This window comes from Desulfoluna sp., assembly GCF_030145185.1.
Taxonomy (GTDB): domain Bacteria; phylum Desulfobacterota; class Desulfobacteria; order Desulfobacterales; family Desulfolunaceae; genus Desulfoluna.
Window position 1 is genome coordinate 1 of sequence record NZ_JAQYWB010000041.1, and the last position, 55,901, is coordinate 55,901.

General features: G+C 53.2%; 41 protein-coding genes. 24 read left to right on the forward strand and 17 right to left on the reverse strand.

The window, feature by feature from the left end:
• Positions 1-372: 372 nt before the first annotated feature.
• Positions 373-1,851, reverse strand: a complete 1,479-nt coding sequence (locus Q1Q75_RS13960; RefSeq protein ID WP_300671828.1) for an outer membrane protein transport protein — start codon at positions 1,849-1,851, stop codon at positions 373-375.
• A gap of 633 nt (positions 1,852-2,484) precedes the next feature.
• On the opposite strand from Q1Q75_RS13960, the gene Q1Q75_RS13965 reads away from it, so the two are divergent.
• A complete protein-coding gene (locus Q1Q75_RS13965) occupies positions 2,485-3,471 on the forward strand; it encodes a DUF2804 domain-containing protein (RefSeq protein ID WP_300671830.1) in 987 nt (328 codons plus the stop codon).
• 407 nt (positions 3,472-3,878) lie between these two features.
• On the opposite strand, the gene Q1Q75_RS13970 is transcribed toward Q1Q75_RS13965, so the two are convergent.
• On the reverse strand, positions 3,879-5,132 hold the full coding sequence (locus Q1Q75_RS13970) for a uracil-xanthine permease family protein (protein WP_300671832.1): 1,254 nt from the start codon (positions 5,130-5,132) through the stop codon (positions 3,879-3,881).
• Between the two features lie 283 nt (positions 5,133-5,415).
• Positions 5,416-6,042: a uracil phosphoribosyltransferase gene (gene upp / locus Q1Q75_RS13975; RefSeq protein ID WP_300671834.1), complete on the reverse strand. Its 627-nt coding sequence runs from the start codon at positions 6,040-6,042 to the stop codon at positions 5,416-5,418.
• 581 nt (positions 6,043-6,623) lie between these two features.
• On the opposite strand from upp, the gene priA reads away from it, so the two are divergent.
• The 6 genes from priA to Q1Q75_RS14005 all read left to right on the forward strand — a co-directional run bounded on the left by priA (position 6,624) and on the right by Q1Q75_RS14005 (position 14,145).
• The gene (gene priA / locus Q1Q75_RS13980) at positions 6,624-9,047 is read left to right on the forward strand and encodes a primosomal protein N' (RefSeq protein ID WP_300671836.1); all 2,424 of its coding nucleotides are present in this window, start codon (positions 6,624-6,626) and stop codon (positions 9,045-9,047) included.
• Positions 9,048-9,414: 367 nt separating this feature from the next.
• On the forward strand, positions 9,415-9,987 hold the full coding sequence (locus Q1Q75_RS13985) for a YfcE family phosphodiesterase (protein ID WP_300671838.1): 573 nt from the start codon (positions 9,415-9,417) through the stop codon (positions 9,985-9,987).
• A gap of 78 nt (positions 9,988-10,065) precedes the next feature.
• The gene (locus tag Q1Q75_RS13990; RefSeq protein WP_300671840.1) at positions 10,066-10,767 is read left to right on the forward strand and encodes a DUF1573 domain-containing protein; all 702 of its coding nucleotides are present in this window, start codon (positions 10,066-10,068) and stop codon (positions 10,765-10,767) included.
• A gap of 141 nt (positions 10,768-10,908) precedes the next feature.
• Positions 10,909-11,544 carry an HAD family hydrolase gene (locus Q1Q75_RS13995; protein ID WP_300671842.1) on the forward strand — a complete coding sequence of 212 codons (636 nt, stop codon included), beginning with the start codon at positions 10,909-10,911 and terminating at the stop codon, positions 11,542-11,544.
• Positions 11,545-11,847: 303 nt separating this feature from the next.
• Positions 11,848-12,555 (forward strand): FKBP-type peptidyl-prolyl cis-trans isomerase, encoded by a 708-nt coding sequence (locus Q1Q75_RS14000; RefSeq protein WP_300671844.1) that lies wholly within the window; start codon positions 11,848-11,850, stop codon positions 12,553-12,555.
• Positions 12,556-12,852: 297 nt separating this feature from the next.
• Positions 12,853-14,145, forward strand: a complete 1,293-nt coding sequence (locus Q1Q75_RS14005; protein ID WP_300671845.1) for an NCS2 family permease — start codon at positions 12,853-12,855, stop codon at positions 14,143-14,145.
• Between the two features lie 374 nt (positions 14,146-14,519).
• Here the strand turns inward: Q1Q75_RS14005 and Q1Q75_RS14010 are convergent, their stop codons facing one another.
• Positions 14,520-14,963: a CoA-binding protein gene (locus Q1Q75_RS14010; RefSeq protein WP_300671847.1), complete on the reverse strand. Its 444-nt coding sequence runs from the start codon at positions 14,961-14,963 to the stop codon at positions 14,520-14,522.
• 304 nt (positions 14,964-15,267) lie between these two features.
• Here Q1Q75_RS14010 and polA point away from each other — a divergent pair, with 304 nt between their 5' ends.
• From polA to Q1Q75_RS14030, 4 genes are all read left to right on the forward strand, one after another.
• Positions 15,268-17,946 carry a DNA polymerase I gene (gene polA / locus Q1Q75_RS14015; RefSeq protein WP_300671849.1) on the forward strand — a complete coding sequence of 893 codons (2,679 nt, stop codon included), beginning with the start codon at positions 15,268-15,270 and terminating at the stop codon, positions 17,944-17,946.
• Between the two features lie 802 nt (positions 17,947-18,748).
• Complete coding sequence (locus Q1Q75_RS14020; RefSeq protein WP_300671850.1) at positions 18,749-19,972, forward strand: hypothetical protein; 1,224 nt, start codon at positions 18,749-18,751, stop codon at positions 19,970-19,972.
• A 117-nt stretch (positions 19,973-20,089) separates the two neighbouring features.
• Positions 20,090-20,437, forward strand: coding sequence for an amidase family protein (locus Q1Q75_RS14025; protein ID WP_300671851.1), 348 nt, complete (start codon positions 20,090-20,092; stop codon positions 20,435-20,437).
• A complete protein-coding gene (locus Q1Q75_RS14030) occupies positions 20,418-20,645 on the forward strand; it encodes a hypothetical protein (protein ID WP_366945217.1) in 228 nt (75 codons plus the stop codon). Before Q1Q75_RS14025 ends, Q1Q75_RS14030 begins: the two co-directional genes overlap by 20 nt.
• A 77-nt stretch (positions 20,646-20,722) precedes the next feature.
• On the opposite strand, the gene Q1Q75_RS14035 is transcribed toward Q1Q75_RS14030, so the two are convergent.
• From Q1Q75_RS14035 to Q1Q75_RS14045, 3 genes are all read right to left on the reverse strand, one after another.
• Positions 20,723-22,381 carry a methyl-accepting chemotaxis protein gene (locus tag Q1Q75_RS14035; protein WP_300671853.1) on the reverse strand — a complete coding sequence of 553 codons (1,659 nt, stop codon included), beginning with the start codon at positions 22,379-22,381 and terminating at the stop codon, positions 20,723-20,725.
• 113 nt (positions 22,382-22,494) lie between these two features.
• A complete protein-coding gene (locus Q1Q75_RS14040; protein ID WP_300671855.1) occupies positions 22,495-23,655 on the reverse strand; it encodes a hypothetical protein in 1,161 nt (386 codons plus the stop codon).
• Between the two features lie 20 nt (positions 23,656-23,675).
• The gene (locus Q1Q75_RS14045; RefSeq protein ID WP_300671857.1) at positions 23,676-24,092 is read right to left on the reverse strand and encodes a hypothetical protein; all 417 of its coding nucleotides are present in this window, start codon (positions 24,090-24,092) and stop codon (positions 23,676-23,678) included.
• Between the two features lie 1,678 nt (positions 24,093-25,770).
• Between Q1Q75_RS14045 and Q1Q75_RS14050 the strand changes: the two genes are divergently transcribed.
• On the forward strand, positions 25,771-26,412 hold the full coding sequence (locus tag Q1Q75_RS14050; RefSeq protein ID WP_300671859.1) for a flavodoxin family protein: 642 nt from the start codon (positions 25,771-25,773) through the stop codon (positions 26,410-26,412).
• A gap of 73 nt (positions 26,413-26,485) precedes the next feature.
• On the opposite strand, the gene Q1Q75_RS14055 is transcribed toward Q1Q75_RS14050, so the two are convergent.
• From Q1Q75_RS14055 to Q1Q75_RS14065, 3 genes are all read right to left on the reverse strand, one after another.
• Complete coding sequence (locus tag Q1Q75_RS14055; protein WP_300671861.1) at positions 26,486-27,148, reverse strand: hemolysin III family protein; 663 nt, start codon at positions 27,146-27,148, stop codon at positions 26,486-26,488.
• A gap of 67 nt (positions 27,149-27,215) precedes the next feature.
• Complete coding sequence (locus tag Q1Q75_RS14060) at positions 27,216-27,977, reverse strand: DUF5765 domain-containing protein (RefSeq protein ID WP_300671863.1); 762 nt, start codon at positions 27,975-27,977, stop codon at positions 27,216-27,218.
• 92 nt (positions 27,978-28,069) lie between these two features.
• On the reverse strand, positions 28,070-28,663 hold the full coding sequence (locus tag Q1Q75_RS14065) for a TetR/AcrR family transcriptional regulator (protein WP_300671865.1): 594 nt from the start codon (positions 28,661-28,663) through the stop codon (positions 28,070-28,072).
• A 1,012-nt stretch (positions 28,664-29,675) separates the two neighbouring features.
• Between Q1Q75_RS14065 and Q1Q75_RS14070 the strand changes: the two genes are divergently transcribed.
• From Q1Q75_RS14070 to Q1Q75_RS14115, 10 genes are all read left to right on the forward strand, one after another.
• Positions 29,676-31,730 (forward strand): methyl-accepting chemotaxis protein, encoded by a 2,055-nt coding sequence (locus tag Q1Q75_RS14070; RefSeq protein WP_300671866.1) that lies wholly within the window; start codon positions 29,676-29,678, stop codon positions 31,728-31,730.
• A 316-nt stretch (positions 31,731-32,046) separates the two neighbouring features.
• Positions 32,047-32,655: a MotA/TolQ/ExbB proton channel family protein gene (locus Q1Q75_RS14075; RefSeq protein WP_300671868.1), complete on the forward strand. Its 609-nt coding sequence runs from the start codon at positions 32,047-32,049 to the stop codon at positions 32,653-32,655.
• Positions 32,652-33,068, forward strand: a complete 417-nt coding sequence (locus Q1Q75_RS14080) for a biopolymer transporter ExbD (RefSeq protein ID WP_300671870.1) — start codon at positions 32,652-32,654, stop codon at positions 33,066-33,068. The genes Q1Q75_RS14075 and Q1Q75_RS14080 overlap by 4 nt, the downstream gene beginning before the upstream one ends.
• A gap of 11 nt (positions 33,069-33,079) precedes the next feature.
• A complete protein-coding gene (locus Q1Q75_RS14085; protein WP_300671872.1) occupies positions 33,080-33,769 on the forward strand; it encodes an energy transducer TonB in 690 nt (229 codons plus the stop codon).
• Positions 33,770-34,499: 730 nt separating this feature from the next.
• Positions 34,500-35,093, forward strand: a complete 594-nt coding sequence (locus Q1Q75_RS14090; RefSeq protein ID WP_300671875.1) for an FmdE family protein — start codon at positions 34,500-34,502, stop codon at positions 35,091-35,093.
• Between the two features lie 165 nt (positions 35,094-35,258).
• Positions 35,259-37,391: a TonB-dependent receptor gene (locus Q1Q75_RS14095; RefSeq protein WP_300671877.1), complete on the forward strand. Its 2,133-nt coding sequence runs from the start codon at positions 35,259-35,261 to the stop codon at positions 37,389-37,391.
• A gap of 381 nt (positions 37,392-37,772) precedes the next feature.
• Positions 37,773-38,840, forward strand: a complete 1,068-nt coding sequence (locus tag Q1Q75_RS14100) for an FmdE family protein (RefSeq protein WP_300671879.1) — start codon at positions 37,773-37,775, stop codon at positions 38,838-38,840.
• Positions 38,841-39,355: 515 nt separating this feature from the next.
• Positions 39,356-39,958, forward strand: coding sequence for a flavin reductase family protein (locus Q1Q75_RS14105; protein ID WP_300671881.1), 603 nt, complete (start codon positions 39,356-39,358; stop codon positions 39,956-39,958).
• Positions 39,959-40,020: 62 nt separating this feature from the next.
• Positions 40,021-40,569, forward strand: coding sequence for a dTDP-4-dehydrorhamnose 3,5-epimerase family protein (locus Q1Q75_RS14110; RefSeq protein WP_300671883.1), 549 nt, complete (start codon positions 40,021-40,023; stop codon positions 40,567-40,569).
• A 9-nt stretch (positions 40,570-40,578) separates the two neighbouring features.
• Positions 40,579-41,388 (forward strand): hypothetical protein, encoded by an 810-nt coding sequence (locus Q1Q75_RS14115; RefSeq protein ID WP_300671885.1) that lies wholly within the window; start codon positions 40,579-40,581, stop codon positions 41,386-41,388.
• 140 nt (positions 41,389-41,528) lie between these two features.
• Here the strand turns inward: Q1Q75_RS14115 and Q1Q75_RS14120 are convergent, their stop codons facing one another.
• Positions 41,529-41,843, reverse strand: a complete 315-nt coding sequence (locus tag Q1Q75_RS14120) for a CC/Se motif family (seleno)protein (protein WP_300671888.1) — start codon at positions 41,841-41,843, stop codon at positions 41,529-41,531.
• Between the two features lie 444 nt (positions 41,844-42,287).
• On the opposite strand from Q1Q75_RS14120, the gene Q1Q75_RS14125 reads away from it, so the two are divergent.
• The gene (locus tag Q1Q75_RS14125) at positions 42,288-43,169 is read left to right on the forward strand and encodes a YitT family protein (RefSeq protein WP_300671890.1); all 882 of its coding nucleotides are present in this window, start codon (positions 42,288-42,290) and stop codon (positions 43,167-43,169) included.
• 32 nt (positions 43,170-43,201) lie between these two features.
• Here Q1Q75_RS14125 and Q1Q75_RS14130 read toward each other — a convergent pair whose 3' ends face one another.
• The 6 genes from Q1Q75_RS14130 to Q1Q75_RS14155 form a co-directional block, all read right to left on the reverse strand.
• On the reverse strand, positions 43,202-45,208 hold the full coding sequence (locus Q1Q75_RS14130) for a methyl-accepting chemotaxis protein (protein WP_300671893.1): 2,007 nt from the start codon (positions 45,206-45,208) through the stop codon (positions 43,202-43,204).
• A 397-nt stretch (positions 45,209-45,605) separates the two neighbouring features.
• Positions 45,606-47,381, reverse strand: coding sequence for a sigma-54-dependent Fis family transcriptional regulator (locus tag Q1Q75_RS14135; RefSeq protein ID WP_300671896.1), 1,776 nt, complete (start codon positions 47,379-47,381; stop codon positions 45,606-45,608).
• 22 nt (positions 47,382-47,403) lie between these two features.
• Complete coding sequence (locus tag Q1Q75_RS14140; RefSeq protein WP_300671899.1) at positions 47,404-49,320, reverse strand: ATP-binding protein; 1,917 nt, start codon at positions 49,318-49,320, stop codon at positions 47,404-47,406.
• A 929-nt stretch (positions 49,321-50,249) separates the two neighbouring features.
• Entirely contained in the window at positions 50,250-52,181 is a 1,932-nt protein-coding gene (locus Q1Q75_RS14145) for a hypothetical protein (protein ID WP_300671902.1), read from the reverse strand.
• A 482-nt stretch (positions 52,182-52,663) separates the two neighbouring features.
• Positions 52,664-53,170, reverse strand: a complete 507-nt coding sequence (locus Q1Q75_RS14150; protein WP_300671905.1) for a DsrE family protein — start codon at positions 53,168-53,170, stop codon at positions 52,664-52,666.
• Positions 53,171-53,483: 313 nt separating this feature from the next.
• Positions 53,484-54,083, reverse strand: coding sequence for a TetR/AcrR family transcriptional regulator (locus Q1Q75_RS14155; RefSeq protein WP_300671908.1), 600 nt, complete (start codon positions 54,081-54,083; stop codon positions 53,484-53,486).
• 473 nt (positions 54,084-54,556) lie between these two features.
• Between Q1Q75_RS14155 and Q1Q75_RS14160 the strand changes: the two genes are divergently transcribed.
• The gene (locus tag Q1Q75_RS14160; RefSeq protein WP_300671911.1) at positions 54,557-55,669 is read left to right on the forward strand and encodes a diguanylate cyclase; all 1,113 of its coding nucleotides are present in this window, start codon (positions 54,557-54,559) and stop codon (positions 55,667-55,669) included.
• The last annotated feature ends 232 nt before the right edge of the window (positions 55,670-55,901 follow it).

Consider the following 55,901-nt stretch of genomic DNA (forward strand, 5'->3'; position numbering starts at 1 on the left):
AATGAAGTACCGGGTGGATGCGTAGGGTGCGCCGTGCGCACCGTCAGGCGTATCGTAAACCGGAAACACCGCATTTTGAAATAAGACTCGTGGTCATCGTTAACTTGCGAGGCCGAGGGTCCTCTCTACGGTAGAAGGTGCGGGAGCCGCACCCTACGCGGTGATGAAAAGACGTGACGTATTGGCGTTTGAATCTTTCTATCATTTGCCTCGAACGACCTGGCGAAGGAAAGCTGAATAGTTACAAACATTTTCTACCAAGAACATGAAGAGCCTTCGGTCAGAAACACCTTTCAGCCACAAAAAAAGGCCGCTCCCACAAAGGGAGCGGCCATCATCACCGGCAGAGCCAGTGAAACGATCAGATAAAGCTTAGAAGGAGTAGGTCAGAGACACACCGGCGCCCCAGAGGATGCCTTCGTCTTTGCAGGATACCTTCGCACCGGGGCCGTAAACACCTTTGTAATTCGTATTAAGCTCAGTGCTGCCGCCCGTGGTCGGACGTTTTTCGGTTGAAATGATGTGCTGGAGAACCGCATCCATCATCCAGCGATCATTGATCTTCCACCCCATGCCCAGGGCATAGACGTTGCGATCGGTGTCGGGCCATCCAAACTCAAAGGTCTCATCAGGAACAGGCGAGGGGTCATACGTATAACCCGCCCGGAAAGAAAAAGCCTCCGTGGCCTGATAGGAGGCGCCCAAGCGGTAGGCGGTGGTGTCTTCCCAATAACGATCATGCTTAAAGGTCTGAAACATCTCCTTGCCACCAACTAAAAGGGTTATGTTTTCATCCTGCCTCTTGTTCACACTCCAACCCGTCCACGTCACATCTGCTTCGATTTCAAGTTTTTCATTGGCAAACCAACGAACACCGGCCTGAACCTGCTCGGGGTGATCGAACTCCATTTTCACGGAGCCATCCAAATTTAGCCCACCCTGACCAGAAATCGGTTGTAAATTTGCAGGATTTATTGCCGTGGCATTCTTCACCATCACGTCGCCTTCAAAATCGGTCTCAGTGCGTCCCCGATAGGTGAGACCAAAGGAGAGCTGCTCAATGGGACGATACATGAGGCCCACATTAAAGGAATAGTTAAAGTCATCAGTGGCTTCCAGCTTCATCTGGGCGCCATCAAACATCATAGCTCCGAACGCATTTTTCTTATCTTCTTCGCTAGCGTCTGCCTGTTTAGCAATAGAAACAAGGCCAGCCTTTGCCCCATCGCTAAACTCAACCGTCTTTCCCGCCTCAGAGACGGAACGTCCCAGGCTGACGCCTACGCCCACGGAGAATTTGTCACTCACCTTGTAGGCCAGGGTTGGGGTGAAGGCCACACGCCCGTAGTAAGACTCCCAGGCGTAGGCACTGGACGGTGAGTTTGCAGGATCTTTATCCCAGGTCACCCGCAGGCCGTACGGCGTATAGACGGCAACCCCCAGAGAGATCTTGTCCGTCATCGGCATGGCAAAACCCAGCGACGGACTGGCTACCACCATTTCGTCCGAGTCAAAATCTAAGGGGCCTTTTGCCACATTTCCATTTTCAAAAGCACCACCATAAGCGGGGTCAGTCGGATATCCCGTCACATTCCAATCATACACCTTGATCTGGGCATGATAGACCATGGAGCCCGCCGTCAGGGTCGGCTTTTCGATGAGCGTCAAACCCGCCGGGTTGTAATAAGCGGCAAAGACGTTGTCACAATACGCCGACACAGCCCCTGCCTGGCCTGTGTTCATGACACCGATCCCCATGGTTTCAATGTTTGCCGCTAATGCGGAAGATGCGGTTAGCACCACCGCTGCAAGGACCACCCATCCTTTTTTAACCATTTTTTCCACCTTCATACTTCTCTCCCAAAAAGTTTATTGTTACCTATATTGTCACCGGTTGCTACAAGCTAACTATGTTTACGCCCAACAACTGATGGTCAATCCGATGAAGCGGGAAAATAACTTTTTTTACTTGATGGGAGAGATTGTAGAGACCGTGAAAAGGGCTTGTCAACCGCAAACACGATTTACACTCTAAAATTAGAATCACAATTCCATAGTGCCATTTAACGATCCAATAAAATTACTATTTTTTGATACCTGTGTTTTACCAGCAATACCTAAATCACCTAAAAAAACAGAGTTCGCGTAATTTATCGACAATCCTGCAAATTACGCATGATTCTGGTCATCACACCGATAGCCTGATATATACACACTATCTTAGTGCCTTGACCGCGAATCAGGGACGTCAGGGCCCACACGCAAAATAAAAACACCTGTATTTTATAACTATCACTGTTCTTCGACTCGGAGAACGAGAGGCAACTCAAGGTGGCAACAGGCTTTCAAGGTGGATCACCTTGCCGCCGGAGGCATCGCTTTTTGTGTGTTTTATTTTTACGCTGGCCCTGATTTTGTATGGCAATCGCCGGTTGGGCGTCTTCCCCATCACAGGCCTTGTTTCCATCAACCGAGAGAGGACAGATGAAACAGTTAATCAGAGAGGACGGCACCCTCCCCTACGGGTACCAGAACGGTCCAGTGGGCGAACTCAACTTCCTTGATTTCGGCCTCAAAGCCCCCTTTGGCCGCAGGCGAAGCGCCCTGTACAAGCGGTTGAAATTCAATCGGTTTCATTTCGTGGGATTATTGGCTGAGGAATTTATGGCCGGGGTGGCGGTGGTCCACCTGGGGCTCATCAAAAATGGATTTGCCTATCACTTCGACCGAAGAACCGGGGCCCTTACGGAGGTCTCGGTCCTCTCCCCCTGGCGAGCCGCCATCCGTCCCACCCCCGATGCCCCCTTGAGCCGCATCAAGACAGCGGCCCTTGATCTCACCCTCTCAGAGACAGGGGTGGACTGCCACACCGAAAAATTCTCACTGAAGGCGGACTTCACCGCCCCTCACCCCCACCCGCTGCGCGTCGTCTCCCGCACCGGCTACCGGGGATGGACCTACACCGACAAGCGCGCCCCCGTCTCCATCACGGGCACCATGACGGTCAATGGAAAATCCTCGAACATCGCTTCACCCGAAGTCCTGGCGCTCACCGACTGGTCCGCCGGTTACATGCGGCGTGAGACCTTCTGGAGTTGGGCTTCCTCCGCCGCCATGCTTAAAGACGGCCGCTCCTTCGGCATGAACCTGGCCGCCGGGGTCAACGAGACCGGCTTCACCGAGAACATGATCTGGATCGACGGTGCCCCCACCCACATCGGCCCGGTTCACTTCGATTATCAAGAGAACGACACCACCGGCCCCTGGCACCTCACCTCCATGGACGGCATCGTCGATCTCACCTTCACCCCCGAAGGCCACCGAGACGAGAAAGTCAACGCCCTGGTCATGGGCAGCCTCTTCACCCAGCTCTGCGGAAGCTTCACCGGCACCCTCTCCCCACCCGATGCGCCCCCCGTAGCCCTGACAAAGGCCTCCGGCTTCTGCGAAGACCACTTTGCACGGTGGTAAACCCTGAAAAACGTACTTCGTGCTTGGTTCGAGGAGTCGCTGCGCTCCAACAATTTTAAAAAAACGAAGTATTCAGCGTAAGCCTCCGGCGGCCCTGCCGGGGGCTAAACCTTTGAAAAGTTGTAACTATTCAGCTATCCATTTTTTCTTTATGATCCCGGTCTGACAGCACCCTACGCTTGTCGTCTTCCCCGCGAAGGCGGGAATCCAGGGTGGTTATGGAATACTGCCGGACTTTATGAAACGGGGAGAGAGGGTGCCCATGCGCTTGCAACGTACGATGCATCCCCCTCACCCCCTCACCCTTTTTTAATCATCAAAGGCTCAAACCAAACAAAAAAAGCCCGCCATCATGGCGAGCTTTTTTTTGGAAAAAAGAAGGAAAATTAAACGATCAGGTCGATCGTTTAATGATCTTCCCCCACATGACACCGACACCGGGGGAGCACGAGGTTCAGGATGACGCCAAGAACGCCGGCGAGGCCGATCCCCTGCAAGGTGAACTGCCCGGCAGAAAAGCTCATGCCACCGATACCGAAGACAAGAATCAGGGCCACGATGGTCAGGTTCCGGGCTTCCAGGAGATCTTCACCGGACCGCACAAGGGAGTTCAGGCCCACCACCATAATCGCACCGAAGAGGAGCAGCATAATGCCCCCCATCACCGGCGTGGGAATGGTGGATAAAAGCGCCCCGAGTTTGCCCACAAAGGCGAGCAGAATGGCCGTGAGAGCGGCCCAGGTCATGACACCTGCGTTTCGAACACCGGTCAATGCCACGGCCCCGGTTACCTCGGAATAGGTGGTGTTGGGAGGGCCGCCAAGAAGAGAAGCGAAGCTGGTTGCGAGACCATCACCTAACATAGTGTTCTCGACCCCGGGATCTTCCAGATAATCTTTTCCGGTAATCCCGCCAATGGCCAGAATATCGCCGAAATGTTCAATGGCCGGTGCAATGGCGACCGGGATAATAAAAAAGATGGCTTCGGTGTTCCATTTCGGAAAGGTAAACTCAGGCATGGCGAGCCAGGCCGCTTCCCGCACGGGGGTAAAATCCACCAGCCCATAAAAAAGGGCCACGATATACCCCACCACGATGCCGCAGAGAATCGGAATCAATTTCATCATGCCACGCCCCAGAAGAGAGACGAGAATGGTGGTCCCCAGCGCCGCCATGGAAACAATCAGCGCGATATTCTTGGGAATGATGGCCGCAGGATTGGCCACACCGGTGGCCATATTCACGGCCACGGGAGACAGGATCAACCCGATGACCATAATCACCGGCCCGGTCACCACGGGGGGCAGAACCTTCTCAATAACAGCAGAGCCTTGCCAGCGAATCAAAAAACTTAGCAGGATATAAAAAAAGCCGGCAGCGACCAGCCCACTCATGGTACCGGCAATGCCCCACTGCTGAACCCCGATAGAGATAGGAGCGATAAAGGCAAAAGAAGAGGCAAGAAAAATTGGCACCTTCCCTTTGGTCACCACCTGAAAAATCAAGGTCCCCACCCCGGCGGTAAAAAGGGCCACATTCGGATTCAGCCCCGTCAGAATAGGCACCAGAACCAAGGCCCCGAAGGCCACAAAAAGCATCTGGGCTCCGAGGTAACAGTCCTTCACGTCAAATCGGTAATCACTCTTGCCGCTGTTTGTCATTTTCCCTCCTGATCAGCACACCCATGGTGTAAATCATCATCCCTTACCGAAACGTCCCACTAAAAACGATCGCCCCTCCATCAGGCGAGTGCACCGAAGGGACATCCGATCGTCTTACCGGATTTCCGGCAAAACCCCACAAAAAGGGTCCCCGAAAGGACCCGTATTTCAAAACAACCTGTCATGCCCCGAGAGGCGGGTCAGGCACCCCAAGGGAATGCCTGACCCGCCACCACGGTAAAAAGGGCATAAAAAAAGAGGGGCAAATGCCCCTCCCGAAAATCTATTTCGTACCGAATATCTTGTCCCCGGCATCACCGAGGCCCGGAAGTATGTACCCTTTGTCGTTGAGCCGATCATCCACAGCGGCCACATAGATATCGACATCGGGATGCGCATCCATGACCCGCTTGATCCCTTCGGGTGCTGCCACATGAAACAGGCCGCGGATGCTGTTGCAACCGGCCTTTTTCAACATGTCGATGGTGGCAATAAGAGTGCCGCCGGTGGCCAGCATGGGATCGAGAATCAACGCAATCCGCTTGTCCATATCCCCTGCCATTTTTTCATAATAAACGACAGGCTCCAGGGTCTCTTCATTTCGATAAAGCCCCACCACACTGACCTTGGCAGAAGGAATCAGGTCGATCACCCCGTTCATCATCCCGAGTCCGGCACGAAGAATGGGAAGAATGGTGATTTTTTTGCCTTTCATACGCTCGACTGTCACCGGGCCGGCCCACCCGTCAATTTCCACCTCTTCGGTTTCCAGGTCTTTGGTGGCTTCATACGTCAGAAGACGGGCCACTTCCGAAGAGAGGTCCCTGAAATCTTTGGTGGATATATTTCTTGCACGCATCAAGCCCAGTTTGTGCTTGATCAGTGGATGTTCTGCAACATGTACGGCCATAAGTCCTCCTGAAGCCAAATCTAATAACTTACTATTTTTTGTTCACCCGACAAACCCGAATACAAACAGCCTGATTAGCGGAGCAACGGTTTCCCCAAGTGTCCATTCACTTTTTTTTGTCATGATATTACCCGGTGAGTTCGTGCCTTCAGCCCATCGACACGTCCATCCGAATCAACAAGGCATCCCACCGTCACACAGCTGAAACCCGAAGACGTGAAGAATGGCTGTTCATGGGGTTCCCTCAGAGGCTGTGGTACCCCATACAACACATTCTTGGCACAACCTATCGGACTTCCACTGAATTCGTGCAAACAGGGCACGAACCAGATAGTAAAATCAACGAAGTATATAAAAACCATCCTAAAATTTCAACCTGTTTTTTCCTTAGTTGCAAAAGGTTTCGGGTTGGCGCTTGTGGTTTTGATTGCGACCCATTATATTGTCGGGGTTTAATAAGCCGTGGGATCATCCCGAGAGCCTATGGGACCGACCCGGCCCACCATAAAGCGCATAGTCATCAACCCATTGCCCGCGCCCTCCAAAACCGGGCCATTTAAATAGACGAAACCGAGATCTTTATGCCCGACGCCATCTGCTACGCCCAGGTCACCGTCACCCTGCCGCTCTCCGGCCCCTACACCTATCGGGTACCGGAAAATCTGCGACCCCACGCCGCCGTGGGATCAAGGGTTCTCGTCCCCTTTGGGCGACGGACTGTGACCGGCTACATCACCGCCTTTGCCCCTCCCCACAAAAAGATGCGGATCAAGGAGATTATCGACACCCTGGACCCCTGCCCTCTCTTTACCCCTGAGATGGTCCCCTTGTTTCAATGGATCGCAGACTATTACATTGCCCCCATGGGGGATGTCATCAAAACCGCTCTGCCCGGTGGCCTCAACGTGGTGGATCAGCAAGTGGTAACCCTGACGGATTCCGGAAAAACAGCCTGTGCCGACGCCCTCCTCCCGGAACCAGAGCAGTCACTTCTCACCCAGCTCGCAAGCGCCTCAGCCCCCTTAAAGCAGCTGGTGGAAGAGGAAACCCCCTTTTCCCGTTCGCTGATCAACACCCTCGAAAACAAGGGGTGGGTCGCGATTACCCGCGAACTCAGCACCGCACGGACCCGGGCCAAAATGGAAACCATCGCAGAAGCCGCTTTCGGCCCCTACCCCCAAAAAGGGCTCACGGAAAAACGAGAGCACCTCATCGATTTCCTGCGTGTCCATGGCCCCACCGCCCGAGCCGATCTCAACCGAAAACTGCCCTCCGCCAAAAGCACCCTGGCCCCCATGGTGGCGATGGGACTCATCCACCTGTCCGAAAATCGTGTGGAGCGTTCCCCCCTGGGCGAAGAGATCGTCCCCGACTCTCCCCCGGCGCTCACCACTGAGCAGCAGACGGTGGTGACCACGGTGTCAAAACAGCTCTCCTGCGGATACGCCACCTTTCTTTTAAAAGGGGTCACGGGCAGTGGAAAAACCGAAGTCTACATGCGCCTGGTTGAGGAGACCCTCCAGGCCGGAAAAACAGCTGTGGTGCTGGTGCCTGAGATCGCCCTCATCGCCCAGACCGACCGTCGGTTCAAAGCCCGATTCGGCGACCGCATTGCCGTTTTGCACAGCGGCCTCTCCGACGGAGAACGCTACGACCAGTGGATTAAAATTGCCGAAAAAAAAGTGAGTGTCGTCATTGGTGCCCGATCCGCCATCTTCGCCCCATTATCCAACATCGGCCTCATCGTCGTGGACGAAGAGCACGACGGCTCCTACAAACAGGAGAGCGGCTTGCGGTACAACGCCCGGGACCTGGCCGCGGTCCGCGCCCGCATGGAGGGGGCCGTGGTCCTTTTGGGGTCGGCCACCCCTTCCATCCAATCGGCCTGGAACGCCGAGACCGGCAAGTTTAAAGAGGTGCTCCTGACAAAACGGGTCAACAAAAAGCCCATGCCCGAAATTGAGGTGGTGGACCTCAAAAAATTCAAAGACCTCCCCGGGATCCATACCTTTCTCACCCCCCGGCTCGTGGAGGCCATGACCCAGACCTTGAACCGTGATGAACAGGTCCTGCTCTTTCTCAACCGACGGGGTTTTTCCGGCGCCCCCATTTGCGCCCACTGCGGCGAGCCCCTGAAATGCCGCCATTGTGATGTCTCCATGACCTTCCATAAGGGCGTCAATGCCTTTCGGTGCCATATCTGCGGCTACTTCGAGCCCGCCAAAACCCATTGCCGCATCTGCAACGGCCACAAAATCAAGCTCCTGGGCAGCGGCACGGAAAAAGTGGAGGAGGCCGTCAAAGACCTCTTCCCCCAAAAAGTCGTGGCAAGAATGGACCAGGACACCACGGCACGGCGTGGCTCTCTTCTACAGATCCTCAAAGGGGTCCGGGAGAAAAAAGTCGACATCGTGGTGGGGACCCAGATGATCGCCAAAGGGCATGACTTCCCTGATATCACCCTGGTGGGCGTCATCTGTGCCGACACCGCCCTGAACCTGCCCGACTTCCGAGCCGGAGAACGCACCTTTCAGATCCTGGCCCAGGTGGCCGGACGCGCCGGAAGGGGAGACAAACCCGGACGGGTCATCCTTCAAACCTACGTGCCGGACCACTTTACCATCGGCTGCGCCGTGAACCACGACGCCGAAGCCTTTTACACCCAGGAGACAAGTTTCAGGCGGGCTCTGGCCTACCCCCCCTTTACTCGAATTATCCTCTTGCGCATCGCCGATAAAAACCGGGAAAAATGCCGCACCGCCTCCCAAAAACTCTCCGGCCTCCTCTGGGAACGACGTCCCGGCAACGGCATCGCCATCATGGGGCCGGCTGAGGCCCCCCTCACGCGAGCCATGAGCCGGTATCGCTGGCAAATTCTCCTGAAAGGAGACTCCCCGTCCGCCATGAAAAAAATGGCCACAGAGGCTCTCGCCGCATTTCATAAAGAAGGAGGATTTTCCGGCATCTCTATTTCAGTGGATGTCGACCCCTACGCGCTGGGGTAAAAAATAAAGTAACTATTCAGCTCATGAAAAGCAGCCTCCGGCGGCGAGGTGTGCCACCCTGAAAGCAGGTTTAATCAACTTTTCAAAAGTTTAGTCCCCGGCAGGGCGGCCAGAGGCATAAGCTGAACCGTTACAAAATAAATCCAGTTGGAGCCCCCCAACGAACCGTCCGGGCCTTAGAAACAGCCCCTTATCTATCATTAAATAAATGTAACCCCATGACGCCGGGAAACAAGGTATCATGCCAACATTTCGGTTGGCCCCCTTCGGTTGACCCCATTGACAAAGAAATGAAAAGGAAGCGCCCCTCATTTAAGCGCCCCACCCCATACCTTCGTCAAAAAGCCATGGTCCAAAGGAAAAAACCATGATTATAGCCATCATGAGCGACAGCCACGACAACATCTGGCACCTGAAAACAGCCCTTACGCTCATCACAGAAGCCAAGGCCAACGCCATCATCCACTGCGGTGATTTCGTGGCCCCCTTCATGTTAAAACACCTCGACAAAGTGGGGCTTCCCGTTTACGGGGTCCTCGGCAACAACGACGGCAGCGTCCTGACCCTGGCGAGGGCTGCTTTTCAGGAGCTTTCCCATATCCACCTTCATGATGTGGTGGGAAAAATCACCCTGGACGGCTGCCGCATCGCCTTTACCCATCACCCCGAGGTGGGCCGAGCCTTTGCCGCCACCGGCAGCTTCGATCTTGTCTGCTGCGGACACTCCCACACCTGGCATGAAGAGAAGATCGGTGCCTGCACCCTCCTGAATCCTGGAGAAATTATGGGGTCCAATGGCGACCCGAGTTTTGCGCTTTTTGATACCCAGAAAGGAACAATCAAAAAGGTCATCTTTCAACATGCCGTCAGGAACGACACGGAGCCTGCCCTTCATCTTGACAACACCCCGAGAGAAACATACACTATTCGCCGATGCTGATGCCTGATACTCAGCCATTCACGCTCATCCCCTGTGTCCCCTCGCGACGACAGCAACACACGAAACTGAGGTGAAATCATGCTCAAAAAAATGATGGTACTGGCCCTTTGGTTGCTCTGTGCCCATCTACCCCTTGCGGTCGCCGAGACCGCCAAAGGCCCTTCAATCTATTTCCCTGAATCCGAATTTAATTTTGGTTCCACCATGGAAGGCACCCACGTCAAACACGTCTTTGCCCTTGAGAACCATGGTTCCGAAGAACTCCGCATCTCCAAAGTACGCCCCGGCTGAGGGTGCACCGCCGCTTCGTTTACGAAGCGTATCGCGCCGGGCGGCAGCGGAACCATTACAATCATTGGAAATACGAATGGATATGGGGGCAGAGAATTCAAGCGCAGCATCCAGGTGCTCTCCAACGACCCCAAAAAAAGATCCACCTCCCTTATCTTTAAAGGGCTTGTTAAAAAATTTGTCTCCATCACGCCGAGACAGGTCCGGCTCATCGGAACGGAAGGGCAGGATCTCGTCAGGACGGTACGCATTGTCCCCAATCGCGAATCCCCCTTCAAGCTCCTGACAGCCCGCCCCATTGATCCGAAATTATTTTCGGTGAAGCTCAAAGAAGTGAAGGGAAAAAATGGCCCGGAATACGAGATTTCCGTCACCAACGTGGCCAAAAAAGAGGGGAGATATTCCAGCCTCATCACCCTCGGCACCGACAGCAAACTCAAGCCGGAGATAAAGATTCAGGTCTCCCTGTATCTTCGAAAAAAGGTATAGCTGCCTCGTTACCGTATCATGCAACATGCGCATCCGAAGGCCCTGTCCACAGGTCTGCAGGAAAAAGAGACGCGCCAACGAAACCATCCACATTCAGACATAGAAAGCCCCGATCACAGGGGCTTTTTTATAAAGCAAATCATGACAATAAAAATTGACCCCCAAAAAATTCGTGTGGTCGCCTTTGACTGCGACGGTGTCATGTTTGACACCGAAGAGACCAACCGCGCCTACTACAACACCATCCTGGAACAGTTCGGCCTGCCCTCCATGACCGAGGCTCAATTCCGCTACGTCCATATGGCCACCGTGGGGGAAGCCTTGGTCCATCTTTTTGATGGAAAGGTCGAGATGACCGAAGTTCGTGCCGCAACCGCGGCCTTCGACTATGCCTCCCTCATCCCCCATATGAAAATCGAACCCAACCTGATCACGGTTTTAAAAGCGCTGTCACCGCACTGCAAACGGGCCATTGCCACCAACCGGGCCAATACCATGGCCACTGTCCTTGCGTTCTATGAACTGGACGACCTGTTCGAGTTGGTGGTCACCTCCCAGGATGTGGAGAACGCCAAACCCGCTCCGGACCAGCTTCTGAAAATCATGGCCCATTTCGATGTATCGGCCGAGGAGATTCTCTATATTGGTGACGCCTCCACCGATCAACATGCTGCCCAGGCTGCCGGGGTCCCCTTCGTGGCCTTCGACAACCCAGACCTCAAAGCCGATGGTTACATCCAGAGCCTTGCCGAAATATCAACCTTTCTGGGGCTGTAAAGAGAAGGATCTCTGGCACCAGAAACAACAGACCACCACAGAGGGTGTAAAAGACGACACACCGCTTGACTGGCCGTCTGAAACACGCTCATGAATAACGACGGGTTCACCGACATTTGACCCCCAGGCTCTCTGCGTGGTATGTACCCCAAAAACGTGCTTTAAAAATTTGACCGTTGCCTTATATAAGGGGCGCTAACCGTTATCAGCGCCACCTGCGAACCCATCCGCAAAAACGGTCCAGATCGGATACCTCCCATCGGGAGCTCCCAACCAACGACCTGTCAACCCAAAGGACACCCCATGAAAAAAAATCTGCTCTCTGCATCGATTGCCTTGATCATGACCCTGATGCTGGTCACCGTTGCCACAGCCGAAGAGGCAAAAAAAGGCCCTTTTAATAATTTCGAGGAAGAAATCGGATACACCATCGGTGTCAAAATTGGCCAAAACTTGAAAGCGAACTTCGTCGACGTGGATTACAAGACACTGGTCAAAGGACTGAATGATGGCTTTTATGACATCAAAACGGTCATGACCGAGGCAGAGATGGATAGTGCCGAAGCCAAGGCCAGTACTATGTTGAAGGACAAGTACCTTAAAAACAGCCTCGAAAAGGCCACTAAATTCCTCGCCGAAAACAAAACAAAAGAGGGCGTTAAAGTCACGCCATCCGGCCTCCAGTACGAAGTCATCACGGAAGGCAAAGGAGAGAGCCCAAAAGTCACCGATCAGGTCAAGGTGAACTACAAAGGAGCCCTGGTTAATGGAAGGGTTTTTGACAGCTCCTACCAACGAAAGTCACCGGGCATCTTCTCCGTTGGAAATGTCATCCCCGGCTGGATTGAAGCCCTTCAGATGATGAAACCCGGCGCCAAGTGGAAGCTTGTTATTCCCCCGGCCCTTGCCTACGGGGACCGGGGCGCCGGCAATGCCATCGGCCCCAATGAGGTTCTCATCTTCGAGATAGAGCTCCTGGAAGTTCTGCCCCCTGCAAAAAAAGCAGAATAAAAGGAACACGCCCGCGTTCGGGAGTTTTTGTCTCATCCGGTCTGGCAGGATAACATATTCAAAAAAGGCCTTTTCCCGAACACGCACATAATGTTATATAAAAAAAACGGTGCCGGTATTATGCAAATCTTAGGGTTTCATTATGCCGGCACTCTTTTTTTGTCCCTCGGATGACCAAGCCACCGCCGGAGACTTAAAAAAAAGATAAGCCGTGATGCGAAGGTCTTGACCTAATGATAAGCCCTGCCCGCCCGTGTCAGGGACAGACGTGAACCACCAGAAAGGTGACTAAAAAAGATGCTCGAGAACTTTTTCAAGCTCAAAGAGAACGGAACCACCGTCAGGACGGAAATGATCGCGGGCCTGACCACCTTTATGACCATGGCCTACATCCTCGCCGTCAACCCGGATGTCATGAGCACCACCGGCATGGACAAAGGCGCCCTCTTCACCGCCACCGCCCTGTCCGCCTTTGTAGCCACCCTCGTCATGGCTCTGGTGGCCAAACTCCCCTTTGCCCTGGCCCCTGGCATGGGCTTAAATGCTTTCTTCGCCTATACCGTGGTCCTGAACATGGGCTACTCATGGGAGATGGCCCTCACCGCCGTCTTCATCGAAGGCCTCATCTTTATCGTACTCACCTTCTTCAATGTTCGTGAGGCGATCATTAACGCCATCCCCCTCTCCCTTAAAAATGCCATCTCCGTAGGGATCGGTCTTTTTATCGCCCTGATCGGCCTCAAAGGGGCAGGGATTATCGTGAAAAGCGAGCCCACCCTCGTCACCCTCGGCAACATGGGCGACCACACCGTCTGGGTGGCCCTCATCGGCATCGCCGTCTCCGGTGCCCTGGTGGCCCTGAACAAAAAGGGAGCACTTCTGGCGGGCATCATGGCCTCCACCCTCGTGGGAATTCCCCTGGGCGTCACCAGCGTGGAGGGGCTGAAACTCTTCTCCGCACCGCCCTCCCTTGAGCCCATCATGTTCAAGTTCGATTTCTCCAGACTCTTTACCACCGACATGGCCGTGGTCCTCTTCACCTTCCTCTTCATCGACATGTTCGATACCGTCGGCAACCTCGTGGGCATTGGCGCCAAAGCCGGCCTCTTAGATGAAAAAGGACGTCTCCCCAAAGCCAAACAGGCCCTCTTTGCCGATGCCGTCGGCACCACCTTCGGAGCCTGCATGGGGACCAGCACCGTGACCACCTATGTGGAGAGCGCCTCAGGGGTTGCCGAAGGCGGCCGCACCGGCCTCACCGCCCTCACCACCGCCGTCCTCTTCCTGCTGGCCCTCTTCATGGCCCCCATCTTTCTCATGATCCCCGTAGCCGCCACGGCGCCGGCCCTTGTGATGGTGGGTTTCTTCATGCTCTCCCCCATCCAGAACATCGACATGGAAGACGCCACAGAAGCCCTGCCGGCCTTCATCACCTTCCTGATGATGCCCCTCACCTACAGCATCTCCGAGGGCATCGTCTTCGGCATGCTTAGCTACGTCATCTTAAAAGTCCTCTCCGGCCGATACAAAGAGGTCTCCCCGGTCATGTACGCCATCGCCGTCATTTTTGTGCTGAAGTTTATTCTGTAGCCAAGGGGAAAAACGTTCTTCGTGCTTCGTTCGAGGAGTCGCTGCGCTCCATCAATTTAAAACACAAACGGGCTTGAAGCGATCAAACGTGATCACCTCAAGCCCGTTATTGTTTTTCCACGTAGGATGTCCCTGGCCAAATCTTGTGACGCAGCCTGGACTGCCATCGGCGAACCTTTTACTGGTTCCCGAACCCGTTCTGCGCACTGCAATCGGGGCACTCCCAGGTAATACCGTTACAGGTCATGCCCCAGACATTTTCGGCCATACAGTCCTGACACATGGTAAAACCGCATCGACAGCGGTAGGCAAAGGTGAGGTTGCCCTTCCCACAGCAATGGCAGGGTTCTTTCTGGGCTTTCATTTTTTTCAGTTTATACGAGGATATTTTTTTTGAAGTATGAGGCATGATCCACCTTAATACACCGGTTCATGATCACGTCAATGCCGTGATCGGTCAAACGTTCAGCGGCTTCCCTGTTCTCGATACCGAGTTGCATCCAAAACACCTTGCAGCCGACCGCGATGGCCTCGTCCACATGGGGCATGATATCCTCGCTTTTACGAAAGACATTCACAATATCCACGGGTCCAGGCACTCTATCCAGGGTTTTATAGGCCTTCTCACCCAGGATCTCCTTTTGAGCCGGGCGCACGGGGACAATGGTGTAACCATTGTCCTGCATGTACCGGGCGACATCATAAGAATCCCGTTCAGGCTTGGGGGAGAGCCCCACCACCGCGATGATCCTTGCTGTTTCCAGCCGCTCTTTAATCTGTCGGTCCGAGACAAGAATTTTGCCTTTTTTCTCTGCCATGGGTCACCTCCAAGGTTTGCCGTTTGGCCCTATTCATGGTAGGTAAAAAGCCATTGTGGCGAATCTTCGGTGCAATGATTCTTATCGACACGTAAACAACCCGATAGTCCTGTGACGGCACCGCTGCCAGGGGATGAATCGTCCCACAGAAGGTGGGCCATCCTCTCATGACGTCCCTGGGAAAACGATGCGCGGGCATCGTCTTTTTCAGGCCACACCATATATACGGGGCTGAAGTTAATGCAGCGAGAAGCCCCTGTCAACACGCTTCCCGCCCCTCAGCCCTCTGGAGCCTTAAAATCCGATGACCGATAAAAAAAAAATCTACCTCATTGACGGCAGTGCTTATATATATCGCAGCTTCCATGCCCTCCCCCCCCTGACCAACGCGGAAGGACTGCCCACCAACGCGGTGCTGGGCTTTACCAACATCATTGTCAAGATGATGAACGATTTTGCCCCCACCCACGCCGTCATCTGTTTTGACGCCAAGGGGCCCACCTTCCGCCACACGATGTACGAGGAGTACAAGGCGAACCGGCCCCCCATGCCCGACGACTTGCGGCAGCAGATTCCCTTTGTCCACCAAGTGGCCGAGGCCTACCGCATCCCCACCATGGAACAGCAGGGACTGGAAGCCGATGACGTCATCGGCACCCTGGCCCGAAAAGCCGAAGCCGAGGGCTTCGAGGTGGTCATCGTCTCTGGAGACAAGGACTTCATGCAGCTGGTCTCCGAGACCTGCGTCATCTCCGATCCCGCCCGTGACGTCTATCTGGACCGAGACGCCGTAAAGGAAAAACTCGGCGTCTGGCCCGAACAGGTGGTGGACATCATGGCCCTCACCGGCGACACCTCGGACAACGTCCCCGGCGTCCCCGGCATCGGCAAAAAAACCGCTCCGGATCTCATCAATCAATTCGGTTCCCTCGAAGGGCTCTATGAGCAGGTAGAGACCCTCACCAAGAAGAAACAAAAAGAGAACCTCATCACCCACAAAGACCTCGCCTTCATCAGCCGGGACCTGGTCACCATCAAAACCGATGCGGACCTTCCCTTTGATGAAGAGAGCCTCATCGTCCCCGAACCGGACGCGGAGGCCCTGCTCGAACTGTTCAAGGAGCTGGGGTTTAAAAAGTATATCAAGATGTACAGCGCGCCGCAGAAAAAAGTAGCCAAAACATATCACGCGGTGCTCACCGAAGTGGCCCTCCATGAGCTCGCTGACAAGATAAAAGCCGCCCCCCTGGTGGCCGTTGACACCGAAACTACCGCCCTGGACCCCATGTTGGCCCAGGTGGTAGGTATCTCTGTGGCCGTCGAGCCCCACGAAGCCTACTACATCCCCTTCGGGCACACTGGCCTGGGATCTGAAAAACAGCTGACTAAAGAAACCGTCTTTTCCGTCATGAAGCCCATCTTAGAGGATGCGACCATCCCCAAATGTGGTCAGAACATCAAATACGACCTCCTGGCCTTAAAAGGCTCCGGTATCGCGCTTTCCGGCATCGTCTTCGACACCATGATCGCCTCCTATATTTTAAACCCCACACGGCGCACCCACGGCCTCGACGATCTGGCCATGGATCTCTTCGACCATCAGAACATCACATTTGACGAGGTGGCGGGCAAGGGCAAAAACCAGCTGATCTTCTCCGAAGTGCCCCTCTCCCAGGCCGTGCCTTACGCCGCCGAAGACGCCGACATCACCCTCCTGCTCGCCCGGCTCTTTTCAAAAGAGCTGGAGGAGAAAGGACTGACCTCTCTGTTCGACACCATGGAGATGCCCCTCATGCACGTCCTGGCCGACATGGAATACACCGGCGTGGCCGTCAACGAAGAGGAGCTGATCTCCATCGCAAAAACCTTCGAAACGGAAATGAACACCATCGAAGAGAGCATCTACCAGCTGGCCGGAGAAGAGTTTAACATCAACTCCTCCCAGCAGCTGGGTGCCATTCTCTTTGAAAAACTCGAACTGCCCGTCCAGAAAAAAACAAAAAAGAAGACCGGGTATTCTACAGACGTCGAGGTCTTAACCGCCCTGGCAGCCCTGCACGAACTCCCGGCCCAGATCATCCGGTTCCGGACCCTTTCCAAACTGAAAAGCACCTACGCCGACGCCCTGGTGGGCCTGATTCACCCGAAAACAGGCCGCATCCACACCTCCTACAACCAGACCGTGGCCGTCACCGGTCGCCTGAGCAGCTCCAACCCGAACCTTCAGAACATTCCGGTCCGAAGCGACGAGGGCCGAATGATCCGAGGTGCCTTTGTCCCGGAAAAAGGGAAAAAACTCATCGCGGCAGACTACTCCCAGATCGAGCTGCGCCTCCTGGCCCACTGCTCCGGTGATCCCATCCTCATCGAGTCGTTTAATTCCGGGGAGGACATCCACAAGCGCACGGCCGCCGAAATGTTCGACTGCGATGTGCTCTTTGTCACAAACGAGATGCGCCGTCAGGCCAAGGCCGTGAACTTCGGGATCATGTACGGCATGAGCCCCTTCGGCCTGGCCAAAGAGCTCAAGATCACCCAGAAAATGGCCAAAAGCTTTATCGAAAACTACTTCGCGCGCTACAGCGGCGTAAAAACCTTTATCGAGACCTGTATCACCGAAGCCGAGAAAACCAAAACCACCAGCACTCTCCTGGGACGCATCCGACCCCTGCCCGAGATCACCAGCTCCAACCGGAACGTAAAGCAATTCGCCGAACGCTCCGCCGTGAACACCCCCATCCAGGGCACGGCCGCCGATCTCATCAAACTGGCCATGCTCCACTGCCACGAAATCATCAAAGAAAAGAAACTCAAAACCCGCATGATCATGAGCGTTCACGATGAGATCGTCTTCGAAGCCCCGGAAGCCGAAGTGGAAGAGGTAAAAATCCTGATGCAGCAGGCCATGGAAAACGTCTGGGAGCTCTCCGTGCCCCTCTCCGTCAACATCGAGGTAGGCGACAACTGGAACGAAGCACATTAGGAAAGCAGGTCATGGGGGGAATGGGGTAAGGGAAAAAGCTAAAAAAAGGCCTCCGGCGGCGAGGTGAGCCACCTCGAAAGCAGGATTGCGACGTGCGGGGAAACGCACCGTCCGTCGCAATTGCCCGGGCTGTAGATAGCCAGAAGCCAACGCCCCGTTGACTTTAACCGAAATAACTCCGGCGGGCAGGGGATGATTCCTATTTGCCCATGACGTTGAGAGTAGTGGAGCGCCGCACTCCGGTGCGGCTTTTTTTATCGCCTGAGGATAAAAACCGGCCTTAATAATCGTTTCGGCCACTGCTTTCAAAAAAAGGTAGCTCTGCCCGAAGGCCCTTCATGTCATGGTAAAAAATGCTTTTTTGTTTGGTAACTATTCAGCTTAGGCCTCCGGCAGAGTTATTCCGGTTAAACTCTACAGATGAGTTGAATTGTACCCATCTGCAGCACACGAACTTGCGACGCATTGTGCGTCCCCTTGCACTCCACGCGAATGCGGACGCATTTCAGCCCGGCATGACGACACCCGATGCGCATTCGCAAACCCGCTTTCAAGGTGGCGCCACCTTGCCGCCGGAGGCTTTTTTGGGAGTTATTCCGGTTAAACTCAACAGATGAATTGAATTGTACCCACCTGCAGCACACGAACTTGCGACGCATTGTGCGTCCCCTTGCACTCCACGCGAATGCGGACGCATTTCAGCCCGGCATGACGACACCCGATGCGCATTCGCAAACCCGCTTTCAAGGTGGCACACCTTGCCGCCGGAGGCAGCTTTCACCCAAACAAGGCAGCAATCACCATGCGACAATTTGCCAATCTCTTTCTGATTCTTTTTCTGGCGGACGGGGCCATTTCAACCCTGGACGAGCTTCTGATGGCCGTAAGCGGCATGCATCTGCTGATTCAGGTGCGAGACCTTCTTGGCTTTTCGGTTTTGTTCCTGTCGGGACTGTTTTTCTTTGCCATGGGGATGGACCGGCGGATTCCGAAACGGATTTTTCTGCCCATGACCTGCTACGCGATGTGGGGCGGTCTGATGTTCTGGCCCATGCCGCTTTTTATCCCCGAAGGAGCCGTGGGGTTGGTAATGGCCGTGGGGCAGCTGGTCCTCGGACTTTTGGGGCTTCAGATGGTGCGCAAGCACTCGGATCACCCTTTTCTCATCTCGCCCGCCATGTTCTCAGGGTCCTGGTTCAGCGCCAAGAACGCCCTTGTTTTCTTTCTGGCCAGTTTTCTCCTCATCCCCATCGCCCTTTGCCTCATCGGATTCTCCGCGTTTACAACCTTCGTAGAGACCCAAACCTCCGGCTTCATGCGCATCACCCCCACCGGCATCTACATGAATGAAAAAATCTACGGAAAAAACGGCAAAACCCTTCGCCTGGTACCCATGATCCATATCGGCCGCACCGATTATTACGACGAGGTGGGCGGCTCCATGGCCAACGGCAAGACCCTGATCCTGGCCGAAGGGGTCACCGATAGAGAAGGTCTCCTTAAAACCAAGCTCTCCTATGACCGAATAGGCAAACTCCTGGGCCTCGCCTCCCAGGCCCAGATGCCCTTAGACGCCACCTGGGTCTCTTCCGACTTTCTGCCCATAGCCCCCCCCATAAACGCCACCGACAGAAAACCCCACATCGTCTCCGCCGACGTCGATCTCTCCGATTTCTCGGCCGTCACCGTCGCTTTCATCGGCGTCCTGGCCAACGTCATCATGAGCAGCGACTCCCTGCCCGAAGGCTACGCGCGATACACCACCTGGGTCGACGCCCAGGTCCATATCGAGCAGGTCCTGGAAGCCATCACCCACGACCTCTTTACCCAAAGAAATAACACCGTCTTCGCCATGTTCAACAAGGCCCTCCCCCACTACGACACCCTCATCATCCCCTGGGGAGCCCTCCATATGGCCGAGCTCGAAAAAGAGGCCCAACGGCTGGGGTTTATTCAGTTGGGAACGAAAGAACGGCTGAGCGTGAATTTCAGGGAGGCCATTGGCCACCTGAAAAAAAAAGGATAAAAACAGATCAGCGGTAAGGTGAGCCCCTGAACACGGGGGACAAAGGACCCCTTTCATGCGGACACGTCCGACATTTACCCGGACAGCACTGCGCGATACATACGAAGGTGGGAAGAGATGAATCCATACAAACTCAACACCCTGTCCGATCCGTTTGTCAGTAAAAATACGCTGGAGCCCTACGCCCAGGGCGAATTAGACGGATTGTCTTTTGCTTTAAAAGACAACATCGATGTGGCCCATGAAAAAACGGGATACGGGAGCCCGGGATGGATGGACACACACCCCAAGGCCGTTGCAAATGCAATCTGTCTGGACCAGTTGCTGGGCGCAGGGGGGACATGTCAGGGAAAAACAATCTCCGACGAGCTGGCGAATAGTTCAAAACAAATTGAATGCCTTTCTCTGCGACGGACCTATTCTCTGTTTTCCCACAACGGTGGATATGGCCCCCCGAGTCGATAAGATCACCCCAGGATTCTATGAAGGAGATCACATCCCACGGTCCATGAGCGTCAACGCGATCTCAAGCTTGACCGGCACCCCTCAGATCACCGTCCCTGTCGCAGAGGTCCGAGGCGTACCTGTGGGGCTCTCTTTCCTGGCCGGTTACGGTCAGGACATACGGCTCGGGGACATTTGCAATCAGCTGTTTACCCGCTGCGTTGCTTAAGCCCAAGGCCCCCAGGCAATCCCGACGGGGGCTCTTTTTTACCGCAACGGGGCCACGCGGCCCCGACGCTCCAATACCTAAACGACAAATCGCTGCACAACATCCCTGAGTTGTTCAGCAAGGGTAAACAACTCGACGCTGCCTGACTGAATCTTTTCGCTGTTGTCTGAGATCGCTGCCGATGATTCATCCACCGCCTCCATCTCCATGGAGATCGTCTGAGAGACGGTCGTGGTCTGCGCCACGTTTTCACTGACCTCCTGAATTCCGGCCGCGGCCTGGCCGATGTTCCCGGCGATCTCATGGGTAGTTTCAGCCTGCTCATCAACGGAATCTGCGATGGTCTCCACCACATCGTTGACCCGCGAAATGACCGTTGTGATCTCATCTATCTCCACCACCGTATTCCGGGTGGAGAGCTGGATATTTTCGATGTTGGACTTGATCTCCTGGGTGGCGGAAGCGGTCTGCATTGCAAGGGCTTTAATTTCATTGGCCACGACGGCAAAACCTTTGCCGGCCTCACCGGCCCGGGCTGCCTCAATGGTTGCATTCAAGGCGAGGAGATTGGTCTGATCAGAAATATTCGTGATCACTTCGGTGACCTTTCCAATCTCGTCCGCAGCCGCCCCAAGCGCCCTGACCTTTACGGCGGTGTCCTTTGTCTTGTCCACGGCCTGGGCTGTGATGGTTCGAGCCATCCCTGAATTTTGGGATATTCCGGTCAGGGAGGCGTTCATCACCTCCGTGGCACCGGCCACGGAGGTGACATTGGTTGAGGCCTCTTCACTGGCAGAAGCAACCGTTGTCATATGCATGCTCATCGCTTCCGCGGCAGTATGGACAGAGGTTGATTTCTCAGTGAGGTTTTTAGAGCCACTGGAGAGCTTCGTGGACAACCCATTGAGATCAGACGCCGAACGGTTCAGGTCTTCGGCTTTGGTTGCAATATCGACGATGATTCCCTGAACGTTTTCGATAAACTGGTTGAACCACTTTCCCATCTCACCGATTTCATCCTCGGAGTGGATCTCCAGTCGTTTGGTCAGATCACCTTCTCCGGTTGCAATGTTTTTAAGCATGTCCACGGTCTGATGGATAGGCCCTGCGATAAACTTTGACACGATCAACGCCGTAATCAAAGTAGAGCTCAACACAATGAAACAAAACAGACCCAAGTTCCAGTACTGCTGACTTAAAATGGCACTGTTTGTCGCAGCCAGTTCAGAGGTGAGGGAGTCCCCGAAGTAAAGGGTCATTTCCCCAAGAATTTCTTTGATGGCGGTAGTCTCTTTGGAGAGACGCAGCGCCTCTGTGTCGAGATTAACGCCTTTGATCTCCTCATCCGCAGCCATGGCCAGATAGACAGGCTCAGCTTCATCGGTAAACATATCAATGCGCTTGATCGCCGTGTTGATAGTTTCTGCGCGTTGCTGATCGATACCCGCCAGCCGGGAAATTCCGTTCAGGGCGTCTCTGGCTTGGTCAGATTTTTTTTGGGCTTCCTCCAGCAGAGAGTCATCCCCGGTGACAATGACATCTGTATAGAGCTTGATCTGGTCGTCAAAGGCGGTCACTGCGGCCTGGCTGAATCTGGAGGCAGGAAACAGATAGTCTGAAACGGTGACCAGCTTTGAATCCGTCTGCCTGGCAATAAAAAAGCCAAAGGCCATTGAGACGAAATAGCCCATCAGTGCAAGGCCGACACAGAGCCAGATTTTTTTTGAAATGGTCATTCTTCTCCGCATAGCTATTCTCTCTTGCTGCTGCAACCATTCTGGTGTCCCCCTCCCAGGGTTCCAGGAGGAGGAGGAACATCACGGTTGTTGAATTTAAGTCCGGGTTGCCATTAGAAAGAAAAGGTCACCTTTGCTGCAAGCATGTACCAGGTATCATCGGGGTCTGATTCATCGTAATCCACATTGTAAAGGCCGTCCATTAAATGGCCTTCCAACTTCACCACCATGCTGTCACTGACATCAAACCGGGTGGTCAGGGCAAAATCCTTGAGCCATGACCTGGCTGCCGGATGATTATGCTTCTTGTAGCTGTCCCCATCCTTGTCGTCCTTATCAGAGTAATCAACACTGTAATATGTTCCCATCTCAAACCACTCGTTGACCCGGTAGCTTGCAAGAAAATAATACTCTTCCGTTGTTGTCTCGTCACCATAGCCGAAAGTTGGTATGGCATAGTCAATTGTCATTTGCTGGTATTCTGAAGCCAGGGTGAGGTCTCCGATCACATATTCCATGGAACCGACATAAGATTTAACTTCCAAATTAAAATCGAAGTCATCATAGGGAATTTCTGACGAAATGGCCGCCTTGTATCCCATGGTGCTGGCTCCCAGGGTGAGACCGTCAACGGGGGTAGACCATTTAAGGTCGCCCGAGTAGGCCCAGTCCACAGAGGAGTTCGAAAATTCAGTGACGCCAAAGAATTCTGTTAGCAAGCCCAACGTTTTGGAAACACCCTCGTCTTCTTTCAGCTGAGTCGTTCCATAGACCACCTGGTATTCAACGCCACCGGGCAATTCGCCATAGGCGCCAAGTCCGATGGTCGTGGAGAGGGACTCCCTGTACCCTTCGGAGTAGATACTGGAGGGAAGCATGATACTGGTTCGCACCGCATCGATGTCCCGGCTCTGGTTATAGAGGCCGTAGGGGGTTTTCATTTTCCCTGCCCGAATCCCCAGCCAGTTGCGATAGTTGTAATCACCATAGGCCCAGTCCAGCTCAACCTCATTGTTACCGATCTCCCCAAGATCCCGGGAAAGCAGCTGCATGCCCACCCTCAAGTCGTCGTTAACCTGAGAGGCCACGTTGACGCCGAATTCATTAAACTCAAAGGTTCCCCCGGATGACGTCTCGGCAAACAGGGCATCGTGGGTATCGGTTTTCAGGTAGCCCTGAGAGAGAAACCCGTGGAGTTGGACAGACGCCATATCAACGGCGGCTGCGTTTGAGGCAAAACAGAGAAAAATGGCGGCCATTATGAATTTTTTCATCGGTAAAAAACTCCTGCGTTCTACTGTACGTTGAGAATTTTGACGGTATCGTTTGCAAGGCCTGCATCGATATATCCGACAGCACCGGGGGTGGAGGTGATGTATTTCAGGTAGGCCCCGGTGTCATCAAATTGCCGGGGTTTTATTCCTTTTCCCGTAAATACCATTTTTTTCCAGTGACTTTTCCACTGGGAATAGGTCCTGTGGATGCAGTTCTTTAAAAACAGTTTGTGCTGTTCCGTATCCTTGAGTACGACGATATTAATCTTGGAGTTGTTGCCCCATTTGGTCGTTTTTCCGAGGAAAATTTTCTGCAGCGTCTTTTGGGAGATCTCGGCCTCCTGAACCCCCGGGTTGCAGATAATGATGGTCTCAGCAGATGCGACACCTGCCAAAAGCACCATGGCAACAATCAAACAAAAAGTGAACTTACTCATCTTTCCTCCTGATTTCAAATTGTTATATCCCCTCCGGATTCATTTACCGCCGGGGATTCAGCAGTGTTTAAGCGGCCAATAGGTTGTCAATGTTACCCATATTGAACATTGGTCCGATAAAAGCCAAAAAAAAGCTGTCAACGCCAATGAAAATCAAGCACATGAAAAGGCATGACAAATAGGTCTTGGCGACACAGCTATTTGCTATGAAAAGTGGTCAACCAGAGGCTGAGCACACACCTGTCCCGCATGTGACATCATGCATAATATGGGACTTTGTCATCTATACGGGTTCAAACACATCCTCCGCTGGGGAACTGAAACCATACCCTCACAGAATCAACTGCACCGAGAGACGCTACGCGGTTACAGAAACACTGCAGCCGCATCATCACTTTGTACCATAAGCAGTAGATCTAACCTCATTGAACAATTGACTTAAACCATACAGACGCCTAACAATTAGCCTACCTCTTTGAATTTCTACCATCGCGAGCATAGAAAATTATACCCATATTTACAACTACTTAAGTTTAAGTATATTGTATACTAACTTTTGTACCATCAACATGGCAAAAAAATTTAGTAATGTCAAGCCATCATCAAGAGTATTCAAAACCTTATTTCTTCATTCCAGGAACAGAGAAAAACAGGAAAGACAATGACCGCGATTCACTTTTTGATCCATTGCCGTATTGAGAGGATTCCGACAAACCCACCTCGTTAACAGAATCTAACCCGGCTCGCCCGAAGGGTGAGAAAATCAGACAGAATACCGCGGATTACATTTTGCATTTTTGAAACGACTGAAAATATGACTGCGAAGAACTGTCATTACGGATTATTCCTTAGTCCTGATTGTTTTCTCATGAAATATCCGGGCTAACCCGGATATTTCACGAGTTGGGTGCGCTCATATGCAAGGCATCAGAGCTGAAGATGTAGTGGTTTACCTCAAGGCTCTGATAACGCGGCAGATGAGTGCACCCGGCTCGCCCGAAGGGTGAGAAAATCAAACAGAATAGCGTGGATTACATTTTGCATTTTTGGAACGACTAAAAATATGACTGCGAAGAACTGTCATTACGAATTATTCCTTAGCCCTGATTGTTTTCTCATGAAATATCCGGGCTAAGCATGCCAGGATAAATTCGTTCAACGCATCTCGCATAATCACTCAGGATATTGACGTGGTTAAATCAGCAGATCAGATGCGTACCGATCCCAAATCAATGAAAACACCTTTAGAAAAAGAGCACGGCCGTCACGTAAAATGCCGACTTAATGCCACTGTGACAGAACCCTCACCGCCCTCACCCCATATCGAAGCACGCTCACCTCAAAAGACGACTCACGGGTGTATTGCTGAAAACTTTTACAAACCAGGGCGATTGGCTCCCCATCGATGCCAACCGGGACAGCCCGCCCAACTGGATCCAGTGACGGCAACAGCAACACCGCAAGCTTGTAAGGAAGCACACTATTTACAAAGATCAGGAAGCAGATAAGATAGGATGCAGTTCAGACGCTGGAATAGGCTCATAACCACCAAGCCGGCCATACAGGGAGGGGATTTCATTTTTTGTTCGCCGCAACGGCTCTCTTTCCATCAATACGACCACAGCACTCCGCGTCGCGACGCTTACGTTAAACGACCACAGAAATAAAGGAATCACCCATGCGATTTTTTGACCACGCCATTTTTCAAAATATCAGCGACCATCACCCCGAGCCGTCCGTATTGGGACTCAGCGGAAGCCCCAGGAAAAACGGAAATTCCGATCTCCTGTTAAAAGAGGTCCTGAAAGGAGCAAAACAGCAGGGAGCGACATCTGAGGGAATTTATTTGCGGGATGTTCAGTTTCAGCCCTGTATCGGATGCGAAAAGTGCAGAAAGGATCACATATGCACCGGTCACAAAGACGGGATGTCCCTTCTGTACCCGGACATCATCGCCTCCAAAGGCATGGTCCTCGTCTCCCCCACCCACAATTACAATATCACGGCATGGATGAAGGCCTTTATCGACCGCCTTTACTGCTTCTACAACTTCAACCCCAAGCGCCCCAGCGGTTGGTCGAGTCAACTGGGCAATCAGGGAAGAAAAGTGGTGATCGTGGCGGTGTGTGAACAAGACAACAAAAAGGACATGGGCTTTACCTTGGATGCCATGCGCCTTCCCATGGAGGCCTTAGGGTATGACATCGTGGGTGAGCTGCCTGTTTTCCATATTTTCGACAAGGCAAAGGTCAAAGAGAGCCCAAAAATCCTGGCCCAGGCCTCAGAACTCGGCGCGGAGCTGGCGCGGTCCATTTCATAAATGATGGTCGAGCGCAGCGACTCCTCGAACGAAGCACGAAGCACGAAGCACGAAGCACATTTTTTATAAAAAACTAAATATACAAGACATACTTCAGCATCAGCCAGGCATGACAATAGCTTCCCGCGACCACAAAGACATGCCAGGTTTCGTGCAGCCCTGCCTTGATTTTTCGGGGGCCGTAGTCCTCCAGAAGATAAAAGATCACCCCAAAGAGATACAGAAAACCCCCGCCATACATCCACCCGACCCCTTTTTGCGGCAGCCATTGCAGCAAGGGGCCGGTGGCACTGACCAGAAGCAGCCCAAAGACCACATACATCAGCACCGAAGCCCACTCCTTCATCTGCAGATCAAGCCCCTTGACGATCACACCGGTCAACGCAAAGCCCCAGGCCACGGCGAGCAGGCCCCACCCGCAGGCCCTGTTGTCAATCGTCAGACAAATGGGGGTATAGGAGCTGCCCATGAAGATATAGATCATCATATGGTCCATGCGCTGCAGAATTTTTTTGAATCGGCTGAATCGGGGAAAAAAATGATACACCGTGCTGACCAGATAAAGAAAAATCAGGCTGACCCCGAAGATGATAAATCCAATGAGATGCAACAGGGTTCCATGTTCTTTCGTAAAGACCATCAGGATCACAAAACCGATGATAGAAAAGAACAATCCGAGGAGATGAATCCATGCGCTGACGGGCTCATTTTTTTGTGAAAACCATAGTCGTTTCATCTCTCCTCCTTCCCACCAGGAAGACCTGGAAGAGTGTCCCTGATTGATCGAAATGCTCCCCGTGGCTTCAGGTGGCTTTTCGCCCCTTTTTCTGCTTCGGCGTCACCTCATCGTCATCGATGCGCCGAAAAGGATACGGCCAAAAATACCATTTCGTAACATGAAGCATCCGTCTCACCGGTGTCTTGATAATGACCATCAGCAGGGCGATGGAAAACAGGCACCAGACCGCAGGCCATTCGTTGTAATTGCTGGTTAAGAGATAGGCCAGGCCAGGCCCCACCACGGCATGGTAAAGAGACATCCGCCAGGATCCATACAAGACCGGCAGGATAAACGCAGGAAAGGTATAGCCAAAGAAATAGAGGTAGCTGATAGCGTTGATGGGGACATTCCAGGCGATGTGCCAACTCCCGTGAACCGAGCAGAGAGTGGTTCCACACATGGGAGACACACCGCAGGCACACGCGCCCCCCCAGGCAAAGGGGTAGACCTTGATCAGCATCAAGACCGTGCCCAGAAAACAGAGGCCATACACAAACCAGGAAATCCGCTTCTTCACCGCTTCAGGGATAAAATGCATGGACACCATATTGATAAAAAACGGTTGAAATGAGATGTGGATATACCCAAGCAGCGTCAGGACTTGATTGATGGGATTGGCACACTGGTCTATGTAGAGATAGGTCACCGCCTGCAAAAGTTCCATGAGGGCAAAATACCCCAGGGGAACCCACAGCTCTTTTTTTTCCTTTTTAACCGCAAAATAAAGGGTGCTTCCGAGCCCTACCGTTGCCAGTACGGCGGAAGCTTCTCCACTCCAACACATGATATATCCTCCCCGATAAAATAACAGGATGGGTGCGTTTTACGGAGAATCGAACGAATTTCGTATTTTGGTCGACTCTTTGCCAAAAAAAATCAGTTCCGGCTGACCCCCTTGAGTAAAATGTCCAACAGAATAGCGGTGCTCTTTTCCAACTCGTTTTTAGAGATATCGACCACCCAGGGATATTCCAGGCCTTTCAAAGCCAAAAACAGCCCTCGAGAGACGCCCACAAAATCATGGACGTCAAAGACCCCTTTCGCGCTTCCATATTCCAGAATACGTTTAATAGTGGCGATCTCCCACTGGGAATAATCGTCAAGAAGGTCATTTATAAGGCCATGATGTTTATGGTAATCTTCCCTGATGGAAATATACTGGTCGGTCTTTTTCGAAAAATATTTCAGCCGCGTTTCGACAAACACCCTGAATCGGTCCCCGGGATCGTCTTCACTTCGGACCGCTTGTCCGATGGCCGCTTTAAGCCCTGCAATCTCCAGCATGATCACGCTGGTAAAGACGTCCTCCTTGCTTTTAAAATAGTAATAAAGGGTACTTTTTGCCTTATTCGACGCCCTGGCAATGTCCTCCATGGTCGTCTTCCCAAGACCGAATCGTGCAAAAAGCCCCTTGGCGGCGACGATAATCACCTGCCGCGGATCCCTGTTTTCAGCCATCCCTGTTTTCATGCTCACCTCGGTTTATTCGACTCATTTCGTCCATTCGTTTAAGATTTTAATCCCCCCGCCCTACAAAGTCAACCCTTCAACATCATGGTAAATACAGATCATGCACTTCCAGCATGAACACGCAGGTGCATCGTCCCGTTGTAAAAGGCTCCGCTCTAAAAAAAGCCTTGATCATCGTTTCGGCCACCTTCGCATTTATTTCACCACCCGCATCATAAAACCCGGCAATATCACATCACCACCAGGGATTCCCGCCTTCGTCCCTCCTCATCTTCCCCAGCTGCCCGGGAAAAGGGATCCGGTTGTGCCGTTTTACGGCCCGCCACCCACCACCTTCTGCATCGCCAAGTGACCGGGAATCCACGCCCTGATTTGCATTCCCCTTCTGTATTCTGACGGCCACAGGAAACGCGCGGTGTAACGATGATGCGGAATTCCTGAAAGACGTATGAAAATGCCTCCCTCTCCCTTTGCAATGGTTTTCGACACGTGCAAAAACGGTAACTATTCAGCTTGTGCCTCCGGCAGCCCTGACGGGGGGCAAAGCTTCTGAAAAATCGAACAAACAGGTCTTAACTATTAATATTGATTAAATTTCAACTTAAAACCAACCTGCTTTCAAGGTGGCACCCCTTACCACCGGAGGCTATTTTGAGAGCTGAATAGTGACCAAAAAATGAAAAACGATTTATACATCCCGCCTCACTGGTCGATACATAGTAAAACTATGGATAAATGAATTTATGACTATCTATAAATTCATATTCCCCATTAAGGCAGGAACAAACCATGACGATCATCCAGCAAAAAACAGCTTTATTCCAGGGCATCTCACCAGAATTTCTCAACGGAACAAACAAGTCCCCATAAAACCTACGCTTTAAATCCAGCAAACCCAATGTCCCTTATTTATGAACTGATAAAAGTGCGAATCCACTTTATTTGCAAGCTGTTCATTCCTGAATATATGAATGCATGACAAATAAGTTAACTTTGTTGTCAGGATTTAAAAATGATTTTTGATAAAAACAGTCTGAGATTCAAAATGCTGGTGACCCTCTGTTCGGTGACACTGATTCCATTTATCGCCACTGTCTTTTATATTACGCACAAAGCAGGGGCGACCGCCGGAGAAGAGGCCCGTGAAAAAACGGTTGAGATTGCCTACCGATACGGTGGCGTCATGCAAGATAAACTCGAACAAGCCATGACCGACACCCGTGCCCTCGCCCGGGTCATGGAAGGCGTGGCCCAACACCCCGCTGCAATTGACCGGGATATGCTGGATGATTCGTTGAAAAGACTTCTTCAAGGCGACGACTCATATCTTGGGATCTGGGCCATTTTCGAACCGGACATGCTTGACGGCAGAGACAATGACTATGCCAACCGCACATGGCACGATGAATCGGGAATCTACTATCCATACTGGTACATGGAAGATGGAAAAATTGCCGTCTCCGTCAATGACGATTACACCGAAGCCGATTACTATCAACTCCCAAAAGTTTCAGGGAGGGAAACCATTCTCCAGCCCTACGCTGAAGAGGATACCGGCAATATTCTTATGACAAGCGTGGCGGTGCCTGTCAAAAAAAATGGGGCGGTCATCGGCGTCGTGGGGATCGATATCGCGTTGACCGAGTTGGACCGCACCATTTCCACCATCAAACCCTTTGACACCGGCCACGCGATTCTCATTTCAAACACCGGGATGGTTATCGCCCATCCTGACAAAGAATCGACAGGCAAAAACCTCTCCGCTGCGGGGGCCTCCCCCGAAATTCTTTCAGCCATCCAAAGCGGGAAAGAGTATGCCCTGGGCGGCAACCAAACAGGGTTCGGCCACGGGGCGTATATGTTCTTCTCCCCCTTGCGAATCGGGCAGACAGCCACCCCCTGGTCTTTTGCCGTAAGCGTACCGCTGTCCACCATGCAAAAAGACGTGGATCACATTAGAAAGATCGGGTGCATATCCGGCCTGATCTCCATCCTTCTCGTTGTGGGCGCCATTATCCTCTTCTCTGGAAAAATCACCAAGTCGATCAATGCGGCCCTCTCAGGGCTTAAATCCATCGCCGAAGGAGAAGGCGACCTCACCCAGAGGCTTGCGGTCGAATCGTCAGACGAGACAGGGCAGTTTGCCAGCTGGTTCAATATTTTTATAGAAAAACTACAAGGCATCATCGGGCAATTTGCAACCTGTTCCGATGCGCTGGTCCCTTCGGCCGACCGATTGTTATCCATCTCGGCAAAATTGGCGTCAAACGCTAAAAAAACGTCGACACAATCCGCCCGGGCTCTGGCCTCTGCAGATGGCATGAACACGGAGCTTACTCGGGGGACAGAGTTGATGCAGGAGTCATCGGAGAACATCACCATGGTGGCCTCAGCCATTGAGGAGCTCGCGTCAACGGTCACCGAAATTTCAAAGAACGCAGACAGTGCAAAAGAGGCCTCCGGACGTGCCGCATCTCGTTCGCACGTGGCCTCAGAAAAAATGAGCAAACTGACAAAGGCCGCCGAAGAAATTGGCAAGATTACCAACGTCATCTCAGGCATATCCGACCAGACAAATCTCCTGGCTCTGAATGCGACCATCGAAGCTGCCAGGGCAGGCGAAGCTGGAAAAGGCTTTGCCGTCGTGGCCAATGAGATCAAAGAGCTTGCCGGTCAAACGGTGGCAGCCACCCTTGACATCAGGGAAAAAATCGAAGGTGTCCAGGGAATGGCGCATGAAGCCGCGGGAAATACAGAAGCAATTACAAAAATCATAAACAGCGTCAATGACACCATCAACGGCATCGCGGCAGCTGTGCAGCAACAATCCTCAGTTGCCGGAGAAATTTCAAGCAATATCGCGCAGGCTTCCGATGGAATCGGTGATACCTCACAAAAGCTGCACAAAAGCTGGGACGCGTCCTCAGCCATCACAAAAAACATCTCAGAAATAACCCTCTCTTCAAAAGAGATCACGGGCATAAGCGCGGATGTCGAAGAAAGGGCCAAAGGACTCCACAACCTGACAGATGAATTGATGATCCTGGTCAAAAACTTCAAGATTTAATGAGATTTTTAAAACACCCGGCATGCGAAGGGCGCCCTTAAAAGCATCTATAGAGTAATCCAACCCCGCACCACAATGACGTTTTCCATTTTTGCTGTTGACACCCCCACAAAGGTATGAATAAGAATACTACAATATACTCATCAAGAAGATGAGAAGTTAAAAAGCACCATCGTTGCCCGTTCCACAAAAAATTGACGGTAATACCAACAAAGCCACGAAGGCAGGTGAGACGTATCTCGCCCTGAATTCGTGGCTTTTTTTATGCAGCCACCCACTGACAACGCGGTTTCTAAACATTTAAGATGAGGTTTACATGCTGGATTTTCTTGCAAAAGGGGGCGTGCTGGTCTTCCCCATCGGCCTCTGTTCGGTGGTGGGCCTGGCGGTCTTCCTGGAACGCCTGGTATTCTTTCTTCGACTGCGACGGGAAGACAAGGGGTGGGTGGACGAGCTGATTCATCTCACCTGCGAGGGCAGGATCTCGGAGGCCGAAGCCACCGTAGAGTCGAACCCCACAGCCTTGGGTCGAATCCTGACGGAAGCCCTCTCCGTACGAGACTGCGAGGAATCCACACGACAGGCGGCGATAAGAGAAGCCTACGCCTTCGAGAGTCGCGGGTTCGGAGCCCGATTGCAGCTTCTGGCGACCATCGCCAACATCACCCCCTTACTCGGCCTTCTCGGCACCATCACCGGGATGATCAAAGCCTTTATGGTGATTCAGCAGACCGGCGGCAAGGTGGACTCCGCGGCCCTGGCCGGGGGCATCTGGGAAGCGATGCTGACCACCGCCCTGGGCCTGGCCGTAGCCCTTCCCGTGATGATGGCACACAGCTACCTGACCGCCTGCGCTGAAACCCAGGAGGCCGGCCTTAAACACAGGATGGTGCGCTATTTCAAGAAGACGGAACCCCCGCGATGATCGACTTTTCAGATACAAAAAGGGCGCAATACCCTATCCAGGCCCCCTTAACCGCCTTGATCGATATGGTCTTCATGCTCCTCATCTACTTTCTTCTCACCATGGGCTTTATGGTGGATGAAGGCATCGGCATCAAACTGCCCGAGGCGGGACAGGCCTCCCGGACCATGCCCCGGGACCTGGTGGTGGCCGTCACCCAAGAAGGGACGTTCTTCTGGGAAGGGACTCAGGTGAGCCTCTTCGAACTGGAACAAAAGCTAACGGCAATCCCCGGCCTGACCACAGACACCCGGATTGTCATTCGGGCCGATCGGGGGACCCGGGTCAACAGCGTCGTCCAGATCATGGACCTGGCCAAAACCGTCGGTGCCGCCAGCTTCTGCCTGGCCACGGAAGATGAGTCAGGGATATAGGAGACAACACAGTGGCGAATGACACACATTGCATCTCAGGACTGGCTCTTTCTCTTGCCGTGCATGCCGCCATCCTCTGGCTCTGGGACCCGAGTCTTCTAAAGGCAGAAAAAATTCACGTGGCAGGCGATATCGCGCTCTATTCCAGAATTGAAGAAAGGGCCGAAAAACAAAAGGCGGTCCCGCCCCCCCCTGTAAAAAAGCGTGCCCCGAAGAAAAAAAAGACCCGTAAAATAAAACGCATCGCTAAAAAAACGCCCGCACCGGTCGTGCAACCTGAGGCAACACGCACGCCGCAGGAGAAGCCCATCGACCCGCCTGCGGAACCCTCACTGGCTGCAGGCACGACAGAGCCGGATGTGACGGCAATAACCGAACCGGTCATGGACGCTATGATCCTGTCCCATGCCGACCTCATCCAAATCTATGCCAACCAGGTCCGGCAACGCATAGAATCCCGCAAGACTTACCCGCGGCGCGCCCGGAGGCAGAACATGGAAGGGGCCGTCCGCGTGCGATTTGTCCTCTCCCCCACAGGCGAGGTAAAAGAGATCACGATCATCCGGGCCAGCCGCTTCGCCATGCTGAACGCAGCGGCAAAAAAAGCGGTTCTCTCCGCCGCCCCCTTCCCGTCCATCCCCGAGCAAGATGAAAAAGAGCCTATCAGTCTGGAGGTAACATTGTGCTTTGAACTGACGTAACGCCACGCCTTTTATGGCTATCAAAGGATATAAATAAAAAAAGGAGACAGTCCAACTCCGGCAAGAGATAGGGACTGCCTCCTTCAGGCATGAGTCTCCCCGAAGGGAGCCTCGGATTATTCCTACCATCCCACTCCTCCCTTCGTCAATTGATGACTCACACCAAAAAATCGCCTCCGGCGAAACGGGATCGGTGCGCGCCTAAAGCGCGACCTGAAGACACGTGATGACCCAAGCATGTAATTTTCAGGGTGGCACCCTCGTCGCCGGAATAATTGCGGTAAAAATTATGTAGCTATTCAGCTTATACCTCCGGCGGCCCTGCCGGGGGCTAAACTTTTGAAAAGTTTAACAAACAGGTCTTAACTATATATTTCAGATTTATGTTGACCCAAATGCGGATGTGTTTTGACCCGAGGAACGAGGGGTAAAGCACATTCGCAAGCAGCTTTCAAGGTGGCACACCTTGCCGCCGGAGGCTTTTTTTGGAGCTGAATAGTTACAAAATTATTCTTTGAAATAAAACCGAAAACCCAGGGTTCTGGCACTTGTGACACACAACGCATACCGTCGCACGCCGCGCGAATGCGGACGCGATAAAATCCTGAGTGACGTCACCCAAAGCGCATTCGCAAGCCAGCTTTCAAGGTGGCACACCTTGCCGCCGGAGGCACCGCTTTTTGTCTGTTTTATTTTTGCCCTGGCCCCAATCTAAAGAGAAAGGAAAAAGATGGAAAATTGGCAGGAAGATGTCAAACGATGTGTGGATTTTCACGGTCACCTCTGCCCGGGTCTGGCCCTGGGGATCGTAGCGGCCCGAGCGGGCCTGAGCGAATTGGGAGTGAGCCGGGCAGGCGACGAAGAGGTGGTCTCCTGCGTCGAGACTAACGCCTGCTGCGCCGATGCTGTCCAGGTCCTTTCCGGGAGCACCTTCGGCAAAGGAAATTTTATCTTTAAGGACGTGGGGAAGATCGCTGTCACCTTCATCAGTCGGGAGCAGGACACCGCGGTGCGGCTCTGCCTCAAGCCGGACACGGTGAGCCTCTCCGCGCCCCACCAGGCCCTCATGGGCAAGGTCATGAAGGAAGCTGCATCGGAAGAGGAGATCGCTGAATTCTGGCGTCTCCACCACCAACGGGCAGAGGAGATTCTTTCCACCCCCTGGAACACCCTCTTTTCGATGAACGCCGTGTCGCCGTCCATGCCGCCTAAAGCGAAAATTGAGCCGTCGTTTCTCTGCGATCAATGCGGTGAGCCGGTGATGGCGTCCCGACTGCAACAGATCGGAAGCAAGGCTGTCTGCAGCACATGCAGCAAAGACTAAGCCACAAAAATGCCTCCGGCGGACCTGCCGAGGCAAAACGCATTACCAACCTGCTTTCAAGGTGGCACACCTTGCCGCCGGAGGCTCATTTTACTCATCTATTCGATCCACACAACATGGAGGCTTTGTCATCCTTTGAAACACGACACGAGATTGAAACACGCAATGAAATTTCTTCCCACAGGCATGGGCGTGGCCCTGCTGCTTTGTGCAGCCACCGGATTATCATGGGCCGCTGACGCCAACGACACACCGACTCTGTCCCTTGATGAGGTGAGGGTGGAGGCCAAGCGCCCCGCCACCATCTCTCCAAAAGTCCTCTCCCGAGATCAGGTAATGCAACCGGGCATGTCGGATAACCTCCTGGACAACCTGACCCAAATTCCAGGCATCCAGCTGAGGCGCACGGCGGTCTCAGGCAACGAAAACGGAAAACTTCGAATGCGCGGGTTCGACGAATCCCGGCTGCGAATCCTTAAAAATGGGGTCCCCATCCAACGAGATGGCTCCTACGGCAACGGCCCCGTGGACTGGAGCACCCTCAATCCCAACAGCATAGAGACGGTCCAGGTCTACAAAGGCGCGGTCCCGGCCAAGTACGGCAACACCCTGGGAGGCGTGGTGGACATCACCACCCGATCGCCGGAAGAGGGCCTGGAAACAGAGATCCGCGGTCTCTACGGCAGCGAGAATACCCACGAAGAAGCCCTCACCCACATGGGCCGAAACCAATACGGGAGCTGGTTCCTCTCCGGGGGCCATTATGAAACCGACGGATTTTTGCGCAACAACGATACCGACCGCAACCACGGGGAGATCGACCTCTCGGTCAACCTTCCCCTGGGCCTCACGGTCGGTGGCGGAGTCTGCTGGAGCAAATACGAAACCGGCATGCCCGTCTACAACCGCCCGGACAGCCCGTATTACGATGGGGGAGAGCCCGACTCCGACGAACGGGAGTTGGGTGGTCCCGGAATCTCCGTTCGGCTCAAGGATAAGCAAAAAGCCTGGGGGGACGACAGCTTTGCCGAGGACGAGAACACCCGCATCACCGCCTGGATTCAAAAAGAGTTTCAAAAGGGGCACCTTCGCCTGAACTACCTCACCTGGAGCCAGGATAAGGAGGAGACCTACGTCGCCGCCGATGACCCGAGCAAGGTGATCTACAAACGGGAGACCGACGCCGAACCCGACAACTGGTCTCTCCAGGCGGAAGGGGAAGTCGCCCTGGGCGACCACACCCTCGAAGCCGGAGGAGAAACCCGAAGCCAGGGCTGGGGAGACCAGACCGTCACCGCCATCGACACCTCCTATTTCAACGGCTCCATCAACCACTCCGATCTCGCATTTGTCAAAAATGGATTCAAAGGGCAACCGGATATCATGACATACCATGCCCTCTACCTCCAGGACACCTGGCAGCTCTCCGACGTCTGGACGCTGGAGGCAGGCCTGAGGCAGGAGTGGTACAAAGCCGACGCCATCGACGCGGACGCTTTCGGTTTTGAAAAAAACGTTGCCACCACGGACCTCTCCGAATCGAACCTCGACCCCCGGGCCGCCCTCTCCTTTCGCCCCTGGAAAGGGGGGGAACTCTCCACACGCGTCGGGATCGTCCATCGCTACCCCACCTCCCCTGAGTACTTCTGGTGGTTCGTCAACCGAAACGAGAGCGCCTTCCCCAACACCAGCCTGACCCCCGAAGAATCCAGACAGGTGGAGCTGGCCCTCTCCCAGAAATTCGCCGAAGTCCTGGACGTCGAACTCCGCGGCTACCACTACGCCATCGACGACTACATCACATCCACCTCCATTCCCTACAAAGGGTCCATGCACTACAACATCGAGGAGGTCACCATCCAGGGGGCAGAACTCTCCCTGCGGGCGCCCCTTCCCTTTAACCTCTCCGCCTGGGGCAACCTCACCTGGCAGGAGGGCGATAAAAAAGGCGACCCCTCGGACCCCGAAAACCGTCTCGAAGGACAGGTCCCAGACTTTCCAGAAACCATGGTCAATGTCGGCCTCGACTACCGGCTTGACGACCGCGTGAGCGCCCGTCTCACCCTCAACCACGTGGACAAACGCGAACACATCGATGCAAAGACCCAAGAGGTCATCAAACTCGAGGCCTACACCGTGGTCGGTGCCAGCGCCTCCGCCCTGGTCTTCAAAAACAGCTTCAGCGCCTGGCGCCTCATGGCCTCCGTCGACAACATCTTTGACGAAGACTACGAAGAGGAGACCGGGTACCCCATGCCCGACACCACCTACACCGTGGGGGTATCGGCGACGTTTTAATATGAAAAAACAGCCTCCGGCGGCAAGGTGGTGCCACCTTGAAAGCGGGTGGGCAAGGCTCTGCCTTGGCGGTGTGAGATGCGGCGGGGTGTGAATTAATGCCCAGGTTATCGCGCCTTCAACCGTGGAGGCAGAGCCTCCGACAGGCATTCCCAGGCGGAGCTTGGGAACGAGGACGTGTAAGACGATACACGAGAGACACGCGACTCCCTCTCTCGCTCCCAGGCTCCGCCTGGGGGTGGGGGTGGGGTGTGCAAGGCGCTGCCTTGCCGGTTTGGGATACAAAAGCGTGAGAATTAATTCCCAGGTTGTCGCGCCTTCCACCGTGGAGGCAGAGCCTCTGGGGTGCATACTTTTTCATTCAAAATAAGGAGAGAAAAAATGAGAAAATGGAGCATGAGAATTCTGGTCTGGTTTGTGGTGGTGGGATTTTCCGCCGTATCGGCCCACGCGATGGGCGGGCACCAACCGAGCCTGGGGCAGCGGGCGTTGATGCTGGCCATGGCAAAATTATCCGCCACGCCGTTTGATGACGGCCTGGCCATGGTGACCAACGCAGGGTATGTGACACATCAGGGAGAATCCACGGGGCCCATCCTCGATACCGTAACCCGCATGAGCGCCATCAGCCGGGGGGAAGGAAACCTTCTTTCTGTTCACGCCCGGACGGACGCCCCTCTCTTCATGGTCTTCGTGCATAAAAAAGGCCCGAAAGAGCTCTCGGCGGTCTCCATTGCTGTGACCGACAACCACCTGAAGGCCTCGGAAATTTTCAACCTCCGGGTGGATGTGGGCACCTCCTTTGAGCCCCTCAAAGACATCCTGGGCAAAAAAGCCTTTGCCGTCGCCACCCTGGCCAACGGCTACTACGACGGGATCCCAGAGCAACTGATCCAGTCCGCCCTCTTCCACGACCACTTCTGCTGCGGCGTGGCCTCGGGACACTTCACCGTGGGTTGCATCCTCTCGGAGCTCCCCTTGCGAGACGGTGAATCCTACACCTATATCGGCGTCCCGTCCTGGTGCCAGGATGACTACATCGTCCACACCCTGAACCTCACCCCCGGGAAAAAAGGGTACCTCTCCATGATCTACCCCAACAGACGCCCCTGGAAAACCGCCTCCCACACGTGGGAAACCCCGGGCGGGATCATCATCCGGTTCAATAGGGCCACGAAAACAGGGGACGCCTCTGTCCTCTGCTACAAATGGAAAACCGCGGCATTCGTCGAAAGCCTCGGTCTCAATCCGGAAGATCTCGACTGGCACAAGGACCTCTGGCTCCACGCCTGCTACAACCGCTACGTCTTCCAGAGCGACCACAGCCCAAGCGAGTTCGTCTCTATTCATAAAACCCTGGAGCTCACGTCCCAGGCTGATTTTGACCGGCTCACCCGCCTGGGTGCCAACCCCCTGGCCGTCATCCTCGGTGACGACCCTGATTGGTAGGCCTCCGGCGGCGAGGTGTGCCACCTCGAAAGCGAGTTTGCGAATGCGCATCGGGAGTCGTCACTCCGGTTGAAATGCGTCTGCATTCGCGTGAAATGCAAGGAAGCGCACAGTACTCGCACGTACATGAGCTGTGGATAGGTAAAATCCACCTCAGCCGTTGACTTTAACCGGAACAACTCCGGCGGAAAGATAAAACCCCACGAGAACTGATTTCCGTTGCGATGTCTCCCTCCTTTCCCGGATCACATCGCAGCGGCCGTCAGCTTGGCTTCTTTGAGCCCACGATGCCGCCCCGGCACGCCATGGATATGTTTTTTTTTACACAGGCGTCTGGGGTCGGCCACCATTGATTCTATGTCTAACCCGGATATTTCATGAGAAAACAATCATGGCCAAGAAATAACGTGCAATTACAGTCCATTGCAGCAATGTTTTCAGTCGTTTCAAAAATGCGAAATGTAACCCACGGTATTCTGCCTGATTTTCGTGAAATATCCGGACTAAGGAGACCCATGATCTTAAAACCCTTCATGCGGGAAGGCATCATGCCCCTTCCCGTCAGCTTCATCTCGACGATCAGCAAAGAGGGCATCAGAAATATCGCCCCCTACTCCTGCATCATGCCGGTCCTGCGACCCCTGGACCTCATCTGCTTCGCCTCAGCCGAAAAAAGGGACACCCTCATAAACATCCGGGAAACCGGAGAGTTCGTCATCAACCTCCCCGGCATCGACTTCGAGGAGAAAGTGATCCCCACGGCGAAAATGAGCGCCCCGGAAATCGACGAATACGAGCTGGCCCACTTGGAAGAAAAACCCTCCCAGACCATCAAAGCACCTGGCATTCAAGGCTGCTACGCCTGGATGGAGTGCCGGCTGGAAAAAGAATTCAAAGAGGCAAACTACAGCCTCGTCATGGGCAAAGTCCTGCGCCTGGAGGTCAAAGACGAGGTCCTGGACGACAACCACCACCTGAACCCCTTTGCCGCCAACCCGCTGATGATGACGGGCAGTCAAAAAGGCATGCACTTCTGCACCATCCGGGAAACAAATGGATTCGAACCCTTTGCCGCCATGTTCCCCACGGGGGTAGACCCGGTAACGGCCTCGGCTTAAAGCCTGGAGATCTTTGGGACCCTGCCCCTCTGATAACGCCCCACATCACAAGGAGAATACCCATGGCACAGATATTAAGCATGAATGAATACGACAAAATGGATAAACCCCGAATTCAAAGTCTGCCGGGGTTTTATGGAGAGGCACTTATTGAGGGCGTGGTGATCAAAGAACTGGATCTCTTCTCCGATGAGCGGGGATTTCTCATGGAAGTCATGCGCTTTGATGATGAGCCCATGAATGGCCGAGACATAAAACAGGTCATCGCCTCCTACTCCTATCCCGGCATGGTCAAAGGCTGGCATCTGCATTCAATTCAGGAAGACCACCTGGTCTGTGTGACCGGCATGGTGAAGCTGGTGCTCTACGACTACCGCGAAGAGTCTTCAACCTACGGCGTCATCAACGAAATTTTCATGGGAGAACACCACCAGCGGGCGGTCTTTATTCCCCCAGGGATCTTCCACGGCACCAAGAACATTGGTCAGGAACTCTGCGTGATTATAGGCATGCCCTCGGTTTATTACGACCCCGATAATGTCGACGAACGCCGCCTGAGCCCCACGGACAACGCGGTCATCCCCTACGACTGGGACTGCAAACTGGAATAAGGAGAAAACATGACGCTTCCCAATGATATTCTCGTGCTCTACCAGCCCCCCTACCCCACCCCGTGCGTCTTCGATCTGAACGCGCGGGGCCTGTTCAGCAAGAGACCTCCTGTCACCCGGGATTGGGGCATCCGCATACTCGTAGACGCCGGACTTCAGGCCACCCTTCAGATTCGCTGCATAACAGAGAGGCCCGCCGACGATCCGACCTCCGACCGGAAATATCCCTGGGTAATTACGGAAACCCTGCTCCCCTTAGGCCCAGATCTCTCTCTGAAACCCGGGGACCTCGCAGAGCGGGTTCCGGACGCAACCCGCGGGGAGGAACTCTCCACAGAATTCACCGCCTGGCGCACCGGCTACCTTCCCACCACGGAGAACGGCACCCTGGATGGGGAGGCGCTCAAGCGCAAACTCACCTCCGGCCGCACCGACCGCCGGACGCTGATTCAAAAAGAGCTCGTGCGCCGCAACTCCCCCTGGATTCACGCGGCACTTCCCCGCATGGTCCAGGACTTCAAGCGCGGGCTCTACCTCCGGGTAGCCGACACCCTCTATGACGATTACCGAAAACGGGGCGGCCAGGCACCGGAAGAGGCTTTCCTGAAAAAAGTGCTCCTCTTTCAACGCATCTATGACACCAACGGCAGCCCCGACCACAAACCCGACGGCACCCGCTGGAAAGATCCCGATGAGACCTGGGAGTGCTGGGTGGGTTTTGCCGGAGACGAAGACGAAGCCAAGCGGGTGTGCCGTACCCTGAATGCCATCCTGCGGCCCCTGGAGACACCTCTGGCCGGCGAGGCAACCTCCCGTTAAGGTCGCAAGAAAAATATAAAAGTACAAAAAACAATGCCTCCGGCGGCAAGGTGGCGCCACCTTGAAAGCGGGTTTGCGAATGCGCATGGGGAGACGCCTCTTAAGACTGAAATGCGTCCGCATTCACTATTCACTATTCACTATTCACTATAAACGATCGCCCCCACCCCGCTGACAACAAGATCCTTGAAGATCCAGTGCTTTTCAAGGGAAATGGTGATGCGCTCTTTTTCGGGGCGCACCTCCAGCGGGTACCAGACAGTAATCCCGAAGACCAGTAAGGGGGTATAATTTTCTATGAGAAGGGGTTTTCCCCGACGGACCGCCGGGGTGCGGGTGGTTACCTGCCGCATGGCGCATCAGCCGCCGGATGCATGGTGAGTTTCCAGCCAGACGGTAATCTCCGGCCCTTTTTTCAAAATATAGTCGTGTGCATCGGGAGTGATGTCAAACATGGAGGGATTCCTTTTTCCAATCATGGGACCATACAACGGATGTCAGCCCTTCATCCAGACGAACAAAATCGCCCTGTACGAGGAACATATAAATCCATATTAGATGAAAAACTCAAAAAAGAAAATAGGCACCCCCATCAGGCAGGAGTCAAAATATCCTCTGTGAGGATACACTTCAGGCGTTTCGGACAACCAAAGCAAAACCAAAACAAAGAAAAACTCCGCCTGTATTTCCCCCTCGTCATCTGACCCTACGTCCTGCAATCACATCACCCATTTCTCTTTGACTCACCCCAGATAAAATTCAATCGCTCTTTATCCTTTCCATTGCTGAATTCCCTCTGTATATAAGGCCCACACGGGCAACGGCCCGCATAGAATAGAGAAATAGCCCCGCCGCTTTAAAGAGGATGTCCGGGCTTTTGTTTTGTCCCATGACCGTAGATGGAATTGTTTGTGATGTCCGATCAGACCTGGATTGACAGTGGAAAAATTGTCGTAAAAAATGTGTGCCTTCTCACCCTGGGGAGCTGCCTTTCAGCACTTTCCATCAACGGAATCCTCATCCCCAACCACTTCCCCTCTGGCGGAATCACAGGCCTGAGTCTGCTCCTGCATTACCAGTTCACAGACCTCCCCTTTGTCCTGTTCTACCTGATGTTCAACGTCCCTCTTTTTGCCGTGGCGTGGAAATACGTGGGGCGGCGTTTTTTTCTCTACAGCATCATCGGCCTGACCATCTTCTCCCTTTGTGTCCACTTCATCCGCCTCCCCATCCCCCTTCACGACAAGATGCTCGACGCCCTTATGGCCGGCATCCTTTCAGGCACAGGGCTTGCCATTATCCTGAAATCCTACGGATCCTCCGGGGGCAACGATATCCTCTCGGTGATTCTTTTAAAACGATTCTCCATCCGACTGGGAAACACCTCCCTGGCCGTGAACAGCCTTGTCGTGTTGCTCTCCTACTTCCTCTCCACCCTTGACATCATCCTCTACACCATCGTCTTCCTTTACGTGAACGCCAAGGTGCTGAATGTCGTCTTCATGGGGATGAGTCAACGCAAGGTCGTTCTGATAATTTCCGATCACTGGGAGAAACTCTCGGAGAGGATGCTCAAAGAGTTCAGGCGGGGCCTTACCATTATTCACGGAGAAGGGGCTTATTCGCACCGGGATGAAAAAATTCTGTATGCGGTGATCACCTTAAGGGACCTCGGCCGGGTCAAGGACATCATCCGGGATGTGGACCCCAGGGCCTTCGTGGTGGTCACCGAGACCCTGGATGTCATGAACCCCCGGGTAGGAAATCAGCCGCACTGGTAAAGCAGCAACGGCCCGACGCCCGCTCCCCTGGCCTACAGCTTGAACCGATCCACCATCTCTGACAGCGCCTGCGCAAGCCCGGAAAGGCCCGCAGCACTTGTGTTTACCTCGTGGCTGTTCGACTGCATATCGCCAACGGACCCATTCATTTCACCGATATCGGTGGTCATCTCCCGGGCAATGGCCAGGACCTGCACCATGCTCTCGTTGACCTTTTGAAACCGTTCCGATGCGTGGGCGACATTATCGGAGATGTCACGGGTGGCGGCGGATTGTTCCTCAATGGCGGTGGCAATGGTCAGGGTAATGTCATTCACCTCATGGATGGTCCGGGAGACATCCCCGATCTCCGTGAGCGCCGCCTGTGTCCCACCTTGAATGCCCGCAATTTTTCCACGAATCTCGCTGGTTGCGTCATCGGTCTGCATGGAGAGCGCCTTGATCTCTCCGGCAACCACAGCAAACCCTTTTCCTGCATCCCCGGCCCTGGCCGCCTCAATGGTGGCATTCAAAGCAAGAAGATTGGTCTGATCGGAGATCTCGGCGATGGCTTCGGTCACGTGGCCGATTTCCTCCGCCGAAACCCCAAGCTGCCCCATCTTTTCCGATGCATTGCCCGCATTGGCCACCGCTTTCTCTGAAATTTCCCGCGACATTTCAGAATGGTGAGCGATTTCGTTGATCGTGGTGGTCATCTGCTCGGTGGCTGCGGCGATCATAGCCATATTGGCCGAGGTCTCCTCGATGGCTGAGGCAATGGCGTTTATACTCTCCATGGAACCCGTGGACGCCGTGGTGACTGAAGAGGCCTTCTGGGACATCTGCTCAGCCCCTGACGCCATATCTCTGGAGATCCCCAGAAGATCCCCAGAGGCACTTCCGACGGCATGGGCATGGGACGCCGTGTCAGAAATCACATCATGAATTTTTGCCATAAAAACGTTGAACCACCCTGACAGCTCGGCAATCTCGTCCTTCCCCCTGATCGCCAGACGCATGGTCAGATCCCCTTCGCCTTCGGCGATATCCTTCAAGCCATCTGTCACCTTCTGGAGGGGAGCAATCATGGAGCCAGCCCAAAAATAGGCGACAAGCGCCGACGCCACAAAAAAAGCGCCACCGACCCAGACCAGTGTCCAGATCATGTCCCAGGCATTTTCCATAATTTCATCGTGATGGATCAGGCCAATAAGCTTCCACCCCAGCCGGGGAGAGGTGTACACATTCAGGTCATAGACCTCACCCTCCCGCTCGATTTTCAGATGGCCGGAGCCCATGGTCGCGATCTTTTCATACAGATCAATGCCGCTGTCCACCATGGAAGTGAAGTTCAGTTCGGGGTGACGGGGGTTTGCCAGAATCATATTTTTCCCGTCCGCCAGCACCACGTACCCCGTCTTCCCGAATTTGATCCGGCCAATCATCTCGGTCAGCCCCGCCAGTTTGATATCGGCGGCTACGACGCCCAGAATCTCGGCATTTTTCCCGGTCACTGCCTTGACCAGGCTAATATACGTGTCCCCATCCGAGGCCCGATACAAATCGGTCAGAGAGACCCTGGACGTGTCCCCCAGGGCGCTCCGATACCACCCCCGTGTTGTGGGATCATAACCGGGTTTCCTGTCCCTGGGAGGATACTGAATATACCCTCCATAACGTGCGCCAAAAGTAAGGGATCCATAGGAAGGATGGGTCTCCAGCATGCGATGAAAATAATTGAATATCTCCGCCTCAAGTCCGCCGTTTTCACGGGGAGTCATGGGCGTCATTTCGGTGGTCTGTTTGTAGGTGGTAATGCTGTTGTCATCCTTGAGCATCCGGGGGTCTTTGGAAAGCAGCTCCGCGTTCATCTTCACACTGTCGACCAGCAGGTCCACGGTCTCATCGATCTGTTGAAGCTGACGGGTGGAGTCCTCAATAAACAGCTCAAGAGAGTTGTTGCCGATTCTGACGCCCGTGATAATACAGATAGAAATGATGGAAATGGCCAACACAGAGACACAGGCCACAACCATTTTTGCCTTTAGGGTTACCTTCACTCTTTCCCTCCTCAAACTTAGCGATACAGATAGGCTCGAAGCCTTATGAAAAAATCAGCAGGGGCGGTGAAATCAGATGGTTGGTGTGGGGTTTATGAATTTCGAGGTCAATGATGACACAAAAAGAAAGAAATCCCCCCGAAACGTTGACTCAGGTTTCAGGAGTTCTTCTCGGTGGAGAGATCTGTTCACCGCCCTGCAGATAGCAACTATACTTTGCACAAGGGATGCCAAAGACACGCAAAAAAAGAACCGGCTGATATATCGAGGGATTGTTCGAAAGAGAGCACCGGCAACCGGGAAAGCCACTCTGCAACAAATGGCATATCCACCCCAATATTTATCTTATACACCTGAAATAATGGGTTTTTTGTCGCAATTCCATTTCTTGCAGATTTTATGCAGAAGTCAGCGCATAGTCTTTCATTTTTTTATAAAAGGTCCGCACAGGAAGATTTAAATAGCGGGCGGTGTTGCCCCGATGCCATCGGTTTTTTTCAAGGGCCTTCAAGAGGAGTTTCTTTTCGTACGACTTCATGGCGCCCTGCAGGTCCTGCGCCTCGTCGTCCTCCGGCACCGTCTCACCCACAGGTAGCGGAGGAATAAAGCAAGCCCCCTCAAGCTCCAGGGTGCCCAGGGTCTGGTAGCGATGGATCACATTCTGCAACTCCCGGATATTGCCGGGCCACCCATAGTCAAGCATTGCGTGCATGGAGCGCGCATCAATCACGGGAAGTGCGTCTTCGCCCCACCCATGGTTCAAAAAGTGTTCCACCAGCAACGGGATATCTTCCCTTCGCTCTTTTAAAGCGGGCAAATAAATGGGAATAATATGAATTCTGTAATAAAAATCTTCCCGCATGGTGCCCGTACGTACCGAGGCTTCCAGATCCTGATTTGTCGCGGCGATAATCCGGATATCGGTTTTTTTGATCTCGACGCTTCCCAACGGCGAATAACCGCCCCCCTCAATGGCCCGAAGCAGCTTCACCTGAAGACTCAAGCTGATCTCTCCGATTTCATCAAGAAAAAGGGTGCCGCCCTCCGCCTGGTCGAGATATCCTGGCCTGTCGCTCGTCGCCCCGGTAAAGGCCCCTTTTTTACACCCAAAGAACTCACTTTCCAGCAACGCCTCGGGAATCGCCCCGCAGTTCACCGCGACAAAATGGCGGCCTCTCCGACCGCTCATCTCATGAATCGCCTTGGCGGCCAGCTCCTTGCCGGTGCCAGACTCCCCGTAAATAGCCACCCCTGCGTCGGTGGTGGCGGCCTTGGCCACCAATTCGTAGACATCCTGCATGGGTTGAGATTTCCCGATCATGCCTCCAAACCGGTACCGATCCTTCATGGAGGATCGTAAGAGTCTGTTTTCCGTCCGAAGCAGGGCGGACTCCTCCTCAAGACGCAGCTCCTTCTCCTTAATCTCAGTGATATCCCTGGCGGTCATCAAAACAGCATTTCGCCCCTGCCATCTAATCACGCAGAGGTTGACCCCCACCCAAAAAACTCTCCCACCCCACCCGGTGCACCGTCCCTGGAAGGAGTGCTGGCCTTCGCCCCGCTCCTCAAGTTGCCGAACCCGGGCCACCACAGCCCCCCGCTCCTCTTCAAAAAGATGCTGAAACGCCTCTCTCCCCGCCAGATATTCCGTATCGTCATAACCGAAAATCTCGCCAAAGGCCCCATTGACAAAGAGATAACGCCCCCCTTGAGTGAGCGAAATTCCGTCGACGATCTGCTCGGTGAGCAATCGGTATTGCACCTCACTCTGGTCGAGGGCCTGCTCCACGACCACCCGCTTTCGGCGATCCGCCGCCTCGCGCAATTCACGCTCAATGGCCGGAACCAGGCGATCAAGCCGGTCCTTGATCAGGTAGTCATGAGCCCCTTCTTTCATCACCTCAACGGCGACATCTTCCCCAAGAACCCCGGAGACCATGATAAAAGGGATATCCCGACCTGACGCCTTCAAAAGTCCCAGCGCTTCGATGCCGCCAAAACCCGGTATATCGTAATCGGAGATGATCAGATCCCAGTCCTCACGTTCAAGGGCGTCCGCCATGGACGACTCACTGTCCACACGACGGCACTCCGGCTGCAGGCCATCTTTTCTGAGTCTGCGCAGGAGCAAAAACGCATCGTCTTCCGAGTCCTCTACAATCAGCACCTTCATTTTTTTTCCATCCCAATCATCCTCACAGAGTAAAGTAAAATACGGCCCCAACCCCCGGCGTACCTTCCGCCCAGATGGTACCGCCATGACGATGAACGATCCGCTGTGCCGTGGCCAGCCCCACCCCGGAACCGTCAAAGGTATCCGAGGAGTGAAGCCTCTGGAAAGGCCTGAAAAGCTTGTCCTTCCCCTTCATATCGAACCCGACCCCATTGTCCCGAATAAAATAGACCGGCTGGCCGTGGGCTGATGTGTTCGAAATCCCGAATTCGATCTCCGGCGTGTCGGATCGGGCGGTAAATTTCCAGGCATTCCCCATAAGATTGGCAAAGAGAATATGAATCAGACGGGGGTCGCCCTGCCCTTTCAACCCCGCCGCAACCAAAATAGCCACCGTCCGTTGGGGATACTGACGTTCGAGATTCCGATGCGTCGCCATGGCCAGGTTGGAAAAATTCAGGGTCTCGGTGGTCATCTCACACCGGGTTACCCGGGCCAGATGCAACATATCATCGATCAACCCCGCCATATGCCGGGACGCCTTGCGCACCCGGGACAGATATCCACGGCCTTCCTCATTCAAACTCTCGGCGTGATCCTCTGCCAGGGCCTGACAAAACCCTTCAATCCGTCTCAAAGGGGCTCGAAGGTCATGGGAAACGGAGTAAGAAAACGCCTCCAGCTCCCGGTTGGCTGACCGTATGGAGCGATTGGCGTCCGCCAGCTCCCGGGTTCTAATCTCCACACGCGACTCCAGCTCTCCGGCGCTTTTCTGCAACGCTTCATGAAGCTGGGTATGATAAATGGCCGTGGCCAGGGAGTTCGCCACTTCCGTCACGATGTCCAGATGTTCAGCCAGGAATCCGCCGGTTTGTTGCTTGCCCACGTAAATCGCCCCGATCATCCGCCCCTCAATCATCATCGGGACGCCCGCACAGGAACGAATCCCGGACTTCACGAGTTGTCGGATCACATCGGAATCATATTCGATGGCCGTGATATCTTCGGCCAGAGCGGGAGCACCCCGTTTCATCTCGGGAGGAATATAAAAGGAGGAGAGGGCCAGACACAACCCTGTCCGGATTCCTTTCGTACCCTTTTCATAGAGCCCCTGAAGTGTCCCCGTTCCCAATTCATCATCAAAGGTCACAATGCTGGCCCGATCGCAGGGAACCATCTTAAGAATATGATGGATGGCCGCTTCTGCCACCGCATCAGGAGATCGAGCCATCAGGATGGACTGATCGATGCAGTGCAGCAGATCCAGCCGCTCCAGATACCGATTTTGCATCTCGTCACCGCGCTTTCGATCGGCCAGAAGATGCCTCAGGGAATTGCCCCACGCCGTCAAGATAATCAAGGCCAGGGAACAAAGAGCCATCGTAATAAAAATCGCCCGCTGATACGCATCATTGACCTCACGCTCCAGCCCTTGGGCAATGGAGGCTATTTTCCCATCAAATAAAACAGAGAGTCTCTCATGTTCAATTTTAGACAGGGTGTGCAAGACCTTTGTGGCGTGCATACCGGCCGAACCATAGGTCAGACGAATGATCCGATTGTAGGTGCGCCACGCCTTGTCAAAGCTTTCCCTGGGGAGACCGTATTCATCGATCGTTTTTGAAATAGACGTCATATCCGCATCAAAGCGCTGCCTGATGCGGTCAATCTCTTCACGCTCCTTGGGACCGACCAGATCGTACATAGAGATACGCGCATGGTTCAACTGTCCCTGAATCAACTTGAGCTCCAGAACCTTTTCCTGGGCGTGATCAACGGTTTGCATCACCTCTCTCACGTTGTAAACCCCGACAAAACCGAGACTGACGATAAAACAGATCACGCATAAAAAAGCCAGAAACAGCCGCGCGCTAATAAACATGACCGTCCCCTGAACCCACACCGTATCAACGTTGTCCTCTGCCAGCTTTGCCTGCAAAAAAACCTCCACCTTATTTTTCGGCAATACGCCGCCTATGAATGACTGTTTTTTAATATTACCTATTCCGTCTTCCGTTATAAGACCACCCTTACCACCAAAGTAGTGTGGAGTTAAACCATGCGCTTGTCAAGCGGCCCATAAAGTCGATCGCCCAGGCCAGCACAGAAGCAATGCCCGCCATAACTTAATTTTCACATCAAATACAATTTCACTTTTTTTCTAAAAACTTAAAAAGACGACGCATAAGAGAAACGTCACACCCTGAGCCTGATAAATCGGAGCAGGATGGCTCATTGACAGCCCTGTTTACAATCATTCATCATGAGTTATTTTCTCTAACCCGTCAGGGTTCCCCGGTCCCTCTTCTATGGAGGCGGAGCCTCCGAGGGGCAGTCCCAAGCAGAGCTTGGGAACGAGGATGTGTGAGATAAAACGGGTGACACACGGTCATCTCTCTCGCTCCCTGGCTCCGGCTTTCTCTCGCGGCCAGGAGGGTGTCGTGCCTTCGCCCGGTGCCAAAGCCCTTCTGGTGTTGGCTTTCAGTGAGCCTTGCGCCCTTTAAAGTCTCAAAGGCATGGATTTTCGGGCGCGCCGTGCTCCGCCGCGGCATTAACGTGATACCGATGGAAAAAAGTCTCTCGTTGGGATGTGATAAGAGGTGGGGCTCCGTCCGGGGGTGGGGTGTGCAAGGCTCTGCCTTGCCGGTGAGGGATCGCGATGGTGTGTGAATAAATTTACAGGTTGTGGCGGTATCCACTATGGAGGCGGAGCCTCCGAAGTGCGTTCCCAATCAGAGATTGGGAACGAGGATGGGTGAGATAAAACAACGGGTGACGCACGGCGACTTTTCTCGCCCCCGGGCGAAACCTGGAGACGAAAAAGAATGATCCGATGATCCCGGCCAAAGGCATCATAAGCCCAGAAATTTAGAAAAAGATAAACAATCTCGGAGACATGAGGACCAAAAAAACATTGCGATATCCGATACGAACCACGTCTGTCAACGCATCACCCCAGACGTTTCTCTTCATCTGGCCCTCCTCGCAGGTCACCACGGCATAACTCATGAGGCGATCTTTTTCATTAATCGTCTTGTGCAATTCGATCCGTTGGTTCAGCCCCTCACCCGTGCACTCCTTAAATAAAACCGAAAACTTAGTAATATCTTCATCTTCATTAATAATGAATTTCACATCGATCCGTTCAATCTCTTTGCCCCCATTTTCCCCCGGCCTATAGTGGTATTCGGTGTACTGAATGGCATCGATGGCGAACCCATCCGAATCCGCCTGTAATTCATGGTTATCCAAATCCTTCGCACCAAGGCATGCCGTTGCCAAAGAATCAACATCTTTCGCCGTTCCCCGACCAAACACCGCAATCACGGTTTCCAGAGTCCCGCTCGCATCGTAGCCAAACCAGTCCCCGCCAAGGCAAAAGGAGTCCTCTAAGACCCTTGGGGCCGATCCTGGGACAAAAAGGACCCTGTCAACCCGACCGATAGGCAAACGCCAAATCCTCGCATCGAGGGGTTGATTGAACGAGGGCATTTGGATTCCCAGGTTTTCCATGCGCCCTGTTTGATCCAGGCTTGTTTGAAACGTAAACCCTTTAAACACACAGGAAGCGATGTCATACAGGTTGCCGCCCCTGAATTTTGCGGTTAAAAAATCCGTGCCCCCTTTATTGACAAGGGCCGTATCGAGCTGCCTCCGGTCATTATACGTGTTATCGAGATTTAAAAGCGACTCACCGTTTTCACCAGTCACCGTCAAAGAAGCCAACGCACCGGATGCTTTATGTTTCAAATCCACATTCACAACTGAATTTTCCAATGCCGAACCTAAAAAGGTTCGTATAAACCCAATTGAATCTGAAATGTGTACTTTTGAAAGGTTATTCGCCCCATCATATAAAAAAGAGGCCTTCATGAGTACCTCGTCCTCCTGTGGCTTGGGTTCATCCCCCGCTGGCTTGAACACGGAAATACCCACCACACGCTTGGACGGGGTATACCTGGCCTGAGAAACAGCCGTCTGGATCTCGTGAAAATCCGTCTCGCCCGTCGCATTATGCTTGTTTTCTGCTTTAAAAAAATCCCCAGCAGCCTGGGTCAGGGTCGGTGCCATGGAAACAGAGCCCACAGGGGCATTCCCCCCCATATATGCCGCCAGGTCATCGAGTATTTCCCCCGATTCTTTTGCCGTATCATTTTCAGCCGCCTGGGAGAGAACGGCGAGCATTTTTGCATACCGCTGCTGGTTCTCATCGCCATCATCAAAGGCATTGGGATCGGTGATATCCACCGGGTTGACCGTGGTGATATCCATGACCGGTGCCCCCGATGCATCCACGCCCAATATTCTGGATACTTTTGTATTGGATGAAACGATGTTCGCCGCGGTCAATCCACCGTCCATTTTCTCTGCGATCCGGACAGCGACCTCGGTGAGATCGGTGACGGCAACGGTCAATTCTCCGTCTGCATGAGCTGCAACCACCGCCCGCAAGACATCGTGCTCCCCCCTATCAATCTCATCCCCGGTGGCCTCATCAATATAGGCCCCCCCCGTCACCTCAACATACAGGCGCATCGCATGACGAACCATGACCGAATACCGCCCATCCGCGTTCGTCATGGTGGTTTCCAGGAGGTCCCCTTTGGCACCGCTTTCATCAATTTCAAATATGTTGACGGTCCCGTAACGTATAAGCCCCTTAGCCGCCACACCGCTGATTTGATCATAATCTGAACCGCCACCGCAACCGGCCACCGCCAATATAAAAAAAACAAGCAATGCCGTTGCCAGGACCGTTCTCATTTTTTTTGCACTGCCAAAAAATCCACAATTATTCATTTATTTCTCCTAATTAAGTCGGGAAGGCAGAACTAATCTTTAAAAAACAATACAGATTAATAAAGTAAAAAGTTAACTACAATACATTAATGCTAAGGGAAAGCTAATACGTTACAACCAGCAGAAAGCAAGTAAAAAGTGATCGCCTGGGTATCCAATTAATTTAAGAGCCCAACCGCTCTGTTAAAAAACAGGGCCGCTGTGATTCGATCATTTAAAATGAATGGATAGCCTGTACGATAATTAAAACAGGAAAGAATGTAAGGAGCCTATTCTGAAACCGTCCTTACGATGATGTGCCAGCATATCGACTGAATTTGAGAGGTCTTCTCGTGACCCGGGAGATCACAGACAGGACAACACAACAATAAAATACCACTGTCATATTAGAGTCTTATTTATGCAGCACCAAATAAAAAAACCCCGTCTCCATGATCTCTCATAAAGACAGGGTTCTGTTCGGGAATGCACCGACAGATAGTTTACATGATGGGGACCGTGCCGTACCCCTGGGCCTGGTAGCCGATCAGAGAGATAAAGGTGTTGCCCACGATCTTGATCTCGGGGAGAACGGCGCTGTTGTCGACCTGAAACAAACCGGTGGCGATGGCGCAGGCCTCAAATTTTACCCCCAGGGCATTAAGCTCACGGACTTTCACAGCGATCTGCTCGAAGACGGCGACCTGCTTGCTGTCCTTGACCTGGTTTTTTCCGATGATGAACTGAACGGCAGGCCCGCGAAAGGCCACGACAAATTCAGGGGTCACGCCCTGCTTAATCAGTCCCTGATGGGTCATCCCGATCACATCAAGGTAAAGGGGCAGGCTTTCGGCCTGGCCAAGGTTGATGTCAAAAAAAGCCTTGCCGGAGGTGACGCCTTCAAGGGCGTCACGATCATCAAGCCCCTGGGCAAAGGCGGCTGTCGCCATCATAAAGAGGCAAAGAATCAGGGCAAGGCTGGACAGTGTCCATATTTTTGTTGTTTTCATAGGATATTTCTCCATTTTATATTGTTTGTATATGATCAGAACGAATATTCGTTCTAATGGCTAATGGCTAATGGCTAATGGCTAATGGCTAATGGCTAATGGCTAATGGCTAATGGCTAATGGCTAATGGCTAATGGCTAATGGCTAATGGCTAATGGCTAATGGCTGTCAATTCGCAGAAGAAAATAACCCATACTGTTGACCACGGGCGCAGCCCGTCAGCGAATGTGATCGGCTCGAGGCACGAGAGCCACGAGCATTCGCGAACCTGGGGTGCAGGGGATTTATCCCCTGCCCGCCGGAGGCACGTTTTTCATCCGGCAGCCACCGAACGCCAGGCGCAGTCCCAAACCTCATCGAGATAGCTTGCAACGGGCCGTTCCAGGACTCCGTCCAGCTCCAGGTGAATCATCCGGATACCGCTGCCGAACAGGGACGCGGCGGCGACGGTTAAGTCCATCTCCCGAATTTCCCCCTCTTCCATGCCCCGCCTGACCATCTCTTTCATACGGAGAAAGGGGCCGGAGGAACAGATGGGTTTCTCTTCGGGAAGGAACTCACGATGCCGGGCATAGAGGATAAACTGCATCACAGACGGCGTGCGCCGGGTGAGGTCCATAAGCCAGGCGAGGGCGGCCCCACACCGGTCATGGGCGGTGGTGTGGCTGCGGTCGATCTGGTCCATGCCTTCATCCATGGCCGTTACAAGCCCGGTGAAGAGCTCTCGGGCGATCCCCTCTTTGTTTTTAAAATAGTGGTAGATCGATCCGATGCTGACCTTGGACTCACGCTGGATATCGTGAATCGAGGTATTGAAGTAGCCCCGAGCGGTAAAGAGACGCAAGGCGGTCATCAGGATGAGCTCCTGGCGAGTCAGCTGGGTTGTGTCTTTGATTTCCGTTAAGTTGATCACGTCGGCTCCTCTGGCTTGAAATCTATTAGAACGAATGTTCATTCTAATACATCTCATCAAGACGTCCTGTCAAGCCAAGAGTCCATGGCACAAAGAACGATGAAGGCGAACAGGTGGGCACAGCAGCCCTCTCCAATCGCAGAGTCCTTGATAAATGCATCCTCAAAGAGGAGGAGTACCCACACCCGGCAGACCCAAAAACTATTCAACCCGTTTAATTTAACTTCAAATTCCTATTAAAAGCTGATAAAGAATATAAGATATATATGTCTTTATAATAGAGTAGACCTTAAAAATAGGACATTCCTTTTTCTACACACAGCGTCGGGAGAACATGTGAATTTTTTACATGCCTACTCAAAATTCCCTGTTTATAATCCACCCCCCTCTTATATCGAATTTCTCCGGTAAAAGCAGCCCACAACGGCCCGTCCTTTTTCCGCCCATCCCTAAAACAGAAAAAAAGCTATTATATGACCGAGCTCAATCATCTCTGCGAATTCAAAAATGCCAAATTAGAAAAACAGTTCAAGGACTATCAGTGGCCTTACCTCCAAGAAAGGCTGCGGTTTATCTATCTGATCACCGCGACCGTCTACCTGCTTGCAGGCTTCGGTGATTATTATGATCTCGGTCCGGGTCTGAAATTCACCCTTATCCTGAGCGCAAGAGCCTTTGCAGGGCTGGTCGGTATCGCCGCCATTGGCCTGCTCTATTTCAACCGAAAAGCCTCTCCCATGCACAGCATGGCCTTGACCACTTACATGTCCATTGTCATGATCACCGAGATCCTCGAGCTCGTCATGAAGGCTCCCCTCGCGGGCACCCTAAACATCACGGCGACCTCTTTTATTGTGTTTGCCTACTATCTTTTTTCTCCACCGAGCCTTATTGCGCCCTTAATCGGAGGACTTGGCGGCTCTGTTTTATATTTGTGCGCCGGTGTCTTTATGACGCAGACCCCCTTCTCATCGATGATAACGACGATTCTCTGCTTTTGCCTCGCAAACATCTCTGGAATCTATTTCTATTTCCATATGGAGACATCCAGACGCCGTGAATTTTCAGCCATAGCCAAATTGAAAGCCCTTGTTGAAACCGACGAATTAACCCTGGCCTTAAGCCGAAGAAAAATCGAAGAAATGGGAGACTTTCTCATGAAATCGGCAAAACGATTTCACACCCCTCTGACGGCGCTCATGGTGGATATCGATCATTTTAAACAGGTAAACGATCGCTTCGGCCATCCTGCCGGAGACAGGGTTCTTGTCGAATTGGTCCATCGCTGTAAACGCAGACTCCGAGAAGTGGACGGGCTCGGAAGGGTGGGCGGAGAAGAATTTCTCATCTTTCTTCCCCAATGCAATCTCTCCCAGGCATTGATCGCTGCCGAACGTCTCCGAAAGACCATTTGCGACACCCCCTTTCAAACAGAGAATGAAAAGATGCAGGTCACTATCAGTATCGGTGCCGCAGAGTTAAATGACCACCATCAGGAATTATCCTGCCTGGTCCGCGATGCGGATCTGCAATTGTATCAGGCCAAAGAAAAAGGGCGAAATCGCGTTTACCATGCGGCGGCATGATCAGGCACCACGCCAGCCTTAGCCCGGATATTTCATGTGAAAACAATCAGGACTAAGGAATAATTCGTAATTACAGATCTTTGCAGTAATATTTTCAGTCGTTTCAAAAATGCAAAATGTAATCCACGGTATTCTGTCTGATTTTCTCACCCTTCGGGCGCGCCGGGTGCACTCATCTGCCGCGTTATCAGAGCTTTGAGGTAAACCACTACATCTTCAGCTCTGATGCCTT

Excerpts from the sequence above, each read along its gene's own strand:
- Q1Q75_RS14080 (WP_300671870.1), top strand. The coding sequence starts at position 32,652 with ATGATCGACTTTTCAGATACAAAAAGGGCGCAATACCCTATCCAGGCC.
- Q1Q75_RS14145 (WP_300671902.1), bottom strand. The coding sequence starts at position 52,181 with ATGAATAATTGTGGATTTTTTGGCAGTGCAAAAAAAATGAGAACGGTC.
- priA (WP_300671836.1), top strand. The coding sequence starts at position 6,624 with ATGCCCGACGCCATCTGCTACGCCCAGGTCACCGTCACCCTGCCGCTC.
- Q1Q75_RS13960 (WP_300671828.1), bottom strand. The coding sequence starts at position 1,851 with ATGAAGGTGGAAAAAATGGTTAAAAAAGGATGGGTGGTCCTTGCAGCG.
- Q1Q75_RS14025 (WP_300671851.1), top strand. The coding sequence starts at position 20,090 with ATGAATCCATACAAACTCAACACCCTGTCCGATCCGTTTGTCAGTAAA.
- Q1Q75_RS14020 (WP_300671850.1), top strand. The coding sequence starts at position 18,749 with ATGCGACAATTTGCCAATCTCTTTCTGATTCTTTTTCTGGCGGACGGG.
- Q1Q75_RS14010 (WP_300671847.1), bottom strand. The coding sequence starts at position 14,963 with ATGGCAGAGAAAAAAGGCAAAATTCTTGTCTCGGACCGACAGATTAAA.
- Q1Q75_RS14100 (WP_300671879.1), top strand. The coding sequence starts at position 37,773 with ATGAGAAAATGGAGCATGAGAATTCTGGTCTGGTTTGTGGTGGTGGGA.
- Q1Q75_RS13985 (WP_300671838.1), top strand. The coding sequence starts at position 9,415 with ATGATTATAGCCATCATGAGCGACAGCCACGACAACATCTGGCACCTG.
- Q1Q75_RS14150 (WP_300671905.1), bottom strand. The coding sequence starts at position 53,170 with ATGAAAACAACAAAAATATGGACACTGTCCAGCCTTGCCCTGATTCTT.
- Q1Q75_RS14065 (WP_300671865.1), bottom strand. The coding sequence starts at position 28,663 with ATGAAAACAGGGATGGCTGAAAACAGGGATCCGCGGCAGGTGATTATC.
- Q1Q75_RS14105 (WP_300671881.1), top strand. The coding sequence starts at position 39,356 with ATGATCTTAAAACCCTTCATGCGGGAAGGCATCATGCCCCTTCCCGTC.
- Q1Q75_RS13995 (WP_300671842.1), top strand. The coding sequence starts at position 10,909 with ATGACAATAAAAATTGACCCCCAAAAAATTCGTGTGGTCGCCTTTGAC.
- Q1Q75_RS14070 (WP_300671866.1), top strand. The coding sequence starts at position 29,676 with ATGATTTTTGATAAAAACAGTCTGAGATTCAAAATGCTGGTGACCCTC.
- polA (WP_300671849.1), top strand. The coding sequence starts at position 15,268 with ATGACCGATAAAAAAAAAATCTACCTCATTGACGGCAGTGCTTATATA.
- Q1Q75_RS14160 (WP_300671911.1), top strand. The coding sequence starts at position 54,557 with ATGACCGAGCTCAATCATCTCTGCGAATTCAAAAATGCCAAATTAGAA.
- Q1Q75_RS14055 (WP_300671861.1), bottom strand. The coding sequence starts at position 27,148 with ATGAAACGACTATGGTTTTCACAAAAAAATGAGCCCGTCAGCGCATGG.
- Q1Q75_RS14060 (WP_300671863.1), bottom strand. The coding sequence starts at position 27,977 with ATGTGTTGGAGTGGAGAAGCTTCCGCCGTACTGGCAACGGTAGGGCTC.
- Q1Q75_RS14000 (WP_300671844.1), top strand. The coding sequence starts at position 11,848 with ATGAAAAAAAATCTGCTCTCTGCATCGATTGCCTTGATCATGACCCTG.
- Q1Q75_RS14090 (WP_300671875.1), top strand. The coding sequence starts at position 34,500 with ATGGAAAATTGGCAGGAAGATGTCAAACGATGTGTGGATTTTCACGGT.
- Q1Q75_RS14050 (WP_300671859.1), top strand. The coding sequence starts at position 25,771 with ATGCGATTTTTTGACCACGCCATTTTTCAAAATATCAGCGACCATCAC.
- Q1Q75_RS14095 (WP_300671877.1), top strand. The coding sequence starts at position 35,259 with ATGAAATTTCTTCCCACAGGCATGGGCGTGGCCCTGCTGCTTTGTGCA.
- Q1Q75_RS14075 (WP_300671868.1), top strand. The coding sequence starts at position 32,047 with ATGCTGGATTTTCTTGCAAAAGGGGGCGTGCTGGTCTTCCCCATCGGC.
- Q1Q75_RS14035 (WP_300671853.1), bottom strand. The coding sequence starts at position 22,381 with ATGACCATTTCAAAAAAAATCTGGCTCTGTGTCGGCCTTGCACTGATG.
- Q1Q75_RS13970 (WP_300671832.1), bottom strand. The coding sequence starts at position 5,132 with ATGACAAACAGCGGCAAGAGTGATTACCGATTTGACGTGAAGGACTGT.
- Q1Q75_RS14045 (WP_300671857.1), bottom strand. The coding sequence starts at position 24,092 with ATGAGTAAGTTCACTTTTTGTTTGATTGTTGCCATGGTGCTTTTGGCA.
- Q1Q75_RS14125 (WP_300671890.1), top strand. The coding sequence starts at position 42,288 with ATGGAATTGTTTGTGATGTCCGATCAGACCTGGATTGACAGTGGAAAA.
- Q1Q75_RS14005 (WP_300671845.1), top strand. The coding sequence starts at position 12,853 with ATGCTCGAGAACTTTTTCAAGCTCAAAGAGAACGGAACCACCGTCAGG.
- Q1Q75_RS14040 (WP_300671855.1), bottom strand. The coding sequence starts at position 23,655 with ATGAAAAAATTCATAATGGCCGCCATTTTTCTCTGTTTTGCCTCAAAC.
- Q1Q75_RS14135 (WP_300671896.1), bottom strand. The coding sequence starts at position 47,381 with ATGAAGGTGCTGATTGTAGAGGACTCGGAAGACGATGCGTTTTTGCTC.
- Q1Q75_RS13965 (WP_300671830.1), top strand. The coding sequence starts at position 2,485 with ATGAAACAGTTAATCAGAGAGGACGGCACCCTCCCCTACGGGTACCAG.
- Q1Q75_RS14030 (WP_366945217.1), top strand. The coding sequence starts at position 20,418 with ATGGCCCCCCGAGTCGATAAGATCACCCCAGGATTCTATGAAGGAGAT.
- Q1Q75_RS14115 (WP_300671885.1), top strand. The coding sequence starts at position 40,579 with ATGACGCTTCCCAATGATATTCTCGTGCTCTACCAGCCCCCCTACCCC.
- Q1Q75_RS14110 (WP_300671883.1), top strand. The coding sequence starts at position 40,021 with ATGGCACAGATATTAAGCATGAATGAATACGACAAAATGGATAAACCC.
- upp (WP_300671834.1), bottom strand. The coding sequence starts at position 6,042 with ATGGCCGTACATGTTGCAGAACATCCACTGATCAAGCACAAACTGGGC.